At 55.4% G+C, this 57,671-nt stretch carries 49 protein-coding genes, 4 tRNA genes and 1 riboswitch (1 of these 54 running past the window's edge); of the genes, 23 read left to right on the forward strand and 30 right to left on the reverse strand.

All coding sequences use genetic code 11. From position 1 onward, the window contains the following. Window positions 1-355: 355 nt before the first annotated feature. Entirely contained in the window at window positions 356-847 is a 492-nt protein-coding gene (locus CF137_RS14045) for an RNA recognition motif domain-containing protein (protein WP_101323216.1), read from the forward strand. 7 nt (window positions 848-854) lie between these two features. On the opposite strand, the gene murI is transcribed toward CF137_RS14045, so the two are convergent. The 3 genes from murI to CF137_RS14060 all read right to left on the reverse strand — a co-directional run bounded on the left by murI (window position 855) and on the right by CF137_RS14060 (window position 4,757). Continuing rightward, window positions 855-1,658 (reverse strand): glutamate racemase, encoded by an 804-nt coding sequence (gene murI / locus CF137_RS14050; protein WP_101345856.1) that lies wholly within the window; start codon window positions 1,656-1,658, stop codon window positions 855-857. Window positions 1,659-1,768: 110 nt separating this feature from the next. Continuing rightward, window positions 1,769-3,589: a TonB-dependent receptor domain-containing protein gene (locus CF137_RS14055; RefSeq protein WP_139719758.1), complete on the reverse strand. Its 1,821-nt coding sequence runs from the start codon at window positions 3,587-3,589 to the stop codon at window positions 1,769-1,771. Window positions 3,590-3,641: 52 nt separating this feature from the next. Further along, window positions 3,642-3,819, reverse strand: a riboswitch (cobalamin riboswitch). 35 nt (window positions 3,820-3,854) lie between these two features. Beyond that, complete coding sequence (locus CF137_RS14060) at window positions 3,855-4,757, reverse strand: LysR family transcriptional regulator (RefSeq protein ID WP_139719760.1); 903 nt, start codon at window positions 4,755-4,757, stop codon at window positions 3,855-3,857. A gap of 111 nt (window positions 4,758-4,868) precedes the next feature. On the opposite strand from CF137_RS14060, the gene CF137_RS14065 reads away from it, so the two are divergent. The 4 genes from CF137_RS14065 (at window position 4,869) to CF137_RS14080 (ending at window position 7,796) form a co-directional block, all read left to right on the forward strand. After that, window positions 4,869-5,795 carry a sodium-dependent bicarbonate transport family permease gene (locus tag CF137_RS14065; RefSeq protein ID WP_162515941.1) on the forward strand — a complete coding sequence of 309 codons (927 nt, stop codon included), beginning with the start codon at window positions 4,869-4,871 and terminating at the stop codon, window positions 5,793-5,795. A 4-nt stretch (window positions 5,796-5,799) separates the two neighbouring features. Further along, window positions 5,800-6,102, forward strand: a complete 303-nt coding sequence (locus tag CF137_RS14070) for a P-II family nitrogen regulator (RefSeq protein WP_101317593.1) — start codon at window positions 5,800-5,802, stop codon at window positions 6,100-6,102. Between the two features lie 63 nt (window positions 6,103-6,165). After that, entirely contained in the window at window positions 6,166-6,675 is a 510-nt protein-coding gene (gene purE, locus CF137_RS14075; protein ID WP_033115295.1) for a 5-(carboxyamino)imidazole ribonucleotide mutase, read from the forward strand. Further along, window positions 6,672-7,796, forward strand: coding sequence for a 5-(carboxyamino)imidazole ribonucleotide synthase (locus CF137_RS14080; protein ID WP_139719764.1), 1,125 nt, complete (start codon window positions 6,672-6,674; stop codon window positions 7,794-7,796). Before purE ends, CF137_RS14080 begins: the two co-directional genes overlap by 4 nt. Before the next feature lie 89 nt (window positions 7,797-7,885). Here CF137_RS14080 and CF137_RS14085 read toward each other — a convergent pair whose 3' ends face one another. From CF137_RS14085 to fabV, 18 genes are all read right to left on the reverse strand, one after another. Continuing rightward, on the reverse strand, window positions 7,886-9,076 hold the full coding sequence (locus CF137_RS14085) for an L-lactate MFS transporter (protein WP_162515942.1): 1,191 nt from the start codon (window positions 9,074-9,076) through the stop codon (window positions 7,886-7,888). 109 nt (window positions 9,077-9,185) lie between these two features. Beyond that, window positions 9,186-9,929, reverse strand: coding sequence for a LytR/AlgR family response regulator transcription factor (locus CF137_RS14090; RefSeq protein WP_139719766.1), 744 nt, complete (start codon window positions 9,927-9,929; stop codon window positions 9,186-9,188). A 129-nt stretch (window positions 9,930-10,058) separates the two neighbouring features. Further along, window positions 10,059-11,732, reverse strand: a complete 1,674-nt coding sequence (locus tag CF137_RS14095; protein WP_162515540.1) for a sensor histidine kinase — start codon at window positions 11,730-11,732, stop codon at window positions 10,059-10,061. A gap of 222 nt (window positions 11,733-11,954) precedes the next feature. Continuing rightward, a complete protein-coding gene (locus CF137_RS14100) occupies window positions 11,955-13,154 on the reverse strand; it encodes a hypothetical protein (RefSeq protein WP_139719768.1) in 1,200 nt (399 codons plus the stop codon). Between the two features lie 159 nt (window positions 13,155-13,313). After that, a complete protein-coding gene (locus CF137_RS14105; RefSeq protein ID WP_097719165.1) occupies window positions 13,314-14,948 on the reverse strand; it encodes a type I restriction-modification system subunit M in 1,635 nt (544 codons plus the stop codon). Next, window positions 14,945-16,132, reverse strand: coding sequence for an AAA family ATPase (locus CF137_RS14110; protein WP_097719164.1), 1,188 nt, complete (start codon window positions 16,130-16,132; stop codon window positions 14,945-14,947). The genes CF137_RS14105 and CF137_RS14110 overlap by 4 nt, the downstream gene beginning before the upstream one ends. Beyond that, a complete protein-coding gene (locus CF137_RS14115) occupies window positions 16,129-17,406 on the reverse strand; it encodes a restriction endonuclease subunit S (protein WP_201796286.1) in 1,278 nt (425 codons plus the stop codon). Before CF137_RS14115 ends, CF137_RS14110 begins: the two co-directional genes overlap by 4 nt. 96 nt (window positions 17,407-17,502) lie before the next feature. Further along, window positions 17,503-20,475 carry a type I restriction endonuclease subunit R gene (locus CF137_RS14120; protein ID WP_139719770.1) on the reverse strand — a complete coding sequence of 991 codons (2,973 nt, stop codon included), beginning with the start codon at window positions 20,473-20,475 and terminating at the stop codon, window positions 17,503-17,505. Window positions 20,476-20,542: 67 nt separating this feature from the next. Further along, window positions 20,543-20,752, reverse strand: a complete 210-nt coding sequence (locus CF137_RS14125; RefSeq protein WP_097719161.1) for a helix-turn-helix domain-containing protein — start codon at window positions 20,750-20,752, stop codon at window positions 20,543-20,545. A 175-nt stretch (window positions 20,753-20,927) separates the two neighbouring features. Then, the gene (locus CF137_RS14130; RefSeq protein WP_139719772.1) at window positions 20,928-22,250 is read right to left on the reverse strand and encodes a type II toxin-antitoxin system HipA family toxin; all 1,323 of its coding nucleotides are present in this window, start codon (window positions 22,248-22,250) and stop codon (window positions 20,928-20,930) included. After that, on the reverse strand, window positions 22,250-22,504 hold the full coding sequence (locus CF137_RS14135; protein ID WP_097719159.1) for a helix-turn-helix domain-containing protein: 255 nt from the start codon (window positions 22,502-22,504) through the stop codon (window positions 22,250-22,252). Before CF137_RS14135 ends, CF137_RS14130 begins: the two co-directional genes overlap by 1 nt. Window positions 22,505-22,928: 424 nt before the next feature. Continuing rightward, window positions 22,929-24,341 (reverse strand): TnsD family Tn7-like transposition protein, encoded by a 1,413-nt coding sequence (locus CF137_RS14140; protein WP_097719158.1) that lies wholly within the window; start codon window positions 24,339-24,341, stop codon window positions 22,929-22,931. Window positions 24,342-24,361: 20 nt separating this feature from the next. After that, on the reverse strand, window positions 24,362-25,810 hold the full coding sequence (locus CF137_RS14145) for an ATP-binding protein (protein WP_097719157.1): 1,449 nt from the start codon (window positions 25,808-25,810) through the stop codon (window positions 24,362-24,364). Next, entirely contained in the window at window positions 25,800-27,953 is a 2,154-nt protein-coding gene (locus tag CF137_RS14150; RefSeq protein WP_097719156.1) for a DDE-type integrase/transposase/recombinase, read from the reverse strand. Before CF137_RS14150 ends, CF137_RS14145 begins: the two co-directional genes overlap by 11 nt. After that, complete coding sequence (locus CF137_RS14155) at window positions 27,943-28,764, reverse strand: TnsA endonuclease N-terminal domain-containing protein (protein WP_097719155.1); 822 nt, start codon at window positions 28,762-28,764, stop codon at window positions 27,943-27,945. Before CF137_RS14155 ends, CF137_RS14150 begins: the two co-directional genes overlap by 11 nt. 126 nt (window positions 28,765-28,890) lie before the next feature. Then, complete coding sequence (locus tag CF137_RS14160; protein ID WP_162511986.1) at window positions 28,891-30,075, reverse strand: BaiN/RdsA family NAD(P)/FAD-dependent oxidoreductase; 1,185 nt, start codon at window positions 30,073-30,075, stop codon at window positions 28,891-28,893. Window positions 30,076-30,222: 147 nt separating this feature from the next. Then, window positions 30,223-30,747, reverse strand: coding sequence for a non-heme ferritin (gene ftnA / locus CF137_RS14165; RefSeq protein ID WP_042023001.1), 525 nt, complete (start codon window positions 30,745-30,747; stop codon window positions 30,223-30,225). 92 nt (window positions 30,748-30,839) lie between these two features. Further along, window positions 30,840-32,027: an enoyl-ACP reductase FabV gene (gene fabV, locus CF137_RS14170; RefSeq protein ID WP_139719773.1), complete on the reverse strand. Its 1,188-nt coding sequence runs from the start codon at window positions 32,025-32,027 to the stop codon at window positions 30,840-30,842. A 489-nt stretch (window positions 32,028-32,516) separates the two neighbouring features. Here fabV and CF137_RS14175 point away from each other — a divergent pair, with 489 nt between their 5' ends. Both CF137_RS14175 and trpS read left to right on the forward strand, forming a co-directional pair. Then, the gene (locus CF137_RS14175) at window positions 32,517-32,954 is read left to right on the forward strand and encodes a universal stress protein (RefSeq protein ID WP_005339229.1); all 438 of its coding nucleotides are present in this window, start codon (window positions 32,517-32,519) and stop codon (window positions 32,952-32,954) included. 192 nt (window positions 32,955-33,146) lie between these two features. Then, window positions 33,147-34,160 carry a tryptophan--tRNA ligase gene (trpS, locus tag CF137_RS14180; RefSeq protein ID WP_139719776.1) on the forward strand — a complete coding sequence of 338 codons (1,014 nt, stop codon included), beginning with the start codon at window positions 33,147-33,149 and terminating at the stop codon, window positions 34,158-34,160. On the opposite strand, the gene CF137_RS14185 is transcribed toward trpS, so the two are convergent. Further along, a complete protein-coding gene (locus CF137_RS14185; RefSeq protein ID WP_098971542.1) occupies window positions 34,139-35,098 on the reverse strand; it encodes a LysR family transcriptional regulator in 960 nt (319 codons plus the stop codon). The two genes, trpS and CF137_RS14185, sit on opposite strands and share 22 nt — an antisense overlap. Window positions 35,099-35,188: 90 nt before the next feature. On the opposite strand from CF137_RS14185, the gene CF137_RS14190 reads away from it, so the two are divergent. Both CF137_RS14190 and CF137_RS22125 read left to right on the forward strand, forming a co-directional pair. Then, window positions 35,189-36,088, forward strand: coding sequence for a DMT family transporter (locus CF137_RS14190; RefSeq protein WP_139719778.1), 900 nt, complete (start codon window positions 35,189-35,191; stop codon window positions 36,086-36,088). Beyond that, on the forward strand, window positions 36,073-36,234 hold the full coding sequence (locus CF137_RS22125) for a hypothetical protein (protein ID WP_098971540.1): 162 nt from the start codon (window positions 36,073-36,075) through the stop codon (window positions 36,232-36,234). Before CF137_RS14190 ends, CF137_RS22125 begins: the two co-directional genes overlap by 16 nt. A gap of 502 nt (window positions 36,235-36,736) precedes the next feature. Here CF137_RS22125 and CF137_RS14200 read toward each other — a convergent pair. Then, window positions 36,737-37,198, reverse strand: a complete 462-nt coding sequence (locus CF137_RS14200) for a DUF6314 family protein (RefSeq protein ID WP_139719780.1) — start codon at window positions 37,196-37,198, stop codon at window positions 36,737-36,739. Between the two features lie 39 nt (window positions 37,199-37,237). On the opposite strand from CF137_RS14200, the gene CF137_RS14205 reads away from it, so the two are divergent. After that, entirely contained in the window at window positions 37,238-38,092 is an 855-nt protein-coding gene (locus CF137_RS14205) for a carboxylate/amino acid/amine transporter (RefSeq protein ID WP_139719782.1), read from the forward strand. A gap of 7 nt (window positions 38,093-38,099) precedes the next feature. On the opposite strand, the gene CF137_RS14210 is transcribed toward CF137_RS14205, so the two are convergent. Further along, window positions 38,100-38,963 carry a sensor domain-containing diguanylate cyclase gene (locus CF137_RS14210; RefSeq protein WP_139719784.1) on the reverse strand — a complete coding sequence of 288 codons (864 nt, stop codon included), beginning with the start codon at window positions 38,961-38,963 and terminating at the stop codon, window positions 38,100-38,102. Between the two features lie 70 nt (window positions 38,964-39,033). Continuing rightward, entirely contained in the window at window positions 39,034-39,747 is a 714-nt protein-coding gene (locus CF137_RS14215; RefSeq protein ID WP_101345845.1) for a 3-deoxy-D-manno-octulosonic acid kinase, read from the reverse strand. Between the two features lie 134 nt (window positions 39,748-39,881). On the opposite strand from CF137_RS14215, the gene CF137_RS14220 reads away from it, so the two are divergent. From CF137_RS14220 to CF137_RS14260, 8 genes are all read left to right on the forward strand, one after another. Further along, window positions 39,882-40,937: a glycosyltransferase family 9 protein gene (locus CF137_RS14220; RefSeq protein WP_139719786.1), complete on the forward strand. Its 1,056-nt coding sequence runs from the start codon at window positions 39,882-39,884 to the stop codon at window positions 40,935-40,937. A 300-nt stretch (window positions 40,938-41,237) separates the two neighbouring features. Then, window positions 41,238-41,864: a guanylate kinase gene (gene gmk, locus CF137_RS14230; RefSeq protein WP_101323201.1), complete on the forward strand. Its 627-nt coding sequence runs from the start codon at window positions 41,238-41,240 to the stop codon at window positions 41,862-41,864. 79 nt (window positions 41,865-41,943) lie between these two features. Continuing rightward, window positions 41,944-42,219 carry a DNA-directed RNA polymerase subunit omega gene (rpoZ, locus tag CF137_RS14235; protein WP_005307060.1) on the forward strand — a complete coding sequence of 92 codons (276 nt, stop codon included), beginning with the start codon at window positions 41,944-41,946 and terminating at the stop codon, window positions 42,217-42,219. A gap of 130 nt (window positions 42,220-42,349) precedes the next feature. Next, complete coding sequence (gene spoT, locus CF137_RS14240) at window positions 42,350-44,467, forward strand: bifunctional GTP diphosphokinase/guanosine-3',5'-bis pyrophosphate 3'-pyrophosphohydrolase (RefSeq protein ID WP_101317610.1); 2,118 nt, start codon at window positions 42,350-42,352, stop codon at window positions 44,465-44,467. A gap of 153 nt (window positions 44,468-44,620) precedes the next feature. Next, on the forward strand, window positions 44,621-45,352 hold the full coding sequence (gene trmH / locus CF137_RS14245) for a tRNA (guanosine(18)-2'-O)-methyltransferase TrmH (RefSeq protein WP_162515943.1): 732 nt from the start codon (window positions 44,621-44,623) through the stop codon (window positions 45,350-45,352). Next, window positions 45,352-46,011, forward strand: coding sequence for a CatB-related O-acetyltransferase (locus CF137_RS14250; RefSeq protein ID WP_139719791.1), 660 nt, complete (start codon window positions 45,352-45,354; stop codon window positions 46,009-46,011). Before trmH ends, CF137_RS14250 begins: the two co-directional genes overlap by 1 nt. Next, entirely contained in the window at window positions 46,011-47,051 is a 1,041-nt protein-coding gene (locus CF137_RS14255; RefSeq protein ID WP_139719793.1) for an alpha/beta fold hydrolase, read from the forward strand. The genes CF137_RS14250 and CF137_RS14255 overlap by 1 nt, the downstream gene beginning before the upstream one ends. Before the next feature lie 89 nt (window positions 47,052-47,140). Beyond that, window positions 47,141-47,956: a Cof-type HAD-IIB family hydrolase gene (locus CF137_RS14260; protein ID WP_139719805.1), complete on the forward strand. Its 816-nt coding sequence runs from the start codon at window positions 47,141-47,143 to the stop codon at window positions 47,954-47,956. A 34-nt stretch (window positions 47,957-47,990) separates the two neighbouring features. Here the strand turns inward: CF137_RS14260 and CF137_RS14265 are convergent, their stop codons facing one another. From CF137_RS14265 to CF137_RS14285, 5 genes are all read right to left on the reverse strand, one after another. Next, window positions 47,991-48,506, reverse strand: coding sequence for a ricin-type beta-trefoil lectin domain protein (locus CF137_RS14265; protein ID WP_139719795.1), 516 nt, complete (start codon window positions 48,504-48,506; stop codon window positions 47,991-47,993). 184 nt (window positions 48,507-48,690) lie between these two features. Beyond that, a tRNA-Pro gene (locus CF137_RS14270) sits at window positions 48,691-48,767 on the reverse strand. An 80-nt stretch (window positions 48,768-48,847) separates the two neighbouring features. Next, window positions 48,848-48,933 (reverse strand) — tRNA-Leu (locus CF137_RS14275). A gap of 20 nt (window positions 48,934-48,953) precedes the next feature. Next, window positions 48,954-49,029: transfer RNA gene (locus CF137_RS14280), tRNA-His, on the reverse strand. Between the two features lie 50 nt (window positions 49,030-49,079). Continuing rightward, window positions 49,080-49,156, reverse strand: a tRNA-Arg gene (locus CF137_RS14285). 242 nt (window positions 49,157-49,398) lie between these two features. Here CF137_RS14285 and CF137_RS14290 point away from each other — a divergent pair. The 5 genes from CF137_RS14290 to gorA all read left to right on the forward strand — a co-directional run. Further along, window positions 49,399-49,995 (forward strand): TetR/AcrR family transcriptional regulator, encoded by a 597-nt coding sequence (locus CF137_RS14290; RefSeq protein WP_139719797.1) that lies wholly within the window; start codon window positions 49,399-49,401, stop codon window positions 49,993-49,995. After that, window positions 49,992-51,125, forward strand: a complete 1,134-nt coding sequence (locus CF137_RS14295; RefSeq protein ID WP_068979174.1) for an efflux RND transporter periplasmic adaptor subunit — start codon at window positions 49,992-49,994, stop codon at window positions 51,123-51,125. Before CF137_RS14290 ends, CF137_RS14295 begins: the two co-directional genes overlap by 4 nt. Before the next feature lie 15 nt (window positions 51,126-51,140). Next, window positions 51,141-54,221 (forward strand): multidrug efflux RND transporter permease subunit, encoded by a 3,081-nt coding sequence (locus CF137_RS14300; RefSeq protein ID WP_139719799.1) that lies wholly within the window; start codon window positions 51,141-51,143, stop codon window positions 54,219-54,221. Between the two features lie 118 nt (window positions 54,222-54,339). Then, a complete protein-coding gene (locus CF137_RS14305; RefSeq protein WP_139719801.1) occupies window positions 54,340-56,307 on the forward strand; it encodes an ATP-binding protein in 1,968 nt (655 codons plus the stop codon). Window positions 56,308-56,383: 76 nt separating this feature from the next. Then, window positions 56,384-57,671 carry the 5' portion of a glutathione-disulfide reductase gene (gene gorA / locus CF137_RS14310; RefSeq protein WP_139719803.1) on the forward strand. 62 nt of this gene lie beyond the right edge of the window, so 1,288 of the gene's 1,350 nt are visible here — the first part of the coding sequence; its start codon is at window positions 56,384-56,386; its stop codon lies beyond the right edge, outside the window.

The following is a 57,671-nucleotide window of genomic DNA, read 5'->3' on the forward strand; positions in this document are numbered from 1 at the left end:
ACTTCACCAGGAAGCTAGCTCATCAGTCCGGCGTGTTCCGCCGTGCTGGTAGGGGCGCATTATAGGGAGCCACGCCGGGATGACAAGGGATTTTTTGAAGATAATCACGAAATCTTCAAATTATTCAATTAGAAACAGCTTATTCAGTGTATATATACAATGTTATCCACAATCTGGCTGTTTCACTCCCTTTTTAGCGTCATTTTGTCGCCATTACCGGCCTATGGAATGCCATACTGGAGCCGATAACCTCTCCCGAGTGGTCCATGGTAGCGCCAATCAGGAAAGCTGGTTACCATGGAGGTGAATATAGTGTTGCACCTTTTTTGCTTTCATTTACAAAAGGTCTTTTAAGATGAATTTATCCAAGTTTCCCGTATATATGCAGGCCGCAATCCTTGCTCTGATATTGGCAGTGGTTGGTTACCTGGTAGCCCAGGCCCTGCACTTCTCTTTAAAAGCAGAAGTGATTTTTGCAGCAGGTCTGGCCATCGGCGGTTTTGTGGTACCGCTGTTCCTGAAGCGAACCCAGGCTGATGCCGCTGAATCGATCACCAGTCAGGAGACTTGCACCTTATATGTAGGCAACCTGCCCTATCGCGCCAACGAGATTGCAGTGCGCGAATTGTTTGCCGAACAAGGCCAGGTGATATCCGTGCGATTGATGAAGGACAAAGCCACCGGCAAGCGCAGAGGTTTTGGTTTTGTTGAGATGCCCGCAGCAGATGCCGCCAGAGCGATTGCTGCATTGAATGACAAAGAGTACCAGCAGCGTACCCTCAAGGTACGTGAAGCGAATGACAAGCGGGATAAAGAAGAAAGGGAGGGGAGTGAAGCGGAGATCTAATCCCGCGTCAGACCCTGACCTCTTCCAGTGATGAGAGCCCCCATGCTTGCAAGGGGGCTCTCAGTTTTTGAGCCGTCTCATCAAGCCGGGTGCAGTAAGCCTTGGCCATCCCTTCATTCGATGGCACTGATACAGAACTGGAGTTCACCCCACTGGCCAGCAGCCAGGCCACCCGTTTTGCGACGGCACGGCCTGAGTCAATCAACTGACACTGCGGCATCAGTTGCTGGATCTCTTCATTGAGTAGCGGGAAATGGGTACACCCCAACACCAGCGTATCAGGCACGCTTTCCCCTTCCAGCCAGTCAGCCAACACTTCTTGCAGCAGCGCCATATTGACCGGCAACCCCGCCAGCTTGTGTTCTGCTTCTATTACCAACTCGGTGGTGCCTTTAAGCAATACCCTCTTGCCAGGTGCAAACTGGGCAATCAACTCATGGGTATAATGTCGGCTCACCGTACCCGGCGTAGCCAGCAGACCGATACAGCCATTGCGGGTCTGGGCCGCGGCCGGTTTGATGGCGGGCACCACCCCCACCACCGGAATATCCAGTGCCGCGCGCAGTGCTGGCAGGCAGATAGTGCTAGCGGTATTGCAGGCAATGACCACCAGATCGATATGATGACGGGACACCATGGTAGTGACCAATCGGGAACAAGCGGCAATCAGGGCCGGTTCGCTTAGCTCACCATAGGGGAAGTTGGCGTTATCGAAACAGTAGAAATAGTGGTGTGCCGGCAGCGCGCGGCGGATCTCGCGATAGATGGTCAAGCCACCCATACCGGAATCAAACACGAGAATATTGGCCACTTGAGCTCCCCTTTGGTGCAAGGCGGCGATCATACTCCCGCCTGTGCCCAATAGAAAAGGCCCCGCATATGGCAGGGCCTGGGTTTTTCAAAGATGAACCAAATAAAGCATCAGAAGCGATAGTCGGCTGTCACTTTGAACTCGGTACCCGGTGATGCATAGCCATAAGCGGGTGCGTAATCACGATCGAACAAGTTATCTATACGCCCCCCCAAGGTAAATTGCTGGGTCACCTCGTAACTAGCAGCCAGGTTTAACAGCGTATAGGCACCGAGTTCTACCCGTTGGTTTGTCGCCCAGTTATTGTCATAGCGCTTGCCCACATAGAGCAGCTCAGCAGTCAGTGTTGCTGCATCGAATCGGGTATCTGCGATCCAGCTGCCTTTATGCTCAGCTCTGCGCAGCAACTGCAAATCCTGATTACCCGTATCTTTGGCTCTGGTGTAGTCGTAGCTCAAACGATGATGCACTGGCCCGGTGTCGATGCCGAGCTCCGTTTCCACCCCTTTGATATCCGCCGTGGTATTTTTGGGATTGCAGGTGTAGCTCATGCTGGTCAGGCAATAAATCAGATTGTCGATGCGGTTGTGATACAGGTTCACAGACCAATCCCATGCTGAATAGCGACCAGACAGACCCAACTCCAGGTTTTTGCTCTCTTCCGGCTTTAACTCAGCTGGCACGCCATAGTAAAGATCCATAAAGCTTGGGGCCTTGAAAGCAGTCCCATAACTCAAACGTACGTTGTGGTGCTCATCGATATCCAGCCCACTGGCGGCAGACCAAGTGTTATGGCGGCCATATTGCTGGTTATCATCTGTTCTGCCAGACAATTCAAACAGGAACGGACTCCAAACATAGCTGCCAACAACAAAGGCTCCGGTATTGTCTCGATCAGGAACAGTAAAAGGCTGCCCCCCAGATCGTGAGTCCGACTTCATCTGCTCCCGCTGCCAATCAACGCCACCGGTGAGGTTCAGATCCTCAATACCACTCCAGCTGTTGATCCAGGATATGTTGGTCATTCCAGTATGAGTCGGGTCAGCACTGGATTTCCCCTTGCTTTCCTCCCAACTCTTCGATGCGTTCTCACCATAGCTAGCTTCCAAGCGGCTGGTTAGCGCCTTGCTCTGAAACTTAAGCCCACCATCGTACTGAAATGTGTCTACCTGTTGTTGATCATAGCGGCCATCGAACTCGGTCAGATTCTGATACCGTTGGGCATTGAAATCAGCACTCCATGCATCGTTGAATGTATGGTTCAGTCCGAGCTGACCATTCTTGCTATTAAAGCCATCCCGATCCGGCTGTTTGGTATTGGCTACGACATCAAAACCATCGGTACGCTCGTAGCCGATCAGCATATTCATATCGGTTTTTTGGCCCAATGACTGAACCGTCCTTAGCTCACCCTGGCCATAGCCATTGCTGCCAGCACCGCCCTTCAGATGTGTCTCGCTGCCATTCTTGGCGGATGTTTTGGTGATGAGGTTGATAACGCCGCCAATGGCATCGGAACCATACACCGCCGCTCGTGGGCCACGGATATACTCGATGCGCTCGATATTGCCGAGCGGGATTTGGCTGAGATCGGGCGTGCCCGCCACCATGGCGGCAATCGGGCGACCATTCATTAAGACCAGAGAGTGGTTGGAGTTGGTTCCACGGACAAACAGGCTGCTGATATGGCCCCGGCCTCCCAGAGTCGCCATCTGCACACCGGGCAGGGTTTTCAGCAGATCAGGCAAACTCTGCACCTGACGAGATTCAATCTCGGCGCGATCAATCACTACCACGGGAGCCAGCACCGAGCTGACTGGTTGTTCCACGCGATTGGCAGTGATCACCAGCGTTGGATTGATAGGGATGGTGGTTTGGGCAAACGCCGCCGTCGGCAACAGGGCAGCCGCCACCAATAATGTCTTGGACATGAGAGATCCTTAAGTTCGCGTAAGTATCTACTTCGTGGCCGGTTTCTCTCGGCACGAAATACGAACTTTGGCAGGTCTTCGGGCTCGGGGGCTAATAACCTACGGCGACGGCTTCCCACCTGACGGCAGTGCCCTGATGTCGCTTCGCTCCCCCTTACCGCTGCGCGCCAGCTCCGGATTTTCACCGGATTCCCTATTAAGCATGATGCGCCAAAGCGCGGAGATTATAGGCAGAGCAACGCTGGATGTATAGCCATCCAGATTTCTATGTATGGCCACCCAGCGCTGCCAGCCGCTGCTGTGCCCCCGCCATCACCGCCTGCACCCCGGGATGGGAGAGATGGCGCCCCGCCGAGACCAGATAGTAGGAGAGCGTCACCTCGGGCAGGGTGGCAATGCGTTCCACCCCGTAGAGACGCACAATCTCGTCGGCCATGGCCAGTGGCGCGGGAAAGATCCCCATCCCCGCCTTGCCGAATGACTTCATCAGAGTGGAGTCGTCAAACTGACCGACCAGATGAGGATGGATGCCCTGCTGGCGATACCACGCCAGCAACCGGTCGTGGGTGGCCGATTTGTCGCCGGGGATCAGCAACGGCAACCCCTCCAGCGAGGCGGGAAAACCAGCCCGCGCCCGCGCGGCCAGCTCGGGTGTGGCAAACAGCGCCAGCGGGCTGCGTCCCAGTTCGTGGTTATAACCGCGCAGATTGCTGTCGGCTGGCAGCGGACGATCGATCAGCACCATATCGAGCTTGTGACGGGCCAGTTCACTGAACAGCAGCTCGGCCCGCTCTTCGTGGCATATCAACCGCAGCGGTGTTGCCAGCGCCATCGCCGGGGCCAGCAGCTCGAACGCCAACGCTCGGGGCACCGAGTCAGCGATCCCCACCTGCATGGTCAGCTCCTGACTGGCGTGGCGCAGGGAGTGTTCCAGCTCGGCCCCCAGCGAAAAAATCTCCCCCGCCTGCTCCTGCGCTTGCCGTCCGGCAGCCGTCAATTCAAGGCGCCGCCCTACCCGGTTGAACAGCGCCACCCCGAGGGAGCTCTCCAGTTCGGCAACCTGACCGCTGATGGTTTGTGGCGTGAGATGCAACTGTTGCGCTGCCTGCGTCACACTGCCGCAGCGCGCCACATGCCAGAAGTAGTAGAGCTGTTTGTAGTTGAGCATGCCGTCCCCTATCAGTTTTTACCGAACAACCATCAGTCAGAATCTGATTTTATCGAAACATCGCGGGCTCTAGCATGCAACCATTATCTCCACTCCAACCCGCGAGCCCTCATGCTGGATGTTGTTGTTCTGTTCTTTCTGTTTGGTCTGTTGGCCGGTTTGGTGCGATCAGAACTGAAACTGCCGCCCGCGCTCTACGATACCCTCTCCCTTTTCCTGCTGCTGGCTATCGGCCTCAAGGGCGGCATCGGTCTGGCCCAACAACCCTTGTTACCCCTGCTACCACAGCTGGCGCTGGTTATCCTGCTCGGGGTGGTGCAAACCCTGGCTGGCTTTGCCCTGCTGCGGATCAAGATGAACCGGGTGGATGCCGCCGCCACCGCCGCCCATTACGGCTCGGTCAGCGTGGCCACCTTTGCGGTCGGGGTGAACTGGCTGACCGAGCGCGGCATCAGCTTTGAATCCCAGCTCTCCATCTTCCTGGCGGTGATGGAGATCCCGGCCATCCTGGTGGGAATCGTGTTGGCTCGTGGGGTCAGTCGCCAGACTCAATGGCGCATGCTGGCCCACGAGACCTTCCTCGGCAAGGGCGTCACACTGCTCATTGGCGGCATGGCCATCGGCTATCTGGCTGGCCCGGATGGGGTTGCCCCGCTCAAACCGCTGTTCGTCGACCTGTTCAAGGGGGCGCTGGCACTGTTCCTGCTGGAGATGGGGCTGATCGTCGCCCGCCAGTGTCAGGACTTGCGCAAGCATGGCTTCTTCCTGCTCGGCTTCGCGCTGTTGATGCCGCTGGCTTCAGCGGGACTAGGATTGGCAGCTGGCCAGCTGATGGGGCTCTCCCTCGGCGGCCTGACCTTGCTAGCCACCCTGGCAGCCAGTGCCTCCTATATTGCCGTGCCAGCCACCCTGCGCATCGCCCTGCCCCAGGCCAACCCCGGTTTGTCCCTTAGCGCCGTGCTGGGGGTTACCTTCCCGTTCAACATCATGCTGGGGATCCCGCTCTACCACAGCTGGGCCCACCACTTCATGGAGTAGCCACATGCAGACCGAGACCCGCACCCTGCTCACCGTCATCACAGAGGCGAATCTGGAACCCACTCTGCTGCGCACCCTCACCACAGAGGGACTGCGCGGCTACACCATCACCGATGCCCGCGGCCGAGGTGATCACGGCGAGCGTAACGCCAGCTGGAGCGAGAGTGGCAATATCCGACTGGAGGCGATCTGCAGCCGCGAGCAGGCAGAACGGCTGCTGGCCCATCTGCAGAGTCGCTACTACCCCGATTACGCCATGATCGCCTTTCTGCAACCGGTCGAAATCGTGCGACCCGAGAAATTCTGAGCCGGCTTGCCAGCTCTTTTTGTTCACTTAAAGCAAACGTTTAACAGCAAGGAACCAATACACATGAACACCCCTCCGCTGATCGGCCTGGTGATGGGCTCCGACTCCGACTGGCCCGTGCTGCAAGCCGCCGCCCGCATCCTCAAGGAGCACGGCGTACCCTACGAAGCGCGCGTAGTCTCGGCCCATCGCACCCCGGATCTGCTGTTCGAGTATGCCGCCACTGCCCGCGATCGTGGCCTGCGCGCCATCATCGCCGGGGCCGGTGGCGCTGCCCACCTGCCAGGCATGGTCGCAGCCAAGACTACCCTGCCGGTGCTGGGGGTACCCATCCCCTCCCGCCATCTCAAGGGAATGGACTCCCTGCTCTCCATCGTGCAGATGCCCAAAGGCGTGCCGGTCGCCACCTTCGCCATCGGCGAGGCGGGAGCCGCCAACGCCGCCCTGTTCGCGGTCTCCCTGCTCTCGGTCGCCCGGGATGACGACGCCCCCCGCTACCGGCAGCAGCTCGACGACTTTCGTACCCACGAGCGCGACCGGGTGCTGGCGCTGCAACTGGAGGAGCCGACATGATAGTGCCCCCCGCCACCCTCGGCATGCTGGGGGGCGGTCAGCTCGGCCGCTACTTCGTGATGGCCGCCCACCGCCTCGGCTACAAGGTGGTGGTGCTGGATCCCGACCCCGCCAGCATCGCCGGTGCTGCCGCCGATCACCATATTGTCGCCCCCTATGACGACCACGCCGCTCTGCACGATCTGGCCAGAAGCTGCGCCGCCATCAGCTGCGAATTCGAGAACGTGCCCGCCGCCACTCTCGCCCTACTGGAAAAACAAAAACCGGTGCGGCCAGCCGCCAGCGCGGTGCGCATCTGTCAGGATCGCCGCGAGGAGAAGGCCTTTCTGCGCGGGGCTGACATCCCGGTCGCCCCCCATCTGGCGCTATTGCCAGAAGAGCCTATTCCCGCACAGGCCAGTGCGCTGTTCCCCACCATCCTCAAGACTGCCCGCGAAGGGTACGACGGCAAAGGGCAGTGGCAGGTGAGCAATCTGGATGAGCTGGCGAGCGCGCTGACTGCCAGCGGCGTACCTTGCGTACTGGAAAAACGGCTGGCGCTGGAGGGGGAGTTTGCCCTGACCCTGGCCCGCAGCCCGAGCGGCGCCATCAGCGCCCTGCCGCTGGTTGAGAACTGGCACAGCGGCGGCATTCTCGATCAGACCCGCTCACCGGCCAATGTGCCCACGCTGGAAGCCGAAGCCAAAGAGATCGCCGAGCGGCTGATCGCTGCCCTCGATTACGTCGGGGTGCTGACGGTGGAGTTCTTTCTGGTGGAGGGGCGGCTGCTGGTCAACGAGCTGGCGCCCCGCCCCCACAACTCCGGCCACCCCAGCCTCGACAACGCCGCATGCAGCCAGTTCGAGTTGCAGGTGCGCGCCCTGTGCGATCTGCCGCTGCCAGAGCAGATCGCCGTGCGCCCCGCCCTGTTAATCAACCTGCTGGGGGATCTCTGGCAAAACGGCACGCCCGACTGGGCCGCCTTGCTGGCGCTGCCCGGCCTGCATCTGCACCTTTATGGTAAAGGCGAACCCCGCCCCGGCCGCAAGATGGGCCACATCACAGTAACCGGTGATGAGTGGTCAACTGTGGAGGAGACCTGCCGTCAGGCCCGCCAGCTGCTGGGGCTAGCGCCGCGCTAAACTGCCGACGCAAAGTTAAGTCGGCACAAAAACAGAGACCCGGGCATGGCCCGGGTCTCTGTTTTTGCTTGCTGTGGCAGGGAGGCTGATCAGGCCCGCTCCACCGCTACCGGCGCCGGCAGGCGGATGGTGAGGGAGAGCACCAGCGCCACCACCAGCAACACCAAGATCAGGTTGAAGGTCGCCATAAAGCCGCCAAACAGGGAGGCCACGATGGAGCCGATGATGCTGCCCAGGCCAAAGCCCAGATAGATGACGCCGTAGTTCTTGGTCAGGTTGTTGAGACCGAAGAAGTCGCTCACCAGCGAGGGGTAGACGGTGATGGTGCCGCCGAAGCTGAACGCTACACAGGCGACCGCCACGAAGAAGAGGTTGGCGTTGAGCGGCACGAACAGCAGCAATCCCATACCACCGAGCGTGATCAGCTGGGCGATGGTGATGACCCTGATGCGGGACATCTTGTCGGAGAGGATCCCCAGCACCAGACGGCCACCCAGGTTGGCCATGGCGATGATGGCAACGGCATTGGCCGCCACCGCAGTCGACAGACCGACCATGCTTTCACCGATGTCTTTGGCGACGCCGATGACGTAAAGGCCGCTCATGCAGGCGGTGAGAAACATCAGCGCCAGCATCCAGTACTGTGGCTTGCGCATCGCCTCAGCCAGGGTGAAGTCACGACTCTCGCTCTGTTGCAAAGAGGCGGCCTGCTTGGGCGCATCCTTCATCAACATGCCGCCCACCAGCACCATGGACATGGCGATCAAGCCCCACAGCTGGAAGGTGGTCTCAAGACCCGCGCTAGAGAGCAGCAGCAAGTTGATGTATTTGAAACCGAGACTGCCGAGGCCATAGGCCCCGATGGAGCAGGCGGAGATCAGCCCCTTACGCTCCGGGAACCACTTCACGCAGTTGGAGAGGGTCATCAGGTAGCCGGTGCCGTCGGCAAACCCGACCAGAATACCGGCGCAGAGGTAGAGCATCGCCAGATTGCTGGCGTGGGCGGTGAGAAAGAAACCGATGCCGAGCAGCACGCCAGCACCCAGCGTGACGTTGCGCACCCCGAACCGCTCCTGCAGCTTGCCCGCCATGGAGGAGGCGACTGCCAGCGAGAGGCTGAGCAGACCAAAGGCGAAGGCCACCTGACTCACCGGCTCGTCCAGCTTGTCGGAGAGCTGGGCGTTGAACAGACTCCAGGTGTAGACAGAACCCAGGGCGAACTGGGTGATGATGGTACCGATCAGTGTCAGGTAGCGGGTGCGATTCATCTCTTTGGTCATGATGCGTCTCGGTCGATGGCCTTCAGGAAATTGAGGCCACTATAGGCAAGACGCAGCTCGCGCCGATCGATTAAGGCATGAAATGCAGATCGGCGGGAATGAATGACAATCAGAGCCGCATCAGCTGACGGAACGCCTTGATGTTGCTGCGACTGACCGGCACCTCGAACGGCAGATCATGGAGCCGGATGAGATAGGTGCTGTTGAACCAGGGGACTATTTCGCGGATCTTGTTGATGTTGACGCAGTAGGAGCGGTGGCAACGGAAGAACCCCTCGGCAGGCAGGCGGCTGACAAACTCGCTGATGGTCATGGTCATCACATAGCGGTCATCGCGGGTGTAAACATAGGTGAGCTTCTCGTCCGCTTCCGCGTAGTAGATCTGCTCGCAGGGGGTGACTATGATGCGCTCCCCCTTCACCAGATTGACGGTGCGATTCTGCGGGCTGATCACGTCGCCGCTCGCCTCCCCCGTGGTGGCTGGCTGCGACCTGCCCGCATGCTCGAGCTTTTGCAGCAGATTGATGATGCGCGGCTCGTTGTAGGGCTTGAGGATGTAGTCGAATGCCTCCAGCTCGAACGCCTCCACCGCAAACTCCTTGTAGGCGGTGACAAAGACGATGTGGGGCGGATGGCTCGACTTGTGCAGATTCTTGGCCAGCAGCAGGCCATCGATGGAGGGGATCTGGATGTCCAGAAACACCACATCCACCTCGTGATCCTGCAGGTATTTGAACGCCTCCAGCCCATCCTCGAAGCTCGCCACTATCTCGATGGTGCTGTGCTGATTCACCAGATAGATCAGCTCCTCGCGGGCCAGATATTCGTCTTCCACTATGATCGCTTTCAGCATGACATTGCCCCCTGAAGGAGCGCAGGAGAGGCCAGCTCCTCCCGTATCAAACATTCGTCTTCCACAATAATGGCTTTCAGCATGACAACACCTCTCGCGGCACACACTTATCCTCAACCATGATGGCACTCAGCATGGCATCGACTCCTGATCCGGCAGATAGAAACTCACTTCGGTACCCGGCTCCAGCCGCTTGAGGTGCAGGCCGTCACCATAGAGCAGCTTGACCCGCTGATGCACGTTCATCAGGCCGATGCTGCGGCTCTCCACCCGACCGGCGGCCACCCCGTCGATCACCGCCTGACTGATGCCGTAACCGGTATCCCGCACCGCTACCCGGATGCCGCCCGCCAGCTGTTTCACCTCTATGGTGACCCGACCCGGCGCACTGCGGGGCTGGATGCCGTGCAGGATGGCGTTTTCCACCAGCGGCTGCAACAGCAGGCTCGGCACCTGAATGTGTACGTCGTCCACCTCGAACACCACCTCCAGCTTGTCGCCGAAGCGGGCCTGCTCGATGGCCACGTAGTCGCGCACCTGCTGCAACTCCTCCTGAATGTCGATCAGCTCATCCCCCTTGTTGAGGTTGTAGCGCAGATAATCCGCCAGATTGGCGATCAGCTGGCGCGCCTGCTGGGGCCGGATGCGGATCAGCGATGAGATGGCGTTGAGGGCATTGAACAGGAAGTGCGGGTTGATCTTGCTCTGCAGTGCGGTGAACTCCGCCTTGCGGGTCATCTCCTTGAGCTGCTCGATGCGTGACACCTCCATCTGGGTGGAGATGAGTTGGGAGAGGCCCACCGCCATCTCCCGCAGCGAGCTGGTGATGCTGTGGGTGCGGCGGTAGTAGATCTTGAGGGTGCCGCTCACCGAGCCGTTTTCCCGCAGTGGAATAATGATGACCGAGTGGAAATCGGAGAGGTGATACTGGCGCAGATCGTTGTTGATGATGATCTGGTCGAGCAACACCGCCTGCTGGGTCATGCCGCTGATGGCGTGGTGCTCGTCCAGCTCGTAATAATCCTTGCCCACCCCGACATAGGCCAGCACGTCATGGGTATCTGTGATGGCCACCGCATCGGCACTGATATCGCGCCGGATCACATCGCACACCTGACTGAGGGAGTGGCGATCGATGTTCTGGAAGAAGGGCAGCGTCTTGTTGGCGATATCCAGCGCCAGCTTGGCCTGCTTGGCGGCAATCAGCTCCTTCTCGTCATCCAGATCCTGCACCAGCTTGATGATAAGGCCGATACAGAGCGCCCCGGCGATCATCGGATAGGCGATGTGGCTGACGATCTCCACCCCCACCGAGTGGGGCTCGGTCAGCTGCCAGATCAGCAGCATGGTCAGCCCTTCGCACAGCATTCCCGCCAAAATGCCGTAGAGCCAGAGCCGCGACTTGCGGCAGCGCAGGTGCAGCCAGGTGGCGAGCAGACCGGCGATGATGCTGGCGATGAGGCAAGGGATGGAGGTGTGACCATCCATGTCGATGAGATAGCGATGCAGGCCGGAGATGACCCCGGCCGGAATGCCGACCCAGGGGCCAAACAAGATGCCGCCGGAGATAATGGCGATGATCCGCACGTTGATCAGCGCCCCCTCCACCGGAATGCCGGTGTAGGTGCTGAACACCGCAAACAGACAGAAGATGGAGGCCACCAGCACCAGCTCGGCCGGGGTGTGATCCCGCTTCTGGAACAACCGCTGGAACGGCCGGGTGCGAGTCAGCAAGAACAGGGTCATCAGCATCAGCGCCGCCCGTTCGAACACCGCCAACAACATCATCTGATTCTCAAGCATCTGCGCCCCCTTGCGGCAACCCGACCGATCACCATAACCCTGACCAATAAATCGGGGCCGGATAAACCAGCCCCTGTGACATTGTGTAGTGACAATAAAGTTTGTACACTACAGCTCGATTTTGACAATAAAGTTTGTACACTAATTGAAGCGTGAATGTCTGTATGTAGACTCTATGTGCAAAAACTAGATCCCATGAAAAAGGAATTTTTTGGCCCTCTACTACGTTAGATCAACCAATGCTTCTGCTGCTAGCCTTAACCGTGATTCACGCTCTTTTCGATATGGGCCCAGCCCCCCAGAGGCGTGAATCTCCCTACTTCTTTCTATTGCGCCCCGTACAAATCGTTCACCATAATCAACTTTTAGCCGTTTTTGATATGACTCTACTCCTCTCTCTATATCATGCAAAAATTTATCGCATATATTTTCCTGTTTAGGAAATACTCTAGCTGGATAACTAATAATTCCAGCTGCTAAGCATGATCTAGAGTCAATGGGGTTATTCATCAAACAATCTAAACATTGCTGTCTTTTCGATTTCATAACATAACGTTCAATGCCAAAACAAACTACTCTTTTGTGTTCAATAAAATCATTACAATGCTCTATAAAAGATGAGTAGTTATTTTCCAATTCATAGTTATAGGCGTCTTCGAGCTGTTCTTTCAGAAAAACCATTCTCTTTTTCATAGAAAGAAAATATCTATCACGTTTAGATAAGAGTCCATAGTCAGCTACTGAAAACAATCCACTTGGATAATACTCTGTTAACTTCATAAAATATCCAGTCAGCTCTCTTTTAGCACAAGCTGTAAAGCTAATAGCCAGCATTTTCTTTACATCATTGTAACTCGATTCTTTGCCAACAACCGTCGGATGAGATACTTCAGCTGAAACTAAATCTGTGATTTTACTCCATTCAGCGAAGATAATTGACTTCAGCGTATCTCTAGTTTTTGAAAAGGATAAATCATTTCTTATTTTATGAAGGGGAACTAAATGAATATTACAAAAAATTGCATTCAACCAATCTAACTTAAAATACGAAAAACCCTGCTCAACCAGCTGAGCCTCAATGCAGCAATGGCAAAATCTCAATGGAACTATACTTCCACAAGAGCTTTTTTTCTTGTCCGGAAAAAAAGCATCTCTGAATAGTCTTGTATGTGAAAATACGTTATCAAACAGACTCAAATTTCTTCCTATATAGAATTGCCTTTCAAACAATTCAAAAAGATGGCGCCTGTCATATGAATTAGTTTCACACCTAAGCTCATAAGGTATAGATGGGGTGTTTCCCCATCCGCCATGTGTTATAATAGTTGAAAAATCCTCCCAGCCAGTCCGAATAATTACTCTGAGAAAAAAGCTATGAATTGATTCATCAATTTTAGGTGATATTCCAGTGCTAATATTCATTTAATTAACATGGTAAATTGTCAAACAATCAAAATTATCTTTAGTTTTCTCTCACCTAGGCATGACCTAGTATCTTCCGATAAATCCTGGCTAGGTGAGGTTTGCAACGTATGTAAATAAACATCATCACGCTGCAAACCCATTGACGCAGACGGCCTGTTACGGCAACAAAGGCAGACCCAGTTCCTTCAGGTACTCGTTGTGCCGCTGCTTGGCTTCAGTGATCTTGCCCTCGATGGCTAGCAGATTGGCGTGCACAGCGGCAAGATCGATCTCCTCTTCAGACTCGACCGTGCTCACATAGCGCGATATGTTGAGGTTGAAATCGTTCTTCTCGATTTCTTCCATGCTCACCCGCCGCGAGTAGCGAGTCTCTTCCCTGCGGAACTGGTAGGTATCGATGATTTTTTCGATATGCCCGATATCCCCGGTAGGCATCTCGTCTGTTCTTAGCAACTGGCTTTGCCGCTTGTCTTTTTCATAGTGTTCTGCCGCGTTGATGAACAACACGTCGCTGGGCTTCTTGCACTTTTTCAACACCAGGATACAGACCGGGATACCGGTGGAGAAGAACAGGTTGGCTGGCAGGCCGATCACCGTGTCGATGTTGCCATCTTTGAGCAGCTTGGTACGAATGCGCGCCTCGGCCCCACCACGGAACAGTACGCCGTGGGGCAGAATGATGGCCATCACGCCATCTTGCTTGAGGAAGTGGAAGCCATGGAGCAGGAAGGCAAAGTCAGCGGCCGACTTCGGCGCCAAGCCATAGTTTTTGAAGCGAGCGTCCTGACCAAGCGCCTCATTTGGTTCCCAGCGGTAACTGAATGGCGGATTGGCAACCACCGCGTCGAACCTAGGCATCTTGGCCGGGTTGGTTTCACGCAGCATGTCCCACTCGTTAAGCAGGGTATCACCATGGAAAATCTCAAATTCTGAATCCTTCACCCCGTGCAACAGCATGTTCATGCGCGCTAAGTTGTAGGTGGTGATGTTCTTCTCCTGTCCGTGAATCTTGCCAATGCCGTGCGCCCCCATCCGGTGGCGCACATTCAACAGCAAGGAGCCAGAGCCACAAGCGAAGTCCAGCACACTCTCCAGATGCGAGCGCGTGCCCGTAGCGGGCTCCTGACTGTCTAAAGTGACAATGGCTGACAAGATGTCCGAAATACGCTGTGGTGTATAAAACTCACCGGCCTTCTTACCCGATCCTGCCGCGAACTGCCCGATCAGGTATTCATAGGCATCGCCCAACGTGTCGCTGTCGGTGCTGAATTGCATCAATCCTTCGGCAATTTTGCTGATTATTTTGCCCAACTGGGCGTTCCGCTCAGTGTAGGTTTTACCCAGCTTGTCAGAGGCAAGATTGACCTCCGAGAAGAGACCCCGAAAGGTACTCGCGAAGGATTCGTTTTCAATGTATTTAAAACCCGCTTGCAGTGTTTCCAACAGACCAATGTCTTGGGTACGGGCAAGTTCAGAAATACAGCTCCACAGATAGTCAGGATGAATTACATAATGCACCTTACGGCGCATCTGTTTTTCAAACTCTTTTGCATCATTAGCGTTTTGTTCATACCAAATCGCCAATGGCGTACGATGATCATCTTGCTCTAGTGTTGGATAGTCCGGCCCCAGTTCTTTCTGCGCAGCAGCTTCATAGTTGTCAGATAAATAGCGTAGGAACAAGAAAGCCAACATATAGTCACGAAAGTCGTCCGCATTCATTGCGCCACGCAACTGATCCGCGATGGCCCAGAGGATTTTGCCCAGTTTTTGTTTTTCGAGATCGGTCATGGTGTACCTGTTGTTTCAGCCTCAGTACTCTGAGGTAGCAAATCTGGATTAAAGGGGTAGCGATTCAGGAACGCATCCAGAATCTTTTTGAAGTAGGCCTTGTTCTCTTCCAGCATCGGCAGGGGCTCGAACAATGAATAGTTACCATGGCTTAAGATGTTGATGAGGCGCGCATGTAGCACGCCGTCCGGATCGTCAGCATCATCCGTTGGGATGCAGGCAGAAAAATTAGAGAAACCGTGAAAGCTCGCTGATTTCTCCAGTACAGAGCGCAGCATATTAAAGTGATAGGTGTACAACTCCCCAGACTGCTCGGCCTTGTACAGCTCGGTCAGCACGGCCACATGGTGGAAGAACGGCGTTGCCCCGGTGTAAGCCAATGAATAGGAGCCATCAGTCTTGGTTCGCGACAGGAAATGTCCCGACACTTTCTTCGACTTATGCGCCTCCAGTTCGTTGTGCATCACGTTGAAAAACAAAGGATGATGAGATGAGATCACCACTTTCAGCCGGTTTCCCGCCTTGTTCAACACTTGTGCCAAGTGACTGCCCACGGTAATAGCATTGTGTTCGTCAAGCGATGAAATGGGATCGTCGATATAGAGGTACTTCACCCATTGATAAGCCTCAATGTCCGGGTCCATCGCCAGTTCGAGCACAGCCAGAAAGAAGCACCAGATGAAGATGTTTTCTTCGCCCCGTGATACCTTGATGTTGTCGACGATCTGCCCGTCCACCAAGCGCGAGAAACGCACGGTCCACTCAGGCCCCTGCGTGTCGATGCGAAAATCGAAGTCTGCATAACGCCGTAACAACGGACGGATGCGGTTGTCCATTTCCAACTCGAACAGGCCAAAGAAAAAACGTGAGTCCTTGTTGAGCAGCAAGCGGCGATCCGCATCACCTTCTAGATCATTGTTCCAGTGAAACATGTCTTCGGTGAATGCGTTGAAGTACAAGGTATCGCCAATCGTTTCAGTAATTGTGAGCTGCTGTCCGACATGATCACCAACTGAAAAAGGACGCTGAATCGTGCTCTTGCCCGCGTCCTTGAAAGCCATTGACAGCCGCGTCTTACCGGTGCCGTTGTAGGCGTAGAGCAGAACTGCTTTCTTGCTTTCCAATTCGTCGCGCAGATGGGCAGCCAGCGCCGGAAGATCTGCGAAGGTTCGTCCTGATCTCATGCCGACACCTCATAGAGTCTAGGGAAAAGTCGCTGCATCAGACCCTTCTTGTGGATTTTCAGAGCCTCGATTTTCTGAGTTTGTTCGATGATAAAATTATCAAGGGAGATGAGGCAGGTGATAATCGTCCGTTGCTCTGCGGGGTTCGATGGATAGGAAAATGAAATCACACGAATCAGTCCTTGGCTTAGATTCTCCTGCCCACCGCTGTTGCTCAACAGTCGCAGCTCCTCGTATCGATCTGCCAAATTTAAAAATACGAAGTATGGATCGATTTCCTTTCGAGGAAGGATAGCCGCACATGCCTGATTGGTCGCAGCTTCAATACCCAGTAGTGCCACCTGGCCACGGGTTTTTCCTTGCCCATACATCGCAATCAGAACCGTCCCTTGGGGGAATCGTTTTGCTGAAGAATTTTTCAGACCTTCTTCGCTGATGAACTCATCGGCATTGGTGATGATGCGGAAGTCCACCAACGAGGTTGTGATCCAAGGAATATCACCATCCCAATATTCTTTTACGGAACGACTAGGGGTACCGCCGGAAGTAGTTTCAAAAATATTCCCTAGGAAATCAGATTTCCACTCCTCCTCATCCCGAAACTCCGGAAACCGAAACTGTGGTATGGTTTCCCTTTTGCGAGGGAAAATTTTTCGCATCAGGCCCTTTTTGTTAATCTTGAGGACATCCAGTTTCAGGCTTTCCGCCGCGATCAAATCATCGAGGGATGATAAGCAGTCGGCGATTTTTTGTTGCTCTGCATGACCTGGCGTTGGAATTCTAACGCCCCAAAAGGCATTTTTGCTGATATTTAGAAGCCCATTACTTCTCGCGCCGCTTGTAATGTACTTTCTAAGTTGAGTGCCATGAGCATTACCCTCAAAACACTGGCGATAAAAACCATTCTCATATCCATTTTTTAGGCGAAAACAGATAAAAACATTGGGCGCTGCGACTTCGCCCCAGCCTTGAAGGTCGTACACACAGCCTTGTGGAAATTTGAGAGAGTTTCCTTTGTTATAAACAAAGTCACCATCCCGAACCACGGTATATAGCTTGTATTGATTTCCGGAGATATCTCGTCCGAACTTCTCGGCTTGTGGCACAAACCCAATTCCTGCTGAGATACTTACTGGAGTTAGTTGTCGCTCCCCAACTCGTTCTTCAACGGGTTCGGAAATTTCTCCCAAGGTAGGACTCCCCCATTCTCCAGCATCTTGAAATTCCGGAAACCTCAGCCGTGGTACCAGCGGACGCTTATCATTTCCACTCATGCGGCTTACTCCTGAGGCCATGCAAAGATGGCTTTGAACAGATTACCTGCTCGATATTGCAGACAGGCGCGCGGTATAAGAACTTGGTTATACTCATCATCGGCCCTCCTCATAAGCAGCCAAACCGGCAATCTCTCGGCCTTGTGCGAGCTTGTGTAGTAGTGGTGTCAGCTCTTCCATTAGCGCCAGTTCCTTTTGCGTACGAGCCTTCCAGCCCAGATTCAACGGCACCATCAATTCGGAAAGACGCTCGCCGTCGAAGATACGGCGGCGCAGGATTTCATCGACAAAACCTTGTAGGGCAGAAGGTTCAAGCCCATGGCGGTTGGCAATGTTAATGAGTTCCCGAGCCTTTTTCTCTGCCTTGAAGCGATCAAATCCGGCGCGGATTTGCTTTTCGTTCAAGGCTTCATTGACCGGCAGGCCACGGATGTAATCAGCAATGTCCTCGCGCTCGTCTATAAACTTGGCATCGGATTGGATCAAGCCAATGAGCTGATCCCGGTTCAGGGTGAGTTTGCCAGGCTTCTGCTGTGTCAACTTCGCAATGAGGCCCATGATGTAGTCGTAGTCGATCACCGCCGACGCGAAGAGCACAAACTCGAAATCAAGCTGCTGCACTTCGGACGGGGCTTGGTCTCGGTCTTGTTGATCCTTCAGCCGTTTGGCCGTCTCCAGATACACCCCTTTGAATCCTTGCAGCTGATCAGGCGGCGTAATCTGAGTGATTAGTGCTTTCTGTTCTTCAGAAAGGTCAGTGTACTGATCGAGCTGGGTCTTGAGACGCTGCACTTCCTTGAACAGGTTGACGAACTGCGCCCGAGCGGCATCGCCCTTCAAGTTGGCAACCTCTTCCGGTGCATTGGGCACACCTTGCGAGTGCATGAATTCGGCCAGCTTCTGAGTGGCCGTCTGCAAGCAGTCGATCACCTTGGGAGCTGGGTCTACTAGCCAGATTTCGCGCGGGTTATCGATTTTCTCGCCGGAAAAGAGTGCAATCGCTTCTTCCACCGGTTTTTGTTGCTGGCGGAAATCGAGGATGTTGCCGTAGGGCTTGCTGTCGTTGAGGACGCGGTTGGTGCGCGAGAACGCCTGGATCAGACCGTGGTGCTTAAGGTTCTTGTCCACGTACAGAGTGTTAAGGTACTTGGAGTCGAAACCGGTGAGCAGCATGTCCACCACAATGGTGATGTCGATTTTTTGCTCGGCAGGCAGATCGGTATTGGGGTATTGCTGGTCCTTGATGCGCTTCTGCACGTCCTGATAGTACAGGTCGAACTCACCGATACGGTGGTTGGTACCGAAGCGGGCGTTGTAGTCAGTAATGAGGCGGTTGAGCGCCACTTTCTTGCCCTCCGGGTCCTGCTGGTTGTCTTCTTTTTCTTGCGGCAGGTCTTCCTGTATCTGCTGCACGTCCTTGTTGCCCTCGGCTGGCGGGGAAAACACGCAAGCAATGTTCAGCAATCGGAATTCGGGGTTTTGCTCCGCTAGTTGCTTCTGAATGTTGGCAAACAGACCGAAGTACTCGATGGCATCATTGATGCTGGCGGTCGCCAGAACGGTATTGAACTTGCGCCCATTGGTGGCAGCATCGTGCTTCGCCAGAATGGTCTCGATGACCTTCTGCTTGGCCAACCCTTCGCCAGGCTTGGGTGGGTTCTTGCCCTCAGGCTTGAAGTAATCCACGTGGAAGCGCAGGACGTTGCGGTCTTCAATGGCGTGGGTGATGGTGTACTGGTGCAGGCAACGCTGGAACAAGTCGTCAGTAGTGCGATAGCTGGCCTGCTGTCCTTCGATCTGCTGATAGCTGGCATTATGCTCGAAGATCGGCGTGCCGGTGAAGCCAAAGAGTTGAGCGTTGGGGAAGAACTCTTTGATGGCTTTGTGGTTCTCGCCAAATTGCGATCGGTGGCATTCGTCAAAGATGAACACCATGCGCTGGTTGCGTAGCGGCTTCAGGCGCTCTTTGTAATTGCGCTTGTTGGTGCCATCCAGCGCCAGACCTAGCTTCTGAATGGTAGTGACAATGACCTTATCGGCATACTCATCTGACAGTAGCCGACGTACCAGAGTTTCGGTGTTGGTATTTTCCTCGACACAGCCTTCCTGGAAGCGGTTGAATTCCTCGCGGGTTTGGCGATCCAAATCTTTGCGGTCCACAACGAACAGACACTTGTCGATATCCGGATTGTCCTTAAGCAAGGTGGACGCCTTGAACGAAGTCAGCGTCTTGCCTGAGCCTGTAGTGTGCCAAATGTAGCCATTACCACAGTTCTGGTGGATGCAATCCACAATGGCCTTGACGGCATAGATCTGGTATGGCCGCATCATCATCAGTTTCTGCTCGCTGGCCACCAAAACCATGTAGCGGCTGATCATCTGGCCTAAAGTGCACTTGGCCAGGAACTTCTCAGCGAAGCTGTCGAGTTGTGTGATTTTCTTATTGTCGTCGCTGGCGAACTGGTAGACAGGCAGGAAGCGCTCATCAGCGTTGAAGCTGAAGTGTCGTGCGTTATTGTTGGCGAAATACCAGGTATCAGTGCGATTACTGACAATGAAGAGTTGCAGGAAGCACAATAGCGTTTTGCCGTAGCCGTTACCGGGCTCAGCCTTGTAGTCGACGATCTGCTGCATAGCTCGACGCGGGCTGACAGTCAGGGTCTTCAGCTCAATTTGCACCACTGGCACACCGTTGATAAGCAACATCACGTCATATCGGTGATGACTGTTTTCGGTGTTTATGCGTAGCTGATTGATAACTTCAAAATCGTTTTTGCACCAATCTCTGATGTTCACCAAGCTGTAGTTTAGCGGCGTGCCGTCATCACGCTCGAAGCTGTTCATGTTGCGCAACGTTTGGGCGGAGTTGTAGACATCTGGGGTGATGATGCTATCTAACAAACGTTGGAACTCGCTGTCGGTCAGGTGGACTCGGTTGAGCGCCTCGAACTTGACGCGGAAGTTCGCTTCCAGCGAGGAGCGATCTCGAATGTCTGGGCGGTAGGTGTACTTGAGGTCGCCAAGCTTGGCGATTAGATCGATTTCGATTTGTTGTTCTGATGTCATCATGAATCTTGCCCCAAAAAACCGAAGGGCTTGTTATGGCCGCTGCTCGGACTGATAAAAGCGGTGCTGTTCATGTGTGCTGGCCTCCAGGCTCACTGGCATCTTCGTCAGCCCCACCTGCACGCACCCACACATCCACTTCGGACAACTGAAATTTCCACAACCGCCCTACGCGATGCGCGGGAAGTCCTTTACGCTCCCTCCAGCGATAAACGGTGTCCTTGGCGACACCAAGATGCTGGGCAACGAGTTCAGCGGTAACCCATGGCTCTGTATTCATGTCGATTTCACTCTAATGTAATATGCTAGAGTCGTTTAAAGTCGTTTTGATTTTATCATGGGTATTTCTCGAATGCATTTTGCTTGCGCTTCTATTCTGCTGTTACTGACACCTAACTTTTTACTGACCACATCCGGTTCTTATGTCCCATCTCTGGCTATAGGATTCGTGTCATTCATTCGCTTGGCGAGTGAGCAAAACGCTGAATTCTGATGCTTAGTCCGTTCAGGATTGAATCCGAAATCTGGGTGGGAAATGTGGCGGGTAGCTGCGCACGAACTCTCGATATCACCGCATCCAGATGGCCGGTGAACTCTCCGATAATCCGTTCCATCTGTGCCTGCTCAAAGCCAACGGCCTTGGCCGTCTGGTAGAAATGGCGGGGAAATATCTGCTCTATCGCGTATTTTTTGCCCTTGGTGGCGGTAAGTCCCATGGCCAGCCTGGCATCACGAGGATGCAACCCTTTACCATCAAAAACGGGGTACATAGAGAGGATGTCGTAAAACGGTGTTAGCCGGAAGCGCCCCTCTGACTCGATAAACACCGAAAAATTTTTGGCATGGCCATCGGTGGCGGCCAGTAACCAGAATAGCACCTGAGACTTCATAAACAGGTAACGATCTTGCTCTGGCGTGACAGACCCCAGCAGGGTTGCCATGATGTCAGCAATACCTGGTCCACCATGGCTCTCGTACTTCCGTGCTGACGGTACATTCAGCACCTGACAGAAGTCTTCCTGGGGCAGCCGCATGATCCAGCTGCGATCAAAGGCGTAGCGTCGATCGAAGCGTTCCACTGCCAGAGCCTTGACCTTGCCCTCTTGCATAATGAAACAATGGGGGACGGGAAGACCAAACTCTTTGGCAATCAGGGTACAGAGATACTCGTTCTCCACGCTCTGGGAGAGATCTATCGAATAGGTGTGGCTCTGGATCTTGCCGATGGGTAACTTGATGATGTGGGTGGTTGGGGTCGCCGCGCTCGGTAAGCACCAGCGGTTGTTTAAATAGAGCAGCGCGGTCTTTTCCTGGGCCCCGCTGATGGAAATCCGGAAATTATCCACTTCCCTGATCATCCCAAGAGGGATCCCTTGCTGGTAACTGGTCAGGATCTGCTCCAGTTCAGCATCAGAGAGCGGCTTGTACTCGATACGCCTGACGTCTGGCACTGCCCCCTCCTGAGCCACCAGTTGCAATGCCCCCACACAGTCCTGACCAATGCAACTAAGTAGGTCAAAAGGCTGGATTGAGTCGGCTTGATAACGAGCCACCACACGGTTTCTCACTTCTGAATTATCCGGCAACAAGTTGCCGAAAAAGTTATAGGCCTCATCGCCTCGATAGCACTGCTGCCGTAACGGCATAGAGTGAGAGATCGGGCGACTACCAGGCAGTTTCACCCAAGACTCATCGTACTGAAATTGGTGGGCACCACTGGTTGTCTTTGTAAAGGTACCCACCCGGTAGCCATTCATGTAGACCCACAGTCTGGCCATTACCACTCCTCTTTCCAGCCTGACGAAGGGCTATCCGGTGGATCGGTGCGAGGTTTGATATCGAGGGATAGTTCCAACGCGGCGAGGATCTTGAACAAGGTATCCAGCTTGGTTGACTCGGGATTGATCTCAAAACTGGAAACTGTGTCTTGCCTGAGCCCCACTTTGTTAGCCACTTTGCCTTGGGAAAGCTTTTGTAAACGCCTAGCATCCTTGAGACAGGCGCTAAGCTGCTTGGCACTGGTTACTTTCATGATTCGGCATACACGGTTGCTGACATCTTTTCAATTTACACGCCACAACAGGTAAACACAAATTTACACGCTATAGGCAGTAAATATGTTCTATCCCCCATAACAGATACTGACTCCGATAGATGTAGCTGATGTTGTGCCAGAAACATCACGTTTAGCATCTACTCATCCATCAGGAACAAGCCCCGTGTTTTGATCGCCTTGGACAGCAGTTGTAAATTCGCACTTTGAATCATCGAGCAATACAGCTATGCTTTACCTGCTGCCCTAGGTTTAGTCCTCTCCCAACCACCATACTGGTGATGACACTAGGTTCGTTCTAGCTTTGTTATACAAAACCACACTGCTATTTCCCATATTTATTTGAGCCAACACCCCGGTAAATTTGGTAACTCCCTTGTGGGTCCAGCCAATAAATTCGACGTTATCTAAATTTACCGACGGGCTTCATTGGCTCGGGTAAAGCAGAGTCTAGCCAGACAGGATCGTTCAGATATAACCAAAAGAACGCTGCATTACACTGAACTTTGCAATCCTTTCGGTGCGCTCTAGGATGCAATTTTAGATATTTAGTAATCTCAAGCCGACAGCGTCGACGCTTGGATTCCCAATGACAACGCTTGCGATGTTTGACAAGTCCAGGCTGGCTAGATATAACCTGCTCTACTGAGCCAATACCGACACCGCACCGCTCCGATATCGCCTTTCTGTGCATCCCCGCGTAGGCTAACCCGATAATCTTTTTTTGACATTCCCCAGTCAGTTTCTTGGGTTTAAGTTTGAGTGGAATATCATTTAGTAGAGCAAGTCGCTTGAGGTAGCAGCGGCTTTTACCGGTAAGGTGATAAATCTCAATCAATGAATATTGTTGTCGAAGAAGTTGTAGACATTGCTGCTCTGTACTAATTCCTCCTTCTAGACTTTCCAAAAACATTGGCTGTAATGATTCTGCACAAATATGCTTGGTAGAAAGCATTTGTTGAGGCTCTTTAAATAGCCAATAGGCAAACAGGAGGTGTCGAAATGGGTGGTGACTGGTATTAAAATCCAAGAGCTGGGATAAGTATCGATAATCATGGGGATGGCGAGGGAATGGAGTATCAGGGCCTGGACGGTAGTATTTTATATCAACACAGAATTCCTCCATTAAAGTTTTACGCCTTACTCGATGCTGCATTGTAATAAACCCCAACTCAGACAGCTTCGAGCGGTATGTTAATGCAGTGTCAACACGAGGGATTCCGCCCGTGATCACTTGAAGAAGTTTGAAACCAAACCTGGCTACCTGAACCTCAACATCAAAAGCGGCTCGTGGCTGGTCGATAATAGTGGGGAGTAATTCTGCAATTATCCTCTGTCTCCTAACCAGCTCCAGTGTCTCCAAGAGTACGGGATGAAATACACAAGCCGTTACGCCAGGGATCTGGTGTGACCGGTGCCAATAGGCAACACCGTACTGACGCAAATCTTGTTGAGCACACACCGGGCACCATTTTAAGCAAAGCGAATTGCCGCAGCCAAATAAAGACAACTGGCTTGCTCGATGTGCCTCTGCGCCATCACCGACCAGCATGGAACGCTTAAGCCTATCAGCATAATTCGGGAGGAAAAAAAGAAACAACGGGGCCAGCGTTTGCTGAAACAACATTACTTCAGCACTTTCAAGACCCCATCTGGCCAACTGCTCAAGCCTCGCAGTCAGAAAGGGATGAATGGATACCTTTCTTGATCCAAAGGCCCTGCAAGCAACGTTATCCCCTTTATCACTTGAAACTGTAACATAGCGAATCAAGCGACTTAATAGTAATTCATCGGGTAGGCTTACGGGCAATTTCATGTGGTACGCCCTTAGTATTTTTACGCAAATACATTCAGCGGGTGTTCGCAGAAAATGCCTTCTTGCCGCAACAATTCCAGAGGCTTATCCTCAGCCGCAGCATGCTGCATTAGATCTGGATTACTGATTCGCTCAAAAAGATCATCCGCTGTTTGCAATATGGTAAGCGCATCGACAAACTCAGGATGGTGAGGTCTGCTCAGATCACCAGGTATTGATTGAAGCACTCCTTCAATAGCAACCAATTCCGTTATTTGTGTACGACCCATACCTGCGCTGGCCGGAAGTGAAGCAGTGCTCCTCTTTCTTTTCAATGCAGTAATTGAGCATTCTCGCCTGATTTCATCGGTAACTGCCTTGGATGCCTTGATAGCAATACTCGCGGCATGTTCAAGCAACTCTCCTGTGATGCGTTCATCGCCACAACCTATGATATAACGCTGTGCTTCACGGAAGATGCGAACGGCCAGATCCATGTTGCCAACAGATAGCTCATAAAGCTTGTCATTCAACTCTCCAGTTAATGGAGTCTTTACGTTGGTCCATTGAAGCCCCCATAACTCCTCTATAAACAGTTCCCATACACTGTCATTCTCCATCAGTACGACATCGAAGTAACCATTACTTTCTGCCCGCCGTGCCGCTTTAAGAGTTCTACTGAGCAACAGATTGAATGGTGGGTTGGCACAGAACAGGATAGGAATACCGAGATTGTTAACCAGATTGTGGATGAAACCTAGCAAACGGTCGGCACCACCGGTTTTTGCCAGATTCAGATTCTGCATCTCATCAATAACCAAGATCCCTAAAAAGCTGGATTTGATACGAGCTTCGATTTGGTCTAGCAGAAGAGGGATTGTTCCGGCTCGCTTAGTCGGCTCAAAGCCAAGCTTGAAATCCAACTCGGACAGAATCTTGTGGCACAAAGCTCTAACACTGGAGTCATCAGGGCAATCAACTTTGATCCATACCACTTGGCGTAATGGCATAGAATGATTTTTATATTGCGAGTGCTCAATAGTGTCGGGGAAACATCCTAATATCTGTTCGAGCATACAGGTTTTTCCAACACCACTTTCACCTATTACCGTAATCCCACATCCTTTTGGCTTGAAATACCCAGTTCTTGGTTCAATATTTGGACGACGATCTATTGGATAGTGAAGGTAATTCATCGTCGTCGGTGAAAGCGGATTCTTGACCGAATAACCTTCCTTTATTGCCATTTCCACCGCTCTAAAACAATCCAGATAAATGGGTAATGGTTGCCGTAGATCTTTCAGTCTCGTCAGATACTCAACTCGTTCGAAGGGAGCTAGTTGAGTTTCATCAAAAGAGTGCGGCGGATAAAAACCGAGTTTCTCTACAAGCTCCTCATCGGTATGCTTCGCTGGTAGCGCCTCAATTAGCGGGTTGCCTTGATGCTCGGGGAGAATCGTAGGCCGGTACTTTGCTTTCTCAAGTCTCACTATTAGAACTCCGCTCCCTCTTCAGCAATGATACGACCTTGTTGGCTTTATCAGCAGTTAATCTATCAACTGATGACTGACTTTCTGAAGGCTCCGCATAGCTACTATCATCGCTGGAAATTCTAGCTTCTATTATGGCTTCTCGTCGATGTTCCTTTATACCAAGTTTTTTTTCTGCCTTCTTTTTTAGAGTAGGCTCTTTTTTAAGCTCTTCCGTAGCATTCGCCGTGATGGTTTTTCTTCGATTGTGCCTCTCAATGGATTTACTCGTTGGTTTAGAACGTTTTTTAGCAACCTTTTTCCAATCCTCAAAATACAGTACATCTGCTATATGACGTTCGTCAAAATTAGACGAGCGCGACATCAGTGTACAGCGAGTAAAACCTTCACTTGGGCGAAGACGTACATAGATAAAGGAGGCGTTATCTTGGTCAATCCTGGCCTCCAGTTTCCAGCTCCCATTCGAGCGAGCTATAACCTTCCAATCTTCAAACTCTGCTCGGTCACATTCATAATACATATCATCATTAAGGCGGATTCCTTTACTGGTCATAGAAACCAGCTCAACGGGAAGCAGTCGGGCTCTGATATCTGCTTCATCCGCTTTATTTAATGCATGGCGGTGTCTTTTTAGATGTGTATTCCAGTAGTTCAGTGGCGTAGGGGAAAGCCCTGACTCCACTAACAGAGGTGTTTGGCCAGCCAGTCCATCAAAAATAGAGCTGTTGTGCTCTAAAACTTGGTCAATGAGAAGCTTGGTTACCTCAGAAAGAGTCAAAGTGGCGTCCAGCCTAGGATCCCGGTCTCCACGAATATAATGGCGCCCTCTTGTCGTCCCCATCAACTCATGGACAAGCTTTTCGTTCAGAATCTGGAATCGGTGCTCGACAATACCTTTCAAATCTGCGCGGTATGGAGGAGCGATGCTCAGATGCCCTATCAATGGGACAGCAAGCTCTTCCGGCTTATTACAGATGAATTCCCCTCGGTCACACAGGAGGCGCTGGGGAATGTGGTGACAGGGCCATTCCGATTCTTCAATTTCGATACCAAAACGAGCACAATAAGCTTTCTTTGAAGTAAAACTATTCACCAGTGCCTGCCTTCCTGCTCGCCAAGAAGCATACTCCATGGATACATGAAGACCGACTATCATTCGGCTCTCTTTATCCACCAGACAGTAAACTGTAGGACGCCCAAGCACATGGTTGCGGTTAAACTCTGAAACTACATGGACATCAAGAACTGTCGCATCCAGCTCAAAGCAACTACCAGGCACTTCCGTATGATCCGTGGCCGCTCCTCGAAGACCTCTCCTGTTTCGTTTAAAGTCCCCAGCCGTCGTTTGCTTACGGATCAACTCGGCTTCAGGAATCAGCTTTTTAATCCAATAGCGAAATGACCTAAGGCTAGGGATCTCAGGATCTCGATTTTCTTTTTCGGCTGCTTGGAGCTCATCAACATAGAACTCTTTAAGCATTTGTTCATATACACGATTTAGAGAGACCTTCCTTCCCTTCAGTCCATACTTTTTCATGCCTAAAAGAAAATTAGCCTTATCTTCTTCCGTTGTGTTCATTCCCAAAGGAACCACCATACTGGGTGTCGAGAGTTGAATCGGTGCTCCTCGTTTCGCTTTACCGGACAACCGGGGTTTACCTAAGCCACCACAGTGTTTATATGCTGGCAGTAGTGCATTAATTTCCTGACCGTATCGCCAGAATTGATTTAGCGAACGATAGATTTTTTGGACATAGACACCTCGTTCCTTGGCATGATTAGCTACGATCTTACTACGCTGACTTAATACTACATCATGCAAAAATTCTGGATTACTGATCAAATCATGTATCAACTCGAAGCGCTCATTCCGCTTATCCCGGTGAGCAGGGGAGATATCTTCCTCAGATATTAGTTGGTAAAAAGGTATTGAATAGCCAGATGTTTTGCTGTTTCCACATTTTGCAGACTCTAAAAATATGGAAAACTCTACTGGAACTGGTTTCTCCAGACCACTTCCATCATGCAACCGAAAAAGAATCAAGAGGTCATTATTTGCATCATGTTCAAGAACTCTGTACGTATCGTCCTTAATGCCATCAATTCCAGTGACCTGCCACACACTGTTACGCTCAACTTGCATGATTCCGCACCACTTTAAAATCTTGAACTTTGACGATATTCAAGATACCGGTATCAGCTATAGGCTTATTGAGATCAACATAAACCATCTTGGTCGCAATCAAGGTTTTTAACAGGACTAAAGCATCGTCATGCTCAATTTCAAATTCTCGAACGAATTCATCGCATATCTCCTCTGTTAACATGGTTCCTGGAGAGATGAGTGATAAGGCACTTTCGATTAAGTCAGTTGGAAATTTTCGGCCTTGCCGAACAGGAGCCGTTACCCATTGAATATTTTTTGACTGGATTTGATTTTGTTTGGTCATTACGAATAGATGGTACGGAACTCCCTGCAACTGCCACCAGTTACGCTCGATATCCAGTTTCTCCGCAACCCTTTTATCGGTCAGCTTCGCTGCCGGTTTAACACTCACAGCTTCATACCAAATTTTAACACCGTCAGTGCGAGTCAAGACAAAGTCTGTGGTCATAACATTCGGCGACTTAGAACCTGGCACTATGGGATGGGTCACCCCAAAAGTTTTGGCAATTTTTACCGATAGGTCTAGAGGTAAAAGTGGGAACTGCTCCCTGATATCTATGACGGAATCGCAAAACTCGGCAATATAGAAAAAGCAACTTTCGTGCTCAGAAAGCATATGATGCTCTCGGTTGATCTTAATGCCCTGAATCTTTCCGCTATTACCCTGAGAGCGAACATCTTGTACCCGAAGCCATGGCTTGTAGCTGTCACCTTCGCCAAGACCGTATTTGTTCCTTAGTGCTCGCTGAAAATCAGCCAGACCTTCTAACTTTCTACCTCGGCTCAAGGAATTTCACTCCAGTACAGAAATCATCATGGAGTATAGATTAGTGTACATACTTTATTGTCACAAATTTTCATTGTGTACAAACTTTATAGCTAATGTACAAACTTTATTGTCACTGCACAGACATCAACAGTACTGCCCAGCCACCCAGCCGGAGGACCAGGCCCACTGGAAGTTGTAGCCACCGAGCCAGCCGGTCACATCCACCACTTCACCGATGAAGTAGAGGCCCGGCACCTTGCGCGCCTCCATGGTCTTGGAGGAGAGCTCGTTGGTATCGACGCCACCCAAAGTCACCTCGGCGGTGCGGTAGCCCTCGGTGCCGTTGGGCAGGATCTGCCAGTCACCCAGTAGATTGGCCACTGCTTCCAGCTCCCGCTCGTTGTACTGGCGCATCGGCTTGCTGACTAACTGGCCCAACTCCAGCAGCTTGTCGACGAAGCGCTTGGGCAGCTCGCGCCCCAGCACGGTTTTCAGCTCCTGCGCCGGATGCGCCTGTGCCCATTCGCGCAGGGCGGCCGGAATATCCAGCTCCGGCAGCAGGTTGATGTGGATCTTCTCACCGGCATGCCAGTAGGAGGAGATCTGCAGGATGACGGGGCCGGAGAGGCCGCGATGGGTGAACAGCATCGCCTCCTTGAAGCGGGTGCCATCCTCGGCGGTCACCGCTACCGGCAGGCTGATGCCCGCCAAATCGGCGAACGCCTCTTTCTCCGCCTGATGGAGGGTAAAGGGCACCAGCCCGGCGCGGGTCGGCAGCACGTTGAGGCCGAACTGTTCCGCCAGCTTGAAGCCGTAGGGGGTAGCCCCCAGCTTGGGCATGGAGAGACCGCCGGTCGCCACCACCAGCGAGTGGCAGCTGATCTCACCCTTGCTGGTGGTCAGCACGAAGCCCTCGTCCTGTTTGCTGACGGTGAGGATCTCGGTCTGGAACTGCAGGGTGACACCGGCCCAGTCGCACTCGGTGAGCAGCACATCGACGATCTCCTTGGCGCTCTCGAGGCAGAACAGCTGTCCCAGTGTGCGTTCGTGATAGTTGACCCCGTGGCGGTCCACCAGATCGATGAAATCCTGCTGGGTGTAGCGGGCCAGCGCCGACTTGCTGAAATGAGGGTTGGCGCAGAGGTAGGCGTGGGCGCCCGCCTGATGGTTGGTGAAGTTGCAGCGGCCACCGCCACTGATGAGGATCTTGCGGCCCGGCTTCTTGGCGTTGTCGAGCACCAGCACAGATCGACCCCGGTAGCCCGCCTGCGCCGCACACATCAGTCCGGCCGCACCGGCCCCAATCACCACCACATCGACCTGCTTCATCATCACTCACTTATCAAAAGAAAAACGGCACCTGGCCAGAACCGCGATTGCCTCTGGCGGAACACAAGGTTGGTTTCGCATCAGAATAAACAACGGCCCTTAAAAGGGCCGTTATTGTACTGGCTGAACACTAAGTGTCCACGACTATCAGGCGTTGCTGTCCATGATGCTGGCAGGGGCGCCCTTGGCCAGTTCGGCCAGCTCCTTGTCGATGAAGTAGAGGCCTTTGCCATCTTCACCCACCAGACCGAGACGGTCGACGATGCTCTTGAACAGCTTCTCCTCTTCATGCTGCTCGGCCACATACCACTGCAGGAAGTTGAAGGTGGAGTAGTCCTGAGTGGTGAAGGCCACGTGGGCCAGCCCATTGATGCACTTGGTGATGTGGTATTCGTGCTCAAGGGTGGAGCGGAACACGTCCCCCAGCGACTTGAACTCATAGGGAGGGGCATCGATGGCACCCAGACGCGGCATGGCACCGGTCTCGCTCACATAGGTGAACAGGCGCTCCATGTGCTGGCGCTCCTCAACCGCGTGCTGACGCAGGAAGGTCGCCGCCCCTTCAAAGCCCTTGTCTTCACACCAGGCACTCATCTGCAGATAGAGATTGGAGGAGTAGAACTCCAGGTTAATCTGCTCGTTCAACTTTTCGATCATGGCTTGGGCCAGCATCTTGTTTCTCCTCAGTGATGTGGTATCGATTGTCGCCACACTCCGGCTGCGAATCAACCCATCAACGAGAGGGAGATCCCGTTTCTTTCAGCTCAGGGGGTCAGTTCGCCAAGGGAGGCGACATCCACCGGCGCAGCGTAATCGACTCCCGGCAGCTCGAAGCCGTTGAGCTGCATGAAATCCTGCCGCAACCCGGCAAAGTCCCCCAGCCCGTGGAAATTCTCCGGCGTCACTTTGGGCCAGAGCGCCGAGACGGCGGCCTGAATGGCCGGGTCGAGCTCGTGATCATCCATCCGGATCAACCGGTTGCCATCGGCCACCACCCCATTGGGCCCGTACATTTTGGCGGCAAACAGTCGCTGCATCTGCTCGATACAGCCCTCATGGACGCCGCGCTCCTTCATCACCCCCATCAGCAGGCCCAGATAGACCGGCAGCACCGGAATATAGGCGCTCGCCTTGGTCACCAGCGCCTTGCAGACCGACACCCAGGCGTGACCGCCAATCCCGGCCAGCTGCAGGTTGATGGTCTCGGCGGTGGCGTGCAGATGCTCCTTGGCATAACCGATGGTGCCATCCCGATAGAGGGGATAGGTGGATTCGGGGCCGATATAGGAGTAGGCCACGGTCTGGACGCCAGCGGCCAGACAATCGGCCTGCTGCAACGCCTGCATCCAGAGCTGCCAATCCTCGCCCCCCATCACGGTGACGGTATCGCGGATCTCCTCTGGCGTTGCAGGCGCCAGCGACTGCTGCACCAGGGTGTCCTGTTCCAGATCCAGCCCCCAACCGCTGAACGGCTGGCCGGTGGTCTTGAGCACCGAGCGCACTTGCATGCCGTCGGGCAGCACCCGAATGCCGCTCGCCAGCGAGTAGATCACCAGATCCACCTGCCCCAGCTGCTGGCGGATGGTGTCGATGGCCTGCTGGCGCATCCCGTCGGAGAAGGCATCACCGATCAGGTTGATGGCGATACGCCCCTCTTGCTCCGCCGCCTGCCGAAACCAGATGTTGTTGTACCAACCGGCGCTGCCCTGCCCCTTGTCGGAGGGGCCGCGCTCGAACGAGATACCTATGGTGTCGGCCTGCGCGCCGAAGGCGAGCGCAATGCGCGAGGCCAGCCCGAAACCGGAGGAGGCCCCCAGCACCAGCACCCGCTTGGGCCCGTTGAACGGGCCAGCCGCCTTGATCCGTTCGATCTGCTGCTGCACGGCGGCGCGACAGCCGATGGGGTGACAGTTACGGGCAACACAGCCTTTGATCTGTGGGTGAATAATCATGAATGAATCTCCAAGGCATCAAGGCGATATGAGGGGCGACCGTTGCGGGCAAACCCGCACCACACCTGAATCTGCGGGTGAATGATCATGGGAGGGCCGCCAAAGAAACTGGCTACAGCATAACCAAATCGCGGGAGATTAACTTGATGCCGGATCGCTATCAGTAACAAAGCGGCAGGAAATGAGGCAGAAAAACAAAAGGGAGCACGAGGCTCCCCAAAGCGGTATTCAGATGCTTTTTATTGTTTTGTGTTCATTGCGAAGCACGGGCCCATCCTATGCCTCTCCCCCCGGATCAGCAAGCCGGGGGGTGTGACCGGCTTCAAACTCTTGTTTGATTTATAGGCAAATGGTGGTTAATAACTGAGTGGCTCACCCTGTGGCACATGAAATTAAACTCATTTAAATCCGAAAACTGTGCCTGAGACACCATTTTAGTTTCAGCAGAGATGGGTATAGTGGGCGAAAGGATCGGTAAGGAGATACCCCATGAGTGGAACAACCTATTACAAGCATATTCTGGCCGCGATCGACCTCTCTGAAGACAACCGCAAGGTGATCGACAAGGCGGTGGACAGAGCCCGTTCCAACGGCGCCAAGCTGTCAGTTATCCATGTCGATGTGGACCTCAAGGATCTCTACACCGAGATGATCGATATCGACATCGACAACGTGCAGGATCAGGTGATCGCTGAAGCGAAAGAGAAGCTGGAGGCATTCCTGGCCTCGGTGGACTACCCCATCGAGAAGAAGCTGGTGATCTGCGGCGATCTGAGCGAGCGAGTCAATCAGGCGGTCAAGGAGTATGAAATTGACCTGCTGGTGTGCGGCCATCGCCAGAGCTTCTGGAGCCTGCTTACCTCGAGCGCCCGTCAACTGATGAATACAGTGCCGTGCGACCTGCTGGTCGTCCCCTTGCAGAAGTGATGAAACCGGCGTAGTTTGATTTGCTATGAATATGACCGCATTCAATCACAACTACTGGTGGTGCTGCTCCTAAACAGGCGGCACCGCGTTTCTATTCTAGATTTCCCAAAGAAAACACCGTGACCGCCGAGAGGCGGTCAACTGTTTTTATCCCTTTGTCGCCTCCCGGCTCACCCAACTGGAGAGAGTGACATGCACAACCCCGTTATCCTGACTGGCGATCGTCCCACTGGCAAACTGCACATCGGCCACTACGTCGGTTCCCTGCGCCAGCGCGTCGAAGCCCAGCACCACTACCGTCAATTCGTGATGATCGCCGACTTGCAGGCGCTGACCGACAACGGCCACAACCCGGCCAAGGTGACCGACAACGTGCTGGAGGTGATGGCCGACTATCTGGCAGTCGGCCTCGATCCGGCCAAGACCACCTTCTGCCTGCAGAGTGCCCTGCCCGCCCTCGCCGAGCTCACCTGCTACTACCTCAATCTGGTCAGCGTCGCGCGGCTGGAGCGCAACCCCACCGTCAAGGCGGAGATCCAGCAGAAAGGGTTCGAGCGCACGCTGCCAGCCGGTTTTCTGGTCTATCCGGTCAGCCAGGCCGCCGACATCACCGCCTTTCGCGCCAGCCATGTGCCGGTTGGGGAAGATCAGCTGCCGATGCTGGAGCAGACCAACGAGATCGTCCGCCGCTTCAACACCTTAGTTGGCAAGGAGGTGCTGACCGAGTGCCAGCCGATCCTGAGCGACACCGGCCGCCTGCCCGGCATCGACGGCAAGGCCAAGATGTCCAAATCCCTCGGCAACACCATCGAGCTCGGCATGTCGGCGGAAGAGGTCAAACAGGCGGTGTTCGCCATGTATACCGACCCCAACCACCTCAAGGTGAGCGATCCGGGTCAGGTGGAGGGGAATACGGTGTTCGCCTATCTGGATGCCTTCCATCCCGACAAGGCGCTGGTGGCCGAGATGAAGGCCCACTACCAGCGTGGCGGACTGGGGGACATGCGCTGCAAACAGGTGCTGAACGACTGCCTGCAAACCCTGCTCGCGCCGATGCGGGAGCGCCGTCAGACCGCCATCGCCGACAAGGACAAGCTGCTGGCACTGCTCTATCAGGGCACCGAGCAGGCCCGCATCATCACCGATGAGGTGTTGGCTGAGGTGAAAAACGCCATGGGGTTGGACTACTTCGCCAGACTGCGTTGAGCCGGTGAGCCCAGCGCATCGGCACCATAGAGGTCAAACACCAGCTGGTGCAGCAGGCTCTTGAACCAGCCGATCGCCTCGTCATGGGCGGTGAGCGGGTGCCCCGCCATCAGGTAGATGATGGGGATGGCGGGATTGAGCTGATGCATCCGTAGCGGATAGTAGCGGCAGAACAGGCGCCCGATCATCTCGGGCACCACCACCAGATAGCGACCACTGGCCATCAGTGGCGGCACCGCCATAAAGCTCGGTAATCTGACCCCCAGCTCCCGCGCTACCCCGAAGCGGGCCAGCCAGAGCTCCACCATCGCCTGACTGTGGCCCCAGCTGGAAGTATGAATATGGGGCCGACTAACCAGCTCGGCGGGCCCCAGCACATCGGGTAGCTCGCTACCGAGCGGTGACAGGCAGACCAGCGGATTGTTGAACCAATCCTCCCGCCACAAGCGGGGCGAAAGGTGGTTGGCACCGGCAAAACCGATCACCAGATCCAGTTCTCCCTTCTCCAGCTCCCGCTCGTAGTCGCTGTCAGCCAAGTCGCACACCTCCAACCGACAGTGAGGCGCGAGTCGATGGAGCCAATCCACCAGCACCGGCACCACCCCATGCTCCACCGAGCCCGGGGTAGCGATACGAAAAATCCGCCGCGCGGTGGCGGGATCAAATCCCTTGGCCTGGCGCAGCCCCTGCTCCAGCATCGCCAATGCCTGCCGTACCGGCCCGGCCAACGCCTTGGCCCGCTCGGTCGGCATCATCTCGCGCCGACTCATCACAAACAGCGGATCATCCAGTGCCACTCGCAACCGCCCCAGCGCGTGGCTGACGGTGGATTGGGAGAGATGCAGCCGATCGGCCGCACGGGTGACGTTGCGCTCCTGCATCAGCATGTCGAATACGGCGAGCAAGTTGAGGTCGAGGCGGGCCAGTGAGCTATCCATCGATATTAACCATAGTGGGATGCCAACAATTCATTTTCGCCATACTAGCAGATTCCCTAGAATGCACAGCTCAATACATCGGAGATTAACATGCGTAGCTATCTGTTATTGCTGGCCATTGGCCTGCTGTGGGGTTCCCAGTTCATTTTCATGCATCAGGCCGTTGCCGAACTGCCCCCCATCATGGTGGCTGCCGGTCGTGCCTTGTGTGGCAGCCTGATCCTGGGCCTGCTCTGCCTGTTTATGCGTCTCAAGAGTGAGCACACCCCGTGGCGTACCTATATGTTGATCGCCCTGATGGATGCGACCATGCCCTTTATCATGGTCGCCTGGGGTCAACAGCATGTTGATAGCGCCACTACCGCCGTGCTGATGGGCTGTATCCCGTTTGTGACCATTCTGGCCGCCCCACTGTTTATTGCCGGTGAACGCATCACCAAGAGCGGCCTGCTCTCTGTCATCATCGGTTTTGCCGGTGTCTTGACCCTGTTCTGGCCGAATCTCTCCCAAGGCATGAACGCTGGCCTGATGGGTGCCATTGGCATACTGTTTGGCGCCAGCTGCTTTGCCATCGGTCTGCTGATGATCAAGCGCTTTGCCAAGGATCACCCTGTGGTGGTTGCCCGCAATATCCTGCTTTGTGCCGCAACCCAACTGCTGATTGCAACCCCGTTTATTACTGACCTGAGCACCTTGGCCATGCCAAGCGGCCAGGCGCTGAGTGCCATGATTGTGCTGGGTAGCCTCTGTACCGGTCTGGTTTACTTCCTTTACATGGTGCTGATCCAGAAGGCTGGCCCAACTTTCGCCTCCCTTAGCAATTATCTGGTACCGCTGTTCGGCGTGATGCTGGGTGCCCTGTTCCTCGGCGAGCAGATCCACCCAACCACCGGTATTGCACTGGCGCTGATCCTCGGTTCGGTTGCCATGAACCAGTGGGCGCAGCAGCGTCGCATGCAGCGCGAGAGCTCACTGTGTCAGGCATCCTGACCACACTGTGCGGTGGTCTGGTCGTGATTGCTGGTTGGCAATATCGCCAGCGACTGGCTGGCATGCTGGGGCTGCTGATGGTGCTGCTGCCCTGGCTGTTCGATAGCAAGCTGCAAGCCATGCTGAGCTATGCCATCCATGCCTGAATGCAAGATCTGAGTGTGTGAAGAGAGCGTATCGCTCCTGTTTGGGGACCTTTTTTAAATAACCTCCGATTGTCTCCCGCTACCGGCGCTCTGCGCCGGTTTTTTTATGCCTTGAGTCTGGTCCTCTAATCCCCTGTTGTAATAGGGGTAGCTGGGCTGCTATGCACCATTACCAACAATCATCACGCTCTGAAGAACTGGGTACAGATAAATAACCCTTTCTGATGAGAAAATTCATATGCCTATTTTTGCTGTTCTATCACTTCTTCACACTCTGGCCACAAACTCTCCAGTAGAAAATTTGTGCTTTATCGGGGCGGTTCTTGCGCTGTCAATGCTGGTCAACGCTATCGCAGGGCTACTTAACACATAACATACAAAGCATGTCTTCCATGTGAGACTGATGATGGTAAATCAGACCCAGGCTGTGGGCACATAACATGCAAACTATTCCAATGCATTGGACTGATTGGTTAAGAAAACCAATAACGCCACTTGGCACTCAAACCGAATAGCAATAGCTCAACTGCTCGTTTTTGCGCGGGCCGGTGATCTGCCAGCTCAGCAGAAAACCGCCGTCGATCTCGGTCAGCTCGGCGCTGTAGTGATCCGCCCCGCACAGATGGGGCTCGGCGGTCAGCCAGCGGCCATCCCCTTGCGGCAGCAGCTCGAACAGCGCCACCGGCTGCTCATAGCGTAGATGGGAGAGGCGGATCCCCCGCGCACTGCGTTGCCACCAGAAGCGGTTGTGCATGGCAAGCTGCCGCCCGTGAGGCGTGGTGTAGCGGCCCTGCTCGCTAAACAGCCAGCCACCCTGATGATCGGTCACCTGCACAGTTCCCTCACCGCGCCCATTCCAGTCAGTCTCCGACCCAACCCCATTACTGGCGGTAAAGGCAAATGCTCCGACCTGTGGCAATCGCGCCCATAAACGCTGGATTGCCGCTTCCATCTCGGCCATCATAGCCCCCTTAAAATTGACAACTGACGATAAATCAAACACATGAACTACTTGATAGGGGTCACCCTGCTCTGGTCATTTTCCTTTAGCCTGATCGGGGTCTACCTCGCTGGCCAGGTGGATGCCTACTTCTCGGTGCTGACCCGCATCGCTCTCGCCACTCTGGTGTTTCTCCCCTTCCTGCGTCGCCGCTGGCTGCGCCCCGATCTGGTGGCCAAACTGATGGCCCTCGGCGCCATCCAGCTCGGCATAATGTATCTCTTCTACTACCACTCCTTCCTGCTGCTGACGGTGCCAGAAGTGCTGGTCTTTACCATCTTCACCCCCATCTACGTCACCCTGCTCCACGATCTGCTGGAAGGCCGCTTCAAGCCCAGATATCTGTGGGGCGCCCTGCTGGCGGTGATCGGGGCTGCCGTCATTCGCTTCGACGGCCTGACCGAAAGCTATGTACTGGGATTTTTGGTGGTACAGGGGGCCAACCTCTGTTTCGCGCTGGGTCAGGTGGGCTACAAGGTACTGCTGGCACGGGAGGCGGAGCAACCGCCGCAACTGGCGGTGTTTGGCTGCTTCTATCTGGGCGCCCTGCTGATAGCGCTGCCCGCCTGGTGGCTGCTGGGCAAGCCGCAATATCCGACCTCCGGGCTGCAGTGGGGCATTCTGCTGTGGCTGGGGGTGGGTGCCTCCGGCCTCGGCTACTTCCTGTGGAATAAGGGGGCGACGCTGGTCAGCAGCGGGGTGCTGGCCATCATGAACAATGCGCTCATTCCGGCCGGCTTGCTGGTCAATTTGCTGTTATGGGGCAAGGATACCGATCTGACCCGGCTGGCGATTGGCGGCCTGCTGATGCTGGCCTCCCTTTGGGTCTGCCAGCGTCACAAGGTCAACCAGCACTGACCCACGGTCAGCCGACCACAGCGTTGCGCTCCCGTCTGGCCTGACCGTGACAGGTGGCCAGTCGGGCCAACAGGTGGTCGAGCTGCTCACCGGGCTGGCTCTGCACCAGCCCGATGCTGACGGTCACCGGCCGCTGGGTCAGCAGGCTGGCGTCGGCAATCTCCAGCCGTAGCCGTTCGGCTATCTCCAGTCCGCTCATCCGCTCGGTCTGGGAGAGCATCAGGATAAAACCGCCCTCATCCCAGCGGGCGAAGGGATCTTCTCGCCGCAGCTCGTGGCGCACAATGCGCGCCAGCTTGGCGATCATGGCATCGCAGGTTGCCTCGCCAAACAGCAGCTGGATTTTGGCCATGTGGTCAACGGAGAACTGCAGCAGGCTGAAGCTGCCACTCTCGGTTGCCAGCCGATCTTCAAGCAGTTGCTCGAAGCGACCGCGACTCTCCAGACCGGTCAGGGGATCGGTGCCGTGCCGCTCTTCCACCAGCACCACCACAGGATCGAGATGGCGGACCACCCCCAGCAGATGGCCTCGCTCGTCACGGCGGATGCGCTCTTCCAGCCGGATATAGTGGCCATGATGATGGAGAATGCGGTATTCGAGGCGCAGACCACTGCTGCTGCCGCTCTGGCAGGCCAGCAGGGAGTCTTCCAGCCGGGAGAGATCGTCGGGATGGACCCGATCCAGCCAGCCGAGCTCGTCAGGCCAGTGATCCCCCAGCCCCAACAACCTCAAGCAAGAGGGATCGCGGCGCAACCCCTGTGGCGCGGACCAGGTCCAGATCCCCGCCTCCAGCAGCGCCATCGCATCAGCGAGCAGACCCGGATCAAGCCGGGCAGTCACATCGACTGGGGATGTCTTGAGCATTTCCATGAGGCGCCTCGAAACAGGATCTGAATACCTGCTCAATAAGTAACATTGGCTCTCACGCCGAGCAACAGGGTCAGATCGCTTTTGTGTGATACCCGTTCATCAGGGTCTGCCAGTTCTCCGGAACGAAGTGGAAGCTGGTATGCAATTGGGCCTCTTTATTAAAAGACCGCTGCAACCGTTCCAGATTGGCCTTCTGCCACTCACCGGGGGAGCGGATCGCCCCCTTGTCAAAATCGATCACCCACACCTTGTTCTCTTTATCTATCAGCAGGTTGTGGCTGTTAAGATCGGCATGATAGACCCCGGCATCGTGAAACTGGCGCACCGTCTGGCCAATCTTGTGCCACACCTCGGCCACCACAGGCCCCTGTTTGAGCAGGGCCACCATGTCTTTGGCGCCGCGAATCCGCTCGATCAGGATATCGGCGCGATAGAAGGGGCCCTGTTTGACCATGCGGGCACCAAACGGACGCGGCACCGGCAGCCCCAGCTCGCATAACTTGGCGAGCAGAGTGTATTCGGCCATGGCGCGGCTCGACTCGACCCCTTCGAACCAGAAGCGATCCCGCACCACCTTGCCCACCATGCCGCCACGATAGTAGTGGCGCAGCACCAGATGGCGGGACTCATCCTTGACGAACCAGGTCACTCCCCGACCAATGGCGGTACCCACCACCTGCCGGTTGTTCTGCCACCAGGCAGGATCGAATAACTGGGGAGAAGGGTCGCGAAAGGCCCCTTCGGCATACCAGCAGATCTGGTTGTGTTCGGTCTGTATTCGCATTATGAAGATCCCGCTCGGTGGGTCATTGATCGCTTGCGCGATGAGGCTGCCGCTCTGGCATGCGCGCAATTTTACAATCCGCAGGGGAGTTTGCATAATGCCATCCACCCTTTTTGCCAGCCGTGCGCCACAACATGCCGCTATTTCAAACGCCACCCTCCTCCATCTGCATCCTGCGGCTCTCCGCCATCGGGGATTGCTGCCACGCACTGGCGCTGGTGCGGGTCATCCAGCGGGAGTGGCCACAAACCCGCATCACCTGGATCACCGGCAAAATCGAGGCAACCCTGTTTGCCGATCTGCCCGGGGTCGAGGTGATCCCCTTCGACAAGAGCAAGGGGTGGCGCGGCTATCGCGATTTGTGGCAGACCCTCAAGGGGCGCAAATTCGATGCCCTGCTCCATCTGCAGGCCGCCATGCGCGCCAGCATTGCCACCCTCGGCATCCGGGCGAACATCAAACTCGGCTTTGACAAAGAGCGGGCCAATGACGGTCAGTGGCTGTTCACCAACCACAAGGTGCCATCCCCTGCCTCCCCCCATGTGCTGGATGGTTTCCTCGCCTTCGCCCAAGAGCTCGGTATCAAGGATCTGACTCCGGACTGGCAACTGCCCATCAGTGCCGAACATCAGGCATGGGCAAAGGAGAAGATTGGCGGCAAGCCGACCCTGCTGATCTGCGCCGCCGCCAGCAAGGCGTTCAAGAACTGGACCGCAGCTGGCTATGCCGCGCTGGCGGATCACGCTGCCAGCAAGGGTTTTCAAGTCTACCTCTGTGGCGGGCCGGCCAAACTGGAACGGGATCTGGCCGCCGAGATCCAGCAACTCAGCCACAGCAAACCGGCCGATCTGGTGGGGCAGACCAACCTCAAGCAACTGCTGGCGCTGATTGGCGAAGCGAGTCTGGTGCTGGCCCCCGATACCGGCCCCACCCACATGGCAACCCTGGTCGGCACGCCGGTGATCGGCCTCTATGCCCACCACAATCCGGCGCGCACCGGCCCTTACCTGTGCCGTGACTACGTGGTCAGCGTCTATCAGCAGCTGGTCGAGCAGGAGACCGGCAAGCCGCTGGCCGAATTGAGCTGGCGCACCCGCCTCAAGGACCCGGAGGCCATGCGCAAGATCACCCGCGAGCAGGTGATCGCCGCCTTCGACCGCCTCTGCGCCGATCGCCAGTTGCCGCACTGAAAGGGCAACTCGGAAATTCCGAGCCATCAGGCAGGGATAACCTGATGGCCCCCGCCCACCCTCACAGGCACAATACTGGCTGATGTGGGTTACGCTCCCGCAGCAAGCTACGAATACTTTGATCGGCTGGAATATGATTCCGGCCGTTTTTTTATTCGCCGTATTCTGGTAAAATTCGCCGCCTTTACATCCCCCTAATTCAAGAATTTTCCGCGTTTTGCGTTTGGCTGTCTCCCTTTCGGGCACAAGACGGCGGCCTCTGCTACAACCAAAACACCGGTTTCGATTAAAGGTAATAACATGGCGCAACAAGGCACTCTCTATATCATCTCTTCTCCGAGCGGCGCGGGTAAATCCAGCCTGCTCAATGCCTTGCTGACCAAACCTAACGCCGCAGGCAAGATGCAGCTGTCAGTTTCCCATACCACTCGCGCCACCCGCCCGGGCGAAGAACACGGCGTGCACTACCACTTTGTGCCGGTGGAAGAGTTCAAGGCACTGATCGAGCGCGGTGATTTTCTGGAGTGGGCCGAAGTGTTCGGCAACTACTACGGCACCTCCCGCGCCGCCATCGAAGCTTGTCTGGCCAAAGGGATCGACGTATTCCTCGATATTGACTGGCAGGGTGCCCGCCAGATCCGCGAGCTGATGCCGACCAAATCCATCTTTATTTTGCCCCCCAGCCGTGAAGAGCTGGAGCGCCGCCTGATTGGGCGTGGTCAGGACAGCAGCGAGGTGATCGCCGGCCGGATGGCGAAAGCCATTGCCGAAATGGTGCACTACGACGAGTATGACTATGTCATTATTAATGAAGACTTTGAGCAGGCACTGCTCCAGCTCGGGTCCATTATTGAGTGCCAACGGCTGGAAATGCGTAACCAGCAACAGGCTCAAAAAAACTTGCTGCAACAGCTACTGGCAGAGTAAGCCAAAAACAAGTAAACTTTTGCGTCATTTTTAAACACTGCTTTTCTAAATACAGAAAGCCCAAACACTGGAGTCCTGCATGGCACGCGTTACTGTAGAAGATGCTGTAAAACAGGTAGGTAACCGTTTTGACCTGGTGCTGGTCGCCGCCCGCCGCGCTCGTCAAATCGCGGTACAAGGCAAAGATCCCCTGGTCGACGAAGAGAACGACAAGCCGACTGTGATCGCCCTGCGTGAGATCGAACTGGGTCTGGTAAACAATCAAGTGATGGATACCCAGGACCGCTACGAACAGCAAGAGCAAGAAGCCGCCGAGCTGGCTGCCGTTGCTGCCATCGCCGAAGGTCGCGGTTAAGTAATTTCTCCGGTTGGCACCCGCCCGGGTGCCGACTGTTCATCCCCATTTACAACCGCTCGAAAACCTCGCAAACTCAGGGCTATACCTCAATTCCACGAATTGCCGTTTCACCGCTGCGGGGACTGTCTTGTATTTATTTGAAAACCTTAAAGAAATAGCCAGTTCCTACCTGCCGCCAGAGCAGGTCGAGAAGCTCAAGCAAGCCTATGTGGTGGCCCGTGACGCGCACCAGGGTCAGATGCGCTCCAGTGGCGAACCCTATATCACCCATCCCGTTGCCGTAGCCCGTATCCTGGGCGACATGCGTCTCGACCATGAAACCCTGATAGCCGCCGTGCTGCATGATGTCATCGAAGACACCTCGGTGACCAAGGTCGACCTGGCCGAGCAATTTGGCAGCGCTGTTGCCGAGCTGGTGGCCGGGGTATCCAAACTCGACAAACTGAAGTTTCGCGATCGCAAAGAGGCTCAGGCCGAGAACTTTCGCAAGATGGTGATGGCGATGACCCAGGATATCCGGGTCATCCTGATCAAACTGGCCGACCGCACCCACAATATGCGCACCCTGGGTTCGTTGCGTCCGGACAAGCGCCGCCGCATCGCCCGGGAAACCCTCGAAATCTTCGCCCCCATCGCCAACCGCCTCGGTATTCATACCATGAAGAACGAGCTGGAAGAGCTCGGCTTCGAGGCACTCTACCCGATGCGATCGCGGGTGTTGCGGGAATCGGTACGGCGGGCTCGCGGCAACCGTCGCGAAATTATCGATGCGATCCAGAGCGAAATCAGTGGTCGTCTGCATGAAGCGGTGATCGAGCATCAGGTCAGCGGGCGCGAGAAAAACCTGTTCTCCATCTACAACAAGATGGAGAAAAAAGAGCTGCAATTTCATGAGGTAATGGATATCTACGCCTTTCGGGTCAAGGTGAAGGACATAGATACCTGTTACCGGGTGCTGGGGCAGATGCACAGCCTCTACAAGCCGCGCCCCGGCCGCTTCAAAGATTACATCGCCATCCCCAAAACCAACGGCTACCAGTCGCTACATACCTCGCTGGTAGGCCCCCACGGGGTGCCGGTGGAGGTACAGATCCGCACCGAATTTATGGATCAGATGGCCGATAAGGGGGTAGCCGCTCACTGGACCTACAAACAGGATGGCGACAGCTCCGGCACCACGGCACAGATCCGCGCCCAGCGCTGGATGCAGAGCCTGCTGGAACTGCAGCAGAGCGCTGGCAGCTCCTTTGAGTTTATCGAGGGGGTTAAAACCGACCTCTTCCCCGATGAAATCTACGTCTTTACCCCGGAAGGGCGGATCATGGAGCTGCCCACCGGCGCGACGGCGGTGGACTTTGCCTATACGGTACACACAGATATCGGTCATGCCTGCGTTGGTGCACGGGTCGATAGACACCCCTACTCCCTCAGCAGCCCGCTGCATTCTGGCCAGACAGTGGAGATCATCACGGCGCCGGGCGCCCGCCCCAATGCAGCCTGGCTTAACTTCGTGGTAACCACCAAGGCACGTTCCAAGATCCGCCAGTTCCTCAAGAATCTGCGTACCGAAGAGTCGGTGGTACTGGGTCGCCGCCTGCTCAACCATGCGCTCGGCGCCAAAAATATCGAAGATATTTCCGAACCGCGCATCAAACAGGTGCTGGCAGATACCAAACACGAGAACCTGCAGGGGTTACTGGCCGATGTGGGTCTGGGCAACGCCATGAGTGTCATGGTGGCCCGTCGCATGCTGGGTGATGAGCTGCCGCCTGACGAACAACCCAAATCCAGCAGCAAGAAGATGCCGATCAAGGGCGCCGACGGCATGCTGGTCACCTTCGCCAACTGCTGCCGCCCGATCCCGGGAGATGCCATCATTGCCCATATCAGTCCGGGCAAGGGGCTGGTGATCCACCAGGAGTCTTGCCGCAACATCAAGGGCTACAGCAAAGAACCGGACAAGTACCTGCCGGTGCAGTGGGAACTTGACAAGGATCAGGAGCAGGAATTCCGTAGCGGCATCAGTGTCGAGATCGTCAATCATCAGGGTGCGCTGGCGGAGCTGGCCAACGTGATTGCCGCCACCGGCGCCAATATTCACGCCATCAGTACCGAAGAGAAGGATGGCCGGATCTATCTGGTCAGCCTGCTCATCACCACTAAAGGCCGGATCCATTTAGCCAATATCATGCGCAAGATCCGCGTAATGCCCAACGTGCTCAAGGTGAGCCGACAAAAGAACTGAACACAGGCGGCGCAAGCCGCCTGCTGCTTTTATAGCGACAACCATTGCCCGGCATGCTGCCGCGCACCATCGTCATGCAGGCCCAGTGTCAACTCGCTTTAACCGCCTGTATGCACGAGAAGAGTGCACAAACCTCACCGAATAGACATTGATATGACCCCTGAACGCTTTAAACGAATCTCCGACATGCTGGCCCAGCGCCAGCTCGATTTGACCGTCTGCATGGAAGAGGTCCACAAACCTCACAATCTCGCCGCTATCGTGCGCACCGCTGATGCCATCGGCATCCACCGGGTTCACGCCGTCTGGCCCAAAACCTGGATCCACAAACGCAAGGGCACCGCCCGCGGCAGCCAGAACTGGGTGGATGTAAAACTGCACCCGGATATCGGCAGCGCCGTTGCCGAGCTGAAAGCCTCCGGCATGCAGATCCTGGCGACCCATCTCTCTGACAGCTCGGTCGATTTTCGCGCCATCGACTACACCAAACCGACCGCCATTCTGGTGGGTCAGGAGAAGCACGGCATCGGTGAAGAGGCGCTGGCGCTGGCCGATCACCATATCGTCATCCCTATGGTCGGCATGGTGCAGTCCCTCAACGTCTCGGTGGCTGCTGCCGCCATCCTCTACGAGGCCCAGCGCCAGCGCGAGCTGGCCGGTTGCTATCAGCGCGGCTGCCCGCTAACTCTGGAAGAGCAGAACAGCATACTGTTCGAGGGGGGCTACCCCATCTATGCCCAGCTTTGCAAAGAGAAAGAGATGCCCTACCCCCAACTCGGCCCGGCCGGTGAAATTGTGGCGGACGAGGCGTGGTGGCAGCGGATGCAACTGACCCGTAAAGGCTGGGCACAGCAGAGCGAGCAGGACGATTCGCAGGAGGAGTGATGGAGAACCCTTTTGGCAGCTGGCTGGAGTCCCGCATCATCCGGGATCACCTGAGCAACCCGAACATAGAGGCTGGCGACTACAGCTACTACTCCGGCTACTACCACGGCAAGCCGTTCGAGGATCACTGCGTCCGCTACCTGCTCGGCGATGGCTCGACCCGCGAAACCTGGGAGAGCGGCCTCTGGGGCGAGGTGGATCGGCTGATCATCGGCAAGTTCTGCTCTATCGGCTCGGGCGCCACCTTCATGCTGGCAGGCAATCAGGGCCACCGGCTGGATTGGGTCTCCACCTTTCCGTTCAATCCCGACACCTTTGGCGAAGGGGCTCGCAGCGGCTTTCTGCGCAAGGGAGACACCCGGATTGGCAACGATGTCTGGATCGGCTCGGAAGCGATGATCATGCCCGGCATCACCATCGGTGATGGCGCCGTCATCGCCACCCGTGCCGTGGTGACCAAAGATGTGGCCCCCTACACCATCATGGGCGGCAACCCGGCCCAACCGATCCGCCGTCGCTTCAGCGATGAGCAGATCGGCATGCTGCAAGAGATGCGGTGGTGGGATTGGCCCCTGCCCCGCTTGCAAGCCAGCATGGCGCTGCTCTGCTCGGGAGATATCGCCGCCCTTTATCACCATTGGCAACAGGAGTGTGCCTGATGAAACCCCTCTCTCTTTCCCTGTTGGCCCTGACCCTGTTTTCTGCCGGAGCCCTAGCCGTGACCAATACCTATCCGCTCACCAGCGAAGCCGATGTGCCCACCCTCTACCAGCAAACCCTGCCCGACTTCTGGCGCCAGCATGCGGTTGAAGGGGAGTTCAAGGGCAAGGATGGGATCACCATCCGCTATGCCGCGCTGCGGCAAGCCAAGGTCGATCGCGCCATCCTCATCGTTAATGGCCGGGTCGAAAGCTATCTCAAGTATCAGGAGCTGGCGTGGGATCTCTGGCGTCAGGGCTACAGCCTCTATCTCATCGACCATCGCGGTCAGGGGATGTCTGGCCGGATGCTGGCTGACCAGCAGAAGGGATATGTCGACCAGTTCGACGATTATGTGGTCGATCTCAAGCAGTTTCACGACCAAGTGATCATGGCGGATCAGCCCGCCAAGCTGTTCTTGCTGGCCCACTCCATGGGCGGCGCCATTTCGGCCCGCTATCTGGAGCACTGGCCCGATGATATCAAGGCGGCCGTGCTCTCCTCCCCCATGCTGGGCATCAATCTCGGCGGTCTGCCCAAGTGGCTGGCCAAAGGATTGGCAACCACCATAGGCACGGTCGGCGGCTGGATTGGCGAGCCCCCCTACGGCCCCGGTCAGGGCGGCTATCAGGATCACGGCTTTGCCGATAACGAGCTGACTCACAGCCAGTCCCGCTATCAGGCCTTCCGCCAACTCTATGAGCAGCACCCGCAGATCAAGCTGGGGGGCGCCACCGCTCACTGGATTTATCAGGGTATCACTGGTGCCGATGCCGCCATCGCCGATGCGGGCGCCATCAAGACCCCGCTGCTGGTACTGCAGGCAGGCAGCGACAGCGTGGTGGACAATGCCGCGCAGGACCTCTTCTGCACCCTGGCCAAATGCGAAGGGGGCAAACCGCTGCGCATCGAGGGGGCCTGGCACGAGCTGTTTATCGAATCCGATGACAAGCGCCAGCCAGCCATGACCGCCATGGCCGACTTTTTCGCCCGCTTCTGAGCTGGCTATTTTTTGTAACCCTAAATAAATGGGGTGACAGTGCGGGCTAAGGTAAACTGCCCCTGTTTTCAATTGATGCCGAGGTAATGATGTTCAAGGTTGTTGTATCCGATCTCGATGGCACTCTGCTCAACAAGCAGCACCAGATCTCTTCCCGTACCCGGGAAACCCTGCACCGCCTGGTAGAACAAGGTGTAAAGTTTGTGGTTGCTACTGGTCGTCACCACGTTGATGTGCGCAGCTTCCGCGATGCCCTGGGGATGGACATCTACCTCATTACCTCCAATGGCGCCGTGGTCCATGACAAACAGGATCAGCTGATTTTCAACCAGCCGCTGCCAACCGAGATCGCTGCCGAACTGATTGCGCTGGAGCGCGACCCCTCTATCCACCTCAATGTCTATCAGGGTGATGATTGGGTGGTGGAAGAGGAGCTGCCATGGCTGCTGCAATTCCATGACGAGTCAGGATTCACCTACCGTCTGGTCGATGACCTGAAGCAGGAACCGAAAGAGAAGATCAACAAGGTGTTCTACATCGGCGACCACGAAAAACTGCTGAAGATCGAGGCACACCTCAACCAGCGCTATGGCGACCAGCTCAACGTCACCTTCTCCCTGCCGGATTGCCTTGAAGTGATGCATGCCGGGGTGCACAAGGGCAATGCTGTGCGAGCCGTGCTGGAACAGAATGGTTTCGACATGTCGGAGGCGATCGCCTTCGGCGATGGCATGAACGACTTCGAGATGCTGACCATGGTGGGCCGCGGCATCGTGATGGGCAACGCCCATGACCGGCTGAAAGTGGCACTGCCGGAGTATGAGCAGACCCTCACCTCCGATGAAGATGGCGTCGCCGTCTATCTGGAAAAACTGTTCGAGCTGGAGAGCGTCAGCGCAGCCTGACCCTCTTCATTTCCACATCAGATTCCACAGAGCCTCACCACGTGAGGCTTTGTTTTTTAAGGGTCTCCAGCCAGGGATTGGGTCGCTGCCAACTGAAGCTCTGGTTGGCCCCGCCGTAGCATTCGGCCAGTCGCAGCGGCGTGCCGGGCATATGGCGTCGCCCGGCCACATCGAGGCAGCGGGAGACCTTGCTGTTGAACAGCCTGTCCTTCTGCCACTCCCACTGCGCCTGCCCATCACAGGGGGCCAGCATCAGCTCGCTGTCGTTTTTGGCCTGCAGGCAGAGATCCTGCAGGTGCAGCTCACCCAGATCCCACTCGAACAATTGGTCGTCTTGGCCGCTGCAGGGTTGTGCCAGCAGCTTCTGCTGTGACACCGAAATGCAAAAATCGCCACTGGTCAGCAAGGGAGAGCGGGCACGCTCCTCCTGCGGTTGCGACGCAATGGAGCCCATCATCATATCGGTTGATGGCGGCTTGATGGTACAGCCCCCCAGCAGCAAGGCTGCCAGCATGGCGGGAGTGCAAGAAAAAGAAATTTTGTTATACATGGGAAACACGCCTGAAATGGGCCGATGACATCCGGTTGTCAGTGACTCTAGGCTGCAGCATAACTGAAAGGGCAGATATCTTGCCCAAAGAGAGTGTAAACAGACGTAACAGCGGGTTAATGGAGGCGGGGATAGCAAATACCAGAAAGCAAAAAACCCCGCCGAAGCGGGGTTTTTCTAAATGTGGTCGGTGATAAAGGATTCGAACCTTTGACCCTCTGGTCCCAAACCAGATGCGCTACCGGACTGCGCTAATCACCGAGGCTATTTCTTGCGAAACAGTTTACTACTTTTAAAGTCTAAAAACAACAACTTAAGTCATCTTCATCATACAGCAAGTATGGTGCGAAGAGAGGGACTCGAACCCTCACACCCGGGGGGCACTAACACCTGAAGCTAGCGCGTCTACCAATTCCGCCACCTTCGCATACCTGACAAGCTGTAAAATGGGGTGGCTGATGGGGCTCGAACCCACGACAACCGGAATCACAATCCGGGACTCTACCAACTGAGCTACAGCCACCACAGCTGTTTTCGTTCCACAACACGCCCGTTTAACCGGCGCACTTTTGATGGTGCGCCCGACAGGATTCGAACCTGTGACCTCTGCCTCCGGAGGGCAGCGCTCTATCCAGCTGAGCTACGGGCGCTACGCTGTCGAACGGGGCACATTATTGATGATGAACGATGCCTAGTCTACAATTTTTTTCCTTTATCGTGCTGACCGTTGCTTTTTACAGCACATCGTATGCTTTTATCGCAGTTTCCCTCAATAAACACACCAAACGGCGCAATGCACGCTGATCTTTTGTGTCATCTTGGCTTGTTATCTTGACTTGGTTTTATGCCCACCTAAAATGAATGAACGTTCATTCAACCGAAAATAGCGCAGATGAGTCCAGGTAAAAAAGAGTGCATCTTCAATGCTGCCCATGAAGTGCTGGGTGAACGCGGCTTTCATGGTCTGTCGATTGCAGAAGTTGCCAAAAAGGCCAACGTTGCCACCGGCACCATCTATCGCTACTTCGCCGACAAGGATGATCTGGTTCGGCAGCTCCATCAGCACACCATCTTGCAGTGTGTCCCCATGGTCATGGCTGATGTAGATGTCGATAAAGTTGTATTTCAACAATTTCGCCAACTATGGCTAAATATTCACACCATCTTCGTTAACGAACCCAACGCTATCAAGTGCAAATTACAGTACGAAAGCTCCCCGCTAGGGGCAGAGTTGGAAACCAATCCTGTCATCCTGGCCGCTTGGGCGCCTCTGGACCGATTTTTTGAACAGGGTGTTGAACAAGGACTGTTTATTGATTTACCGATACGAGCACTCCAGGTGTTGAGTCTGGACAGTGTCATGCATCTGGCCCTGCAATGCAGGGTGCATCACATCACGCTGACCGAAGCGCAGTTGGAAACTGCGATTCTGGCCAGCTGGAACGCCATTTTACCCCCCATCACGTCTACCTCAGGAGCCTGTTCATGAAAAAGTGGATGGCCATTATGCTGCTGATTGCGATTGCCTTGTTTGGCAGCGTCATCGGTTTCAATTTGTTCAAACAAAAAATGATTGCCCAATACATGGCCAACCGGCCAGAACCCGAGTTCCCTGTCACCGCCATGGTGACCAAGGCGCAAGACTGGGTACCGACCATAGAGGCAATCGGCTTCATCGAGCCAAACCAGGGGGTCACTCTGTCTACCGAGCTAGCCGGTACCATTGATGCCATCACCTTTGAGTCAGGCACACGGGTTAAGGCTGAACAGCTGTTGCTGAGCCTGGACTCCAGCGTAGAAAAAGCCAATCTGCGCGCGTCCCAAGCCAAGCTGCCCGCCGCCAAGGCCAAGTTCGATCGCTTCCTGAATCTTTACAAGACCAGCTCTATCTCCAAAGAGCAGCTGGATGATGCCGAGGCATCTTTCCGTTCACTGGAAGCGGATATCGAGAGCCTCAAAGCCACTATTACCCGTCGTGAAGTCCGCGCCCCGTTCAGTGGTATGGTCGGCCTGCGTAATGTCTTCCTCGGCCAGTACCTGCAACCGGGTACCGATATCGTGCGACTGGAAGATACCAGCATGATGCGCTTGCGCTTCACCGTGCCCCAGACCGACATCTCCAAAATCACCCTGAACCAGATCGTCAAGATTAATGTGGATGCCTATCCGCAAACCCAGTTTGACGGCCACATTACTGCTATCGAGCCTGCCGTTAACTACCAGAGCGGCTTGATCCAGGTGCAGGCTGATATCCCGAATAACGAAGGCCAGCTTCGTTCCGGTATGTTCGCCCGTGCCAGCATCATTTTGCCAACGGTGAAAGATCAGATGGTTATCCCGCAAACCGCCATCTCCTTCACCCTTTACGGTCAGAATGTCTACGTCCTCAAACAAGGCGAGGAGACAGATAAAGAGGGTAACAAGGTGAAAGTGCTGCGAGCCAAGCAGGTGGTAGTCAAGGCGGGCGAACGACGCGGCAATGACGTGCATGTGCTCTCTGGCATCCAGGCCGGTGACCAGATCGTGCTGTCGGGCCAGGTTCGCCTGAGCAACGACACCAAGGTGCATGTGGTCGAGAACGATGCTCTGGCCGTCCCGGCACAAACCCCGATGCTGTAAGCGCGGAGATCTGCGATGCGATTTACTGACATATTTATAAAACGGCCGGTGCTGGCGATCTCGCTCAGCTTCCTGATCGCCCTGCTGGGCTTTCAGGCCATCTTCAAGATGCAGGTCCGGGAATACCCTGAAGTCACCAACACGGTGATCACCGTCAGCACTGGCTACTATGGTGCCAGTTCTGACCTGATCCAGGGCTTTATCACCCAGCCGCTGGAGCAGGCGGTCGCGCAAGCCGACAACATCGACTTCATGACCTCCTCCAGCCAGCTGGGCAGCTCAACCGTAACCGCCTACATGAAGCTCAACACCGACCCCAACGCTGCACTGTCCGACATTCTGGCGAAGGTGAACTCGGTGCGCTCCCAATTGCCGAAAGAGGCAGAAGACCCCTCGGTCACCTCCTCCACCGGTTCGACCACTGCGGTGCTCTATCTTGGCTTCACCAGCCCGGAGCTCAACTCCAGCCAGATCACCGACTATCTGGAGCGGGTTATCAAGCCGCAGCTCTTTACCGTGGGCGGGGTCTCCAAGGTTGACCTCTACGGCGGGGTCGAGTTTGCCCTGCGGGTATGGCTGGATCCGGCCAAGATGGCAGCCTTCAACCTGACCGCCAGCGACGTGATGACGGTGCTCAACAGCAACAACTATCAGTCCGCGACAGGCCAGGCGACCGGTTACTTCTCCCTGTTCAACGGCAACGCCGAGACCCAGGTCAAGGATGTCGACGAGCTGAAACGTCTGGTAGTGGCAACCCGGGACGGCAAGGTGATCCGCCTTTCCGACATTGCCAAGGTGAGCCTGGAGAAGAGCCACGACATCTACCGCGCCAGTGCCAACGGCCGCGAAGCCGTGGTCATGGCGGTCAACGCCGCACCGACAGCCAACCCCATCACCATCGCCCACGATGTGCTGGCACTGCTGCCGAGTCTTGAGCGCAATATGCCGACCACCATGCATCTCAACGTGATGTATGACTCCACCGTAGCGATCAACGAGTCGATCCACGAGGTCATCAAGACCATCCTCGAGGCCGCCGCCATCGTACTGGTGGTCATCACCCTGTTCCTCGGCTCGTTCCGGGCGGTCATCATCCCGATCATCACTATTCCGCTCAGTCTGATCGGCGTGGTGATGATGATGGATATGTTTGGCTTCTCGATAAACCTGATGACCCTGCTGGCGATGGTGCTGGCGATCGGCCTGGTGGTGGATGACGCCATCGTGGTGCTGGAGAACGTCGACCGCCATATCAAACAGGGCGAAGAGCCGTTCCGGGCTGCCATTATCGGTACTCGCGAGATCGCGGTACCGGTCATCGCCATGACGGTCACCCTGGCGGCGGTATACGCGCCAATCGCCCTGATGGGGGGCATCACCGGCTCGCTGTTCAAGGAGTTTGCCCTGACCCTGGCGGGCGCCGTGTTCGTCTCGGGCATCATCGCCCTGACCCTGTCACCGATGATGTGTTCCAAGATGCTCAAGGCTAACGAAACACCGGGCAAGTTCGAGAGCACAGTCCACCACCTGCTGGAGCGAATGACAGATCGCTACGACAGCATGCTGCATGCGGTAATGAAAAAGCGCATCGTCATCGTGGTGTTTGCCATCATCGTATTCGGCAGCCTGCCGTTGCTGTTCAAGTTCATCCCGAGCGAACTGGCTCCGTCAGAGGACAAGGGGGTTATGGCGGTGCTGGGTACCGCACCGTCCAACGCCAACCTGGACTACATCGAAAACACCATGGCGGACGTGAACAAGATCCTGGACGACCAGCCCGAGATCGCCTTCTCCCAGGTCTTCTCAGGGGTGTTCAACGCCAACCAGGCGTTTGGTATCGCCTCCATGGTGCCCTGGAGTCAGCGTGAAGCGAGCCAGAAAGAGGTGCTGGATCGGGTTGCCAATCTGGTGAAAGACATCCCGGGTATGGCTGTCACCACCTTCCAGTTCCCGGAACTGCCGGGGGCCTCCGGTGGTCTGCCAATCCAGTTCGTCATCACCACCCCGAACAGCTTCGAAAGCCTGTTCCTGGTGGCCGGTGAAATTCTGGCGGCAGCGCAGAGCAACGGTCAGTTCGTCTATTCGGATCTCGATCTGAACTACGACTCTGCCACCATGAAGATCAAGATCGACAAGGACAAGGCGGGTGCCTACGGCATCACCATGCAGGACATCGGCATCACCATGGGCACCATGATGGCAGACGGTTATGTCAACCGTATCGACCTGGATGGCCGCTCCTACGAGGTGATCCCGCAGGTCGAGCGCAAGTACCGTCTCAATCCGGAATCCATCAATGGCTACTACGTGCGGGCCGCAGACGGCAAATCGATCCCGCTCGGCAGCCTGATCAGCATTGAAGTGGTTGGCGAGCCCCGTGCCCTGCCCCACTTCAACCAGCTGAACTCCGCCACCATAGGCGCCGTTCCGGCACCGGGTGTGGCCATGGGTGATGCGATCAGCTGGTTCCAGACCGTCGCCGACGAGAAGCTGCCGCAAGGCTATCGTTACGACTTCATGGGTGAAGCCCGTCAGTTCGTCACCGAAGGCAATGCGCTCTATGCCACCTTCGCGCTGGCACTGGCGATCATCTTCCTGGTGCTGGCGATCCAGTTCGAATCGGTACGCGACCCCTTGGTCATCATGGTCTCGGTGCCACTCGCCATCAGCGGGGCATTGATTGCCCTGGCATGGGGATTGGCGACCATGAACATCTACTCGCAAGTGGGCCTCATCACCCTGGTGGGTCTGATTACCAAGCACGGCATCCTGATCTGTGAAGTAGCTAAGGAAGAGCAGCTGCTGCGCGGCATGAACCGGATGGAAGCCGTGATGCAAGCCGCCAAGGTGCGGTTGCGGCCAATCCTGATGACCACTGCCGCCATGATTGCCGGTCTGATCCCGCTGCTCTATGCCTCAGGCGCAGGGGCAGCACAGCGGTTCAGTATCGGTATCGTCATCGTGGCAGGCCTGGCCATCGGTACCCTGTTTACCCTGTTTGTGCTGCCGGTGATCTACACCTATCTGGCTTCCGAGCACAAACCCTTGCCGGTATTTGATGAGACCATTCCGCCCAAGGCAAACAGCGGACACTGATCATCAACAGCGTATCAAGGCCCCGATCAGGGGCCTTTTTTATGACGCTCAGGAAAGACGACATAAGTGCATGAAGCAGTTAAACTAAAAAAAACACTATCCAGACCGCAAGGACGCCATGTCAGGACTCTTCTCCAAGACCGCCAAGGCCGTGGGCCGTAACGGACTCTCATACCGCCTGCTCTCCTACATTCTGGTGTGCAGTACCGTACTGGCGCTGATCATCACTGCTCTGCAACTCGCTTGGGATTACCGCAAGGATGTCGCCGTTATCGAAGATAGCATCGGCCAGATCGAAGCCTCCTTTCTGCAACCCATCGCCGCCAGTTTGTGGAACCTGGATGAAGAGCAGGTCAAGGTGCAGATCGAAGGGATCATGAACCTGCCCAACATGCAGTTCGTGATGGTTAAGGAGATGCTCGGCAACTCCGAAGTACCGCTGCTGACCCAGGGGGTCGAGCGGGAAAGCTATGACATATCCCAGGAGTTCAACCTCACCTATCAGGGGGAAATCGTCGGAAAACTGTTCGTCGCGGCCTCCCTTGAGCAGATCTACCAGCGCTTGATCGAAAAATCGGTGCTGATCATGGTCAGCCAGACCATCAAGACCCTGGTGGTCTCATTTTGTATCCTGATCATCATTTACTACCTGGTGGTCAGACACATCAATCGCATTGCCCACTACGCCCAGAGATTCAATCTTGACCGCCTCGATATGGAACTCGAGCTGGAAGGGCGACCGCAACCACGCCAAAAAATGGATGAGCTGGATACCCTGGTCTCCACCCTCAACCAGATGCGCACCCGACTGCGTGACGAACTGGTTGCCCGCCATCAAGCGGTCGAGCAACTACAACAGGAGCGGGATTTCTCCGCCACCCTGATCAACTCCGCCAACATGATCATCTGTTGCATGGAGCCGAACCTGACTATCGCCAGTATCAACCCGGCAGCCATACTGCTGACCGGCTACCACCAGCAGGAGCTGTTGCAGCACAACTGGCTGGATCTGTTTGTTAGTCCGAACAAGCGGGCAGAAATTACCGGCATCTTGTCAGCAGATGGCTCGCTATCGGACAAAGAGGTCATCATGCATGACCAGCAGGCACACGAGCTGGTGCTGCAGTGGACCTTCGTTCCTTTCTACGATGGCCCCAATCTCAAGTACCAGATCGGGTTCGGCTACGACATCACCCAACTGAAAAAGGTCGAGCGGGAGATTATCCAGCTCAACGAACAGCTGGAAGGCAAAGTGGTGGAACGCACCCGCAGCCTGAGCGAAGCCAACGGTCAGCTGGGCAAGGCGTACGACGACCTGAAACAGGCCCAGCAGACCCTGGTGGAGTCGGAGAAAATGGCCTCCCTCGGTTCACTGGTGGCCGGAGTGGCGCACGAGATCAACACCCCGATCGGCATCAGCGTGACAGCCTCCTCCTACCTGCAGGAGCGAGTCGCTGACTTCAAGTCACACATCGACTCCAAGCAATTGTCACGCTCCTATCTCACCGAGTTCACCGTCAACCTCGATGAGTCAATGCAACTGCTGCAGAGCAACCTGCGCCGGGCCTCGGAGCTTATCGCCAGCTTCAAGCAGGTGGCAGTCGATCAGTCATCGGAAGCACGCTACAACTTCAGTCTCGCCGACAACCTTCATCAGGTGGTGGTCTCCCTCGGCCACAAACTGAAGAAGAGCCAGTGCGAAGTGGATATCCAGTGCGATCCCAAACTGTCGACCTTCTCCTTCCCCGGCAGTTTTACCCAGATCTACTCCAACCTGATCCTCAACTCCATCAACCACGGGTTCGACAACTGGGACAAACCCAAAAAAATCACCATCAAGGTGGAGCAACAGGGAGAAGACCTGCTGATCGACTATTCGGACAATGGCCGCGGCATACCGCCGGAAATATTGCCGCGCATCTTCGACCCCTTCGTCACCTCCAAGCGAGGTCAGGGTGGCAGCGGGCTGGGCACTCACATCATTTACAATCTGGTGGTGCAACTGCTGCGTGGCCGCATCAACTGCATCAGCGCGCCGGGCAATGGTGCCCAGTTCCATATTCGCCTGCCGATCCAACATAACTGAACGCTGGCTCTTGTGAGCCAGCGGCTTTATCCCCATCATGCTGTGATTGCATTCTTAATGAGCGGAGAACCTCGCAATGGCACAGCATTTTGACTATATCGCCATCGGTGGCGGCAGCGGCGGTATCGCGTCTGCCAACCGGGCTGCCATGTACGGCAAAAAAGTCGCCCTGATTGAAGCCAAAGAGTTGGGTGGAACCTGCGTCAACGTCGGCTGCGTACCGAAGAAGGCCATGTGGTATGCCGGCCAGATCGCCGATGCCCTGAAATATGGCGCCGACTACGGCTTTGACACCACCCTCAACCACTTCAACTGGGCCAAGCTGGTCGAGTCCCGCCAGGCCTATATCGGCCGCATCCACCACTCCTATCAGAACGTGCTGGGCAAGAACCAGATCACCGTCATCAAGGGCTTCGCCCGCTTCGTCAGCAGTAACACCATCGAGGTCAATGGCGAGCACTACACCGCCGATCACATCCTGATCGCCACTGGCGGTCGCCCGGAAATTCCGACGATCCCGGGCGCCGAACTGGGCATCGACTCCGACGGTTTCTTTGACCTGCAAAGCCAACCCAAGCGGGTTGCCGTAGTCGGTGCCGGCTACATCGCAGTCGAGATCGCTGGCGTGATGCAGGCGCTCGGCTCCGAGACCCATCTGGTGGTACGCAAGCACGCCCCGCTGCGTAACTTCGACCCCATGATCCACGAGACACTGGTCGAAATCATGGCGCAGGAAGGGCCCAAGCTGCACACCTACGCCATTCCCAAAGCCGTGCTCAAGAACGCTGACAACAGTCTGACCCTGCAGCTGGAAGATGGTCGCCACCTCACCGTCGACTGCCTGATTTGGGCCATCGGCCGCGTACCAGCTACCGACAACCTCAATCTGGCTGCCGCCGGCATCGCGCTGGACGAGAAGGGCTTTATCCCGACCGACAAGTTCCAGAACACCGCCGTCGCCAACATCTATGCGGTGGGTGACAACACAGGTCGCATCCAGCTAACCCCGGTGGCCGTTGCTGCGGGCCGTCGCCTCAGTGAGCGGCTGTTCAATAACAAGCCCAACGAGCACCTCAACTACGATCTGGTGCCAACCGTGGTGTTCAGCCACCCGCCCATCGGCACCATCGGCCTGACCGAACCGGAAGCCATCGCCGAATACGGTGAAGATCAGGTGAAGGTCTACCGTAGCCAGTTCACCGCCATGTACTCGGCCCTGACCCAGCATCGCCAGCCCACCCGGATGAAGCTGGTCTGTGTCGGCCAGGAAGAGAAGGTGGTCGGTCTGCACGGTATCGGCTTTGCGATGGACGAGATCCTGCAGGGCTTCGGCGTCGCCATGAAGATGGGGGCGACCAAGGCAG

This window comes from Aeromonas sobria (genome assembly GCF_006243315.1).
Lineage (GTDB): Bacteria > Pseudomonadota > Gammaproteobacteria > Enterobacterales > Aeromonadaceae > Aeromonas > Aeromonas sobria_A.

What these genes read in the sequence shown, in the direction of transcription:
- rpoZ (WP_005307060.1), top strand. Translation starts at nt 41,944, where the DNA reads ATGGCACGCGTTACTGTAGAAGATGCTGTAAAACAGGTAGGTAACCGT.
- gmk (WP_101323201.1), top strand. Translation starts at nt 41,238, where the DNA reads ATGGCGCAACAAGGCACTCTCTATATCATCTCTTCTCCGAGCGGCGCG.
- ftnA (WP_042023001.1), bottom strand. Translation starts at nt 30,747, where the DNA reads ATGCTGGCCCAAGCCATGATCGAAAAGTTGAACGAGCAGATTAACCTG.
- CF137_RS14110 (WP_097719164.1), bottom strand. Translation starts at nt 16,132, where the DNA reads ATGAGATCAGGACGAACCTTCGCAGATCTTCCGGCGCTGGCTGCCCAT.
- CF137_RS14115 (WP_201796286.1), bottom strand. Translation starts at nt 17,406, where the DNA reads ATGAGTGGAAATGATAAGCGTCCGCTGGTACCACGGCTGAGGTTTCCG.
- CF137_RS14215 (WP_101345845.1), bottom strand. Translation starts at nt 39,747, where the DNA reads ATGCGAATACAGACCGAACACAACCAGATCTGCTGGTATGCCGAAGGG.
- CF137_RS14085 (WP_162515942.1), bottom strand. Translation starts at nt 9,076, where the DNA reads ATGACCAAAGAGATGAATCGCACCCGCTACCTGACACTGATCGGTACC.
- CF137_RS14150 (WP_097719156.1), bottom strand. Translation starts at nt 27,953, where the DNA reads ATGCAAGTTGAGCGTAACAGTGTGTGGCAGGTCACTGGAATTGATGGC.
- CF137_RS14055 (WP_139719758.1), bottom strand. Translation starts at nt 3,589, where the DNA reads ATGTCCAAGACATTATTGGTGGCGGCTGCCCTGTTGCCGACGGCGGCG.
- purE (WP_033115295.1), top strand. Translation starts at nt 6,166, where the DNA reads ATGAACACCCCTCCGCTGATCGGCCTGGTGATGGGCTCCGACTCCGAC.
- CF137_RS14125 (WP_097719161.1), bottom strand. Translation starts at nt 20,752, where the DNA reads ATGAATACAGAGCCATGGGTTACCGCTGAACTCGTTGCCCAGCATCTT.
- CF137_RS14140 (WP_097719158.1), bottom strand. Translation starts at nt 24,341, where the DNA reads ATGAAATTGCCCGTAAGCCTACCCGATGAATTACTATTAAGTCGCTTG.
- CF137_RS14205 (WP_139719782.1), top strand. Translation starts at nt 37,238, where the DNA reads ATGAACTACTTGATAGGGGTCACCCTGCTCTGGTCATTTTCCTTTAGC.
- CF137_RS14210 (WP_139719784.1), bottom strand. Translation starts at nt 38,963, where the DNA reads ATGGAAATGCTCAAGACATCCCCAGTCGATGTGACTGCCCGGCTTGAT.
- CF137_RS14260 (WP_139719805.1), top strand. Translation starts at nt 47,141, where the DNA reads ATGTTCAAGGTTGTTGTATCCGATCTCGATGGCACTCTGCTCAACAAG.
- CF137_RS14185 (WP_098971542.1), bottom strand. Translation starts at nt 35,098, where the DNA reads ATGGATAGCTCACTGGCCCGCCTCGACCTCAACTTGCTCGCCGTATTC.
- CF137_RS14105 (WP_097719165.1), bottom strand. Translation starts at nt 14,948, where the DNA reads ATGACCGATCTCGAAAAACAAAAACTGGGCAAAATCCTCTGGGCCATC.
- fabV (WP_139719773.1), bottom strand. Translation starts at nt 32,027, where the DNA reads ATGATTATTCACCCACAGATCAAAGGCTGTGTTGCCCGTAACTGTCAC.
- CF137_RS14265 (WP_139719795.1), bottom strand. Translation starts at nt 48,506, where the DNA reads ATGTATAACAAAATTTCTTTTTCTTGCACTCCCGCCATGCTGGCAGCC.
- CF137_RS14120 (WP_139719770.1), bottom strand. Translation starts at nt 20,475, where the DNA reads ATGATGACATCAGAACAACAAATCGAAATCGATCTAATCGCCAAGCTT.
- CF137_RS14080 (WP_139719764.1), top strand. Translation starts at nt 6,672, where the DNA reads ATGATAGTGCCCCCCGCCACCCTCGGCATGCTGGGGGGCGGTCAGCTC.
- CF137_RS14300 (WP_139719799.1), top strand. Translation starts at nt 51,141, where the DNA reads ATGCGATTTACTGACATATTTATAAAACGGCCGGTGCTGGCGATCTCG.
- CF137_RS14255 (WP_139719793.1), top strand. Translation starts at nt 46,011, where the DNA reads ATGAAACCCCTCTCTCTTTCCCTGTTGGCCCTGACCCTGTTTTCTGCC.
- CF137_RS14190 (WP_139719778.1), top strand. Translation starts at nt 35,189, where the DNA reads ATGCGTAGCTATCTGTTATTGCTGGCCATTGGCCTGCTGTGGGGTTCC.
- CF137_RS14250 (WP_139719791.1), top strand. Translation starts at nt 45,352, where the DNA reads ATGGAGAACCCTTTTGGCAGCTGGCTGGAGTCCCGCATCATCCGGGAT.
- CF137_RS14100 (WP_139719768.1), bottom strand. Translation starts at nt 13,154, where the DNA reads ATGAATATTAGCACTGGAATATCACCTAAAATTGATGAATCAATTCAT.
- CF137_RS14220 (WP_139719786.1), top strand. Translation starts at nt 39,882, where the DNA reads ATGCCGCTATTTCAAACGCCACCCTCCTCCATCTGCATCCTGCGGCTC.
- CF137_RS14160 (WP_162511986.1), bottom strand. Translation starts at nt 30,075, where the DNA reads ATGAAGCAGGTCGATGTGGTGGTGATTGGGGCCGGTGCGGCCGGACTG.
- CF137_RS14135 (WP_097719159.1), bottom strand. Translation starts at nt 22,504, where the DNA reads ATGAAAGTAACCAGTGCCAAGCAGCTTAGCGCCTGTCTCAAGGATGCT.
- CF137_RS14095 (WP_162515540.1), bottom strand. Translation starts at nt 11,732, where the DNA reads ATGCTTGAGAATCAGATGATGTTGTTGGCGGTGTTCGAACGGGCGGCG.
- trpS (WP_139719776.1), top strand. Translation starts at nt 33,147, where the DNA reads ATGCACAACCCCGTTATCCTGACTGGCGATCGTCCCACTGGCAAACTG.
- CF137_RS14200 (WP_139719780.1), bottom strand. Translation starts at nt 37,198, where the DNA reads ATGATGGCCGAGATGGAAGCGGCAATCCAGCGTTTATGGGCGCGATTG.
- CF137_RS14305 (WP_139719801.1), top strand. Translation starts at nt 54,340, where the DNA reads ATGTCAGGACTCTTCTCCAAGACCGCCAAGGCCGTGGGCCGTAACGGA.
- CF137_RS14130 (WP_139719772.1), bottom strand. Translation starts at nt 22,250, where the DNA reads ATGGCCAGACTGTGGGTCTACATGAATGGCTACCGGGTGGGTACCTTT.
- CF137_RS14295 (WP_068979174.1), top strand. Translation starts at nt 49,992, where the DNA reads ATGAAAAAGTGGATGGCCATTATGCTGCTGATTGCGATTGCCTTGTTT.
- trmH (WP_162515943.1), top strand. Translation starts at nt 44,621, where the DNA reads ATGACCCCTGAACGCTTTAAACGAATCTCCGACATGCTGGCCCAGCGC.
- CF137_RS14065 (WP_162515941.1), top strand. Translation starts at nt 4,869, where the DNA reads ATGCTGGATGTTGTTGTTCTGTTCTTTCTGTTTGGTCTGTTGGCCGGT.
- CF137_RS14175 (WP_005339229.1), top strand. Translation starts at nt 32,517, where the DNA reads ATGAGTGGAACAACCTATTACAAGCATATTCTGGCCGCGATCGACCTC.
- CF137_RS14290 (WP_139719797.1), top strand. Translation starts at nt 49,399, where the DNA reads ATGAGTCCAGGTAAAAAAGAGTGCATCTTCAATGCTGCCCATGAAGTG.
- CF137_RS14045 (WP_101323216.1), top strand. Translation starts at nt 356, where the DNA reads ATGAATTTATCCAAGTTTCCCGTATATATGCAGGCCGCAATCCTTGCT.
- CF137_RS14060 (WP_139719760.1), bottom strand. Translation starts at nt 4,757, where the DNA reads ATGCTCAACTACAAACAGCTCTACTACTTCTGGCATGTGGCGCGCTGC.
- CF137_RS14090 (WP_139719766.1), bottom strand. Translation starts at nt 9,929, where the DNA reads ATGCTGAAAGCGATCATAGTGGAAGACGAATATCTGGCCCGCGAGGAG.
- CF137_RS14070 (WP_101317593.1), top strand. Translation starts at nt 5,800, where the DNA reads ATGCAGACCGAGACCCGCACCCTGCTCACCGTCATCACAGAGGCGAAT.